The sequence below is a fragment of the Bacillus sp. G402 genome, assembly GCF_051172515.1.
GTDB classification, from domain to species: domain Bacteria; phylum Bacillota; class Bacilli; order Bacillales; family Bacillaceae; genus Bacillus; species Bacillus altitudinis.
Genome location: NZ_JBPIZC010000002.1, coordinates 746618 through 804288 on the forward strand (window position 1 = coordinate 746618; position 57671 = coordinate 804288).

Below are 57671 nucleotides of genomic sequence, written 5' to 3' on the forward strand. Positions count from 1 at the left end.
CCACAGGCTGCCATGACGAGCACAACAATTAGTCCCATGATCAGTAACATCGATTTCTTCATAAAACACGACCCCCAATTGTCAGTTTTGTCTAAATATTCGCAACAACAATCTTACTATACCACGCTAAAGCTATACTGTGTGATATTTTTTATCAATACCAAAGATCCATACAATTCTAGATCGATAGTCTCTTTAAATTTTACTTTTTTGCGAATAACTCATTTTATTCTGAAAGAAGCATGTTTCACAATATTCATGTGATATAATCTCACAAAAAACCGCGAACACTCCTTTATCAATACCACTTCTTTCTCACCTATGAAAAAACCCTCTTTCACTGTCTCTCTTCCTCTATTGATATCCTGATATATTTTTTTCAACATCCTCTTTTTACCTAAAAAAATGTAAGCGTATACAATTCGATCCCTACTCCCTAATTTTTTCACTACTGGTTGAATTTACATCAAAAAACATGTTTTACAAATTGAGATAGACCGCTTAAAATATAAGAAGATACTTAATATGGAAAGATGATTCAGACAAATAAGAATCAGCAGAAATGAATAGGTGAAGAAAGGAGGATACCAATTGGCAGAAACAGGTGTTTTGTCATCCGTTGATGTAGCAAATATGCTAAATGACTGGTATGTCTTGATGAAAAAAAGAGACATACAAGAAGCAATACAGCTAAAAGAAGAGATTCTTCAAGCATTTGATCGAATGGAAGAGAATCAAGATGTCTTACTCTACTATCAACTTTTAGAATACCGTTTCAAAGATTTAGTCGAAGATACAGCTTCGTTAGATCACAGTCTTTTTGTGGATGAAAATGCGATTCGTACAGATGATATGCTCAGCTACTATTTCTATTTCTTTAAAGGCATGTATGAAATGCGCAGAGGGAATCAAGATACAGCATTTCACCATTTGAAATTGGCCGAGGATAAATTAGATCTCGTACATGATGACATTGAAAAGGCAGAATTCCATTATAAAACAGGATGTCTATACTATAATATAAGATCCACACTTCTCTCCATCCACCACTTAAAAAAGGCTTCGTCTATTTACGACGCAGATCCATGTTATGTGAAAAAATCAATCAGCTGTCAAATGATGCTTGCTCTGAATTATGCGGATCAATCTAAATATGATGAGGCAGAAACTTTGTTTCAACAGGTGATTTACTCACTAGAACAGATGGAGGATCCGGATTTACTTGGCCACGCATATTGCAATGCAGCTTTTATTAAAAGTCTAAGAAATGAATACAGTGAAGCTGTGCCGCTCCTAGAAAAAGCTTTATTGATTGAGTCATTCGAAACTTCTTCCCCAGGCGGCTATTTACTGGCCTTGTATGCCTACACAAAAGCGCTGTTTAAGCTGAAAAAGCCTGGTTTGTTCCACTATTATGTACAGCTTTCACTTCAAAAAGCAGAAAATTTAAAACAACGAAACATTTCACTTAAATTATCCATTTTAGAAACATTGATGCTCCAGCCCAACAACATGATTGAGCAGATCATTTCTTATTGTGATCAATTGGAATCTATGAATTTCCTTGTTGATCTTGAGGCTATCTGTCAGGATGTAGCCGCCTACTTAACTGAAAATGGTCTTCCGAAAGAAGCAATTTATTTTCAGAACAAGGCATTGTCATTCAAAACTTGTTAAGAAGATGGAGTGATGTATGATGAAAAAATGGCTGATCTCAAGTGCGATTTTTACGTTCTTGATTACAGGTGTTTTGATTGGCACTTCTACTCAAAAAGAGAGCCAGTCTGCACAATCGCAAGATGACGGTACGATCATTCAAAAGAGAGATCGAGGCACCAACCCTTAATAAGACTAAAAAGAGTAGCTGTCATTCAAAACAGCTACTCTTTTTTATTGGTTAATCAATTTCTCGTTTGATATTTTGCATTTTTTCATCTAAGTAGTGAGCGATATCTGCCGCTTCCTTTAGTTCATCGGTGAGCTGATGAGGAACATCGTTTTGCAGTTTATAATAGATTTTATGTTCGAGACTCGCCCAGAAATCCATCGCAATGGTCCGCACCTGAATTTCAACCTTCACATGCTCCACACGATTCGTTAAGTAAACAGGAATTTCAACAATTAAATGAAGACTTCGATAGCCATTTGGTTTCGGATGCTGAATGTAATCTTTCACTTCAAGGATCTTTAAATCCTCTCTTTGCCTCAGAACATCAATAATGTTATAGATATCTTGAATAAACGAGCAGATGATGCGGACACCAGCGATATCATGTATGTACTCCTTGGCACATTGTGTGGTGATGTCACATCCTTTTCTCGCTAGTTTATTCACGATGCTTTCAAAGGATTTGATCCGTGATTTTGTATGCTCTATTGGGTTGTGTCCATGGATTAAATTATATTCCTGACTAATAATCGAAAACTTTGTATCCATTTCATCTAATGCAAATTTATATACTAATAATTCATTTTTCCAGTCTTCCATGACACTTTTCAAATCTTCTACATGAGTTGCTGACATATTCATTTCTTTTTGTCATCTCCTTTTGGCAAACAGCTGTTACACTGCTTTCCGTTTACTAGACGGAGAGAGAACGCAAATGGTTTTAAAAAAGTACATCTTACCCCCGTTGTTTGTAATAAGTCAGCGCGAGTGCCAGTGCAAGCACAGATCCTTTCACGATATCCATTGCATAATACGGGACAGACATCATCACAAGTCCATTTTGCAAAATACCGATGAGCACCGCACCAATAAACGTACCGAATGCGTTTGGTTTACCTGCTCCCATGACTGAAAACCCAATAAAAGCAGCAGCTACCCCATCCATTAAATATGGCGTTCCTGCGTTAATTTCTGCTGTCATCACCCTTGATGCCAGCACGATACCACCGATCGCCGCAAATAAGGCAGACAACAGATATGCTGCGATTTTGTATTTGTTCACATGAATACCAGATAATCGAGCGGCTTCTTTATTTCCACCAATGATATACATCAATCGCCCATGCTTTGTGTAAGTCATAAAAACATGTGCAAAAAGCACAATGGCCGCCATAATCAAAATGATATAGGGTACCTGCCCAATCTTGCTGAAAAAGGCAGGGATGGTGCCAGTTGAAAAAGTGCCATCAGGCAGCACCATATTTTCAGAAATGGTCGCACCTTTCGTATAGGTTTGTGCCAGCCCTTGAATGATAAACATCATGGCTAGTGTCATGAGCATATCTGGAATCTTCATTTTGACAATCATCCAAGCATTCAGCAAACCGACAATAAGAGAAGCCGCCAGCGCAGAAAGGATCGCAATGAGTGGGTTTTGCGAGAACCATACAAACATGGAGATCACAATTGCATTTGATAACGTAGCAACTGAGCCTACAGATAAATCAAAGCCGTTCACTGCTAGGGAGATCGTCAGCCCTACCGCAATGATGGTTACAATCGAGATCGATCGTAAAATATTGATGATATTTCCTGACTGTAAAAATGCCGGATTGGCTGCCGCAAAGACAACAATCAATACGACAATCGTTAAGATGGTGCCATATTGATAAAAGAAATCAAACAGATGAAAGGATGGCCGCTGTTTCTTGATTTGTTGAATTGGGGCTGAAACTTGTCGTTCACTCATGATTGTCCTCCTGTTGAATGATATAAAAGCTCTTCTTCAGTCATTGGTGCCGTCATTTCCCGGGCAATGCTGCCATCATATAAGACGTATACTCGGTCGGCGATTCCTGCAATTTCTGAAAGCTCACTTGAAGCATAAATAACCGCTTTTCCTCTTTCAGCTAGTTCTGCAATGAGAGAGAAAATGTCCTTTTTTGCTCCAACGTCTACACCTTTGGTTGGTTCATCAAAGAGATAGACATCCGCCTCAGCCAACAGCCATTTTCCAATCGCAATCTTTTGCTGATTTCCACCAGATAGATGCTTCACCTTCGCTTCAAGAGAAGGTGTCTTGACGCCAAGCCGCTTGACGATTCCATCTGCTGCCTTCCGTTCCTTAGAACGATGTAAGAAGCTGAACGGCCGTGTAAACGAACGTAGACTTGCAGCTGTTACGTTCCATCCAACAGTTTCTTCTGTTAGAATCCCTTCTTTTCTCCGTTCTTCAGGCACAAGGGCAATACCCGCTCTCACAGCGTGATGAGGCGACTTGATATGAATGGTTTGACCATGCAGCTGCACAGTGCCTGACTTTTTTTCTGAGGCGCCGAATAGGGCTTTGCACAATTCTGTTTTACCAGCACCGACTAGTCCTGCAATCCCGAGAATTTCTCCTTTTTTCACATGAAGATGAATGTTGTTTAATTTATGCTGGTCATGCAACTCTTTCACGTCAAGCACAATCGGTGCATCCTCAAGCGGTGTACGGGATGGGAATTGATCCTCTAATGGCGCGCCAAGCATTTCTTCAATGACCTGCTTTGGATCGGTTTCTTTAATGAGATGCGCCGCCACATCGGTTCCATTCTTCATCACAGTCAGTTCATCACAGATGTTGAAAATTTCTGGCATGCGATGCGAAATAAAAATGATGCCTGTGCCGTTCTTTTTCAATTGATGAATCATTGAGAATAGCTTGCTTGTTTCTGCATGACTAAGTGGAGCGGTTGGTTCATCTAAAATTAAAATGCTGCATTTGATCGACACAGCCTTGGCAATGAGCACCATTTGTTTTTCTGCCAGTGTCAAATCACTCACAAGACGCTTCGTCGAGATGTCAATATTCATCTCTTGTAACAGCTGTGCTGCCTTGCGGTGAATCTCTTTCCAACGGACGAAGGTTTTTTTCTCCATTTCATGAATCATCATATTTTCGCCAACACTTAAATAAGGCACTAGAGCTGTATCCACTTCTTGATGGACGGTCTGCACACCGTATGAGGCCGCATCCTTTGGTGTATGAATGGTCGCCGCCTCGCCATTGATGTGGATGGTTCCTTCAAAATGTGAATGAGCACCAGAGAGAACTTTCATTAACGTTGACTTCCCAGCACCGTTAGCCCCAATCAGGGCATGGACTGTGCCTTTTTTTAATGTGAAATTTGCTTGATCTAACGCTTTGACTCCTGGGAATTCAATCGAGATGTTTTTCATATGAACAAGCGGCGTTGTCATAGGTGTCCTCCTTCTCTCCTGATCGTCAATTGAAAAACGAAACACCCTCTATGAAAAGAGAGTGCACGTGGTTTATTTTGCATAATGCTTCTTCAAGGTCTTCATCCAGTCTTCTTCAAAAGCAGTCGAAGAACCGAATCCTTTTACTTCATCTGCAAGATTGACCATATTGATGGCCTTTCCTGCATCCTGAAGCTGCTTTTGTGAAATGAGAGAGGCCTCAAGGTCATAGGAAGATGGCGTTTTCTCGCCAGCTAGTTTCTTCGCAAGAATCCTTACGTCAATTGCGCCAATGAGCTTCGGATCGACAGCGGCAGTGTACTTCCAAGGACTGTCTTTCGCAGTCATTTCTTGGAGATCGGCATTAGACACATCAATACCGTATATTTTCACTTCGGTTCTTCCTGCTTCTTTTAAAGCTCTTGCGGCACCAATCGCAAATGCATCCCACGTGGCAAAAATCGCATCCAGTTTACCCTTTGGATATTTATTCAGCATAGCCGCAACCGCATTTTGTGTTTGAACTGATGTATCAGAGGCCGCAACGCCAAATCGGTCAAGTTCCTTGATCCCTGTATGCTGTTTGAGCGTTTCTTGGTACACCTTGTTTCGTCTCACCATTGGAGGGAATCCGTCTACCCAAAGATACGCAATATTTGCTTTCCCTTTAAAATCAGCCACGAGTGCATCTAATGATTTTTTCGCTAATTGCTCGTCATCTTGAGACGTCACTGTGACCCCTTTGATATCCTTCAGCTTCGGATTTGAATCAAACGCCACAACTGGAATACCTTTCGCTGTGATCTTTTTCACATCAGCGACTGTCGCCTCATCATCCCCATGAGAGATGATAAAGCCATCATAGTTTTCTTCTAGTGCTTGAGAAATAGCATCATGAAACTTCGCCGTATCACCATTTGCCGTGTAGACATCTACTGTAAAGCCTAGCGCTTCCCCTTCTGCCTTCGTTCCTGCTAAAAACTGAGCAGTATGATCGTCCCCGCCAATTTTACGGATGACTTTAATTTTTGCTCCCTGTCCTTTTGCAAATCGCTTCGGGACATTGTCAAAGGAGACCTTTTCGTTTGCATTAGCCTTTGAGCCTGCGCTTGATCCCGTACCGCAACCAGATAATAGCACGGTCAGGACCGTCAATAATACAAGAGATGATGTCCAATATTTACGTTTCATTGCTGTTCCTCCTCAAGTTGTTTTATTTTTCACATCGGAAAACTAGGTAAAGAAGTGGAAATATGCCTGTGAACCCCGTCGTTTGATTCTCAAAAAAGAGATCAAAAAAAGCCTCTCTTGATAAAGAGAGGCTTGATCACCGTTGCATGAAACATGTATCGGGAAGTCTTCCTCTCTTATCTGTCAAAGCTGTAACAGCTTTGCAGGAATTAGCACCAATTTCTTAAATAGAAACGGTTGCTGGGCGTCATAGGGCCAGTCCCTCTGCCTCTCTTGATAAGAGATCCGTTATGAAATTTGTTTTAGTTGAAATGTCTTCTTTACTTTAATGTGATGTCTCATCAATGTCAATGACTTTTTTGAAAATTTCTAAAATGATCATTTGCACCGAATGCCTTGTTTAACTGCCGATGATTTTCTTAGCAGGTGATGATTCCTTAAGACGGAAATCATACTTTTTCTCATTCACAAATTGGGGATTGAGGTGTGCTGATCCTTTATCTTGACCGCTTTTCGAGCGATACGTTTTGTAGCCTTCCAGCCATTTCCCGCGCCATACCCACTGTGAGGCTTTTGCACCTTTGCGGTCATCGTAGACATTCTTTTGGAATGTATTTTTCTTGTTCACTTCGTAGAGATTCACGACTAAGTAATGCGAAGCACTGGCTGTCATAATATTATTCGTGATTCGATTGTTCACCGATTGATATTGCATGAGCAATTGACCGCCTTCTAAGCCGGCTGTGTCATTTTTGTACAAAATGTTATGGGAGATGGTTGTGTTTGTGGTTCCGCCGCGCTTCTTGTCATATCCGCCAATGGAGATGCCTGTATAACGATTTAAATATACTTGATTGTGCTCAATGCGAATGCGTTCGGCCATCTTCCCTTTATGTTCACTTGTGACCTCAATCCCAAGGTCATTATGATGGCTGATGTTATGATCGATCACGATGTCTTTCCCGCCATCCACATAGATTCCTCCTGCGGAGATGTCCTTGCCGTACGCTGGATTCCCAACACTCGTAATCTCATAAACTTTGTTTCTAGATACGACACCATTTCTCACTTGATCATACTTTTTAGAAGGTGCGACATTTTCAAAACCAATTAAATCAATCCCGATATTGTCCGTATGCCGGACTGTATTATGTGTCACGCGGAATTTTTTAACGTTTCCGTTTAGCACAAGGGCTTCACTAAAACCTAGCTTTAACTTTTCCACAGTGTTTCCTTTGATTTCAATGTCTTCAATGGCTGCAGGTGCTTTCGTTCCATAGACCGCAATGCCATGAGCATTCCCATTTTGATGTGTCGTCTGAATGTCGTACACACGGTTGTTAAGCAGTTTGACGCCTTTGCCGCTTCCTGTGATGAATATACCGATGGGTGTCACATCTTCTTGATTCGTTTTAATATGACCGACTGTCAGCCCTTTCAGGGTGATATAGCTTTTTTGATCAATCTTCACAAGACCACCGTCTGCTTGATTTCCTTTAAGAGATGCTCCGCTAATGACAGGCTTCTCTTTTCCATACGCTTGAAAAACAACTGGTGCTTTCTTTGTTCCAGAATGGCGGACAATCAATTTCTCTTTGTATGTACCGCCTCTCATATAAACTGTTGTTCCAGCTTTCGCGATACTTGCCGCTTTTTTCAGCGTACGGAAAGGCTTTTGCTTTGTCCCTGGATGTTTGTCGTTCCCATTTGCTGCGACGTAATAGGCAGTACCTTGCTTCGCACCAGCCTCCTCCGTCATCGCTTGACAGCCAAAACTAATGGCGGTCATCAATAAAATCAATAAGGCGCCTGATATCATTCGTTTCATCTCGTTGTTTGCTCCCTTCCACTCTCTTCTACCTTTATCGGTTAAAAAAAAGAGGATTAAAATATGGCAATGCCCCTTGCAATGTACTAGTCAAAAGGTGTATGGTTGAAAGAATATCTTACAGGAAAACAAATCGCTTTTAAATTGTCAGATTAATCAGTTAATAATGAAATTGGATTTTATTTCTAAGGGGAAACTTCAGTAAAACCACGACAGAGAGGAGGAAAGCGCTTTAACAGATTTTTCTTGTTTGAATTCCAGAAAACCTATTGCTAATATTTTGTGAAGGTATAGAATAGAATCATAATTATTTCATATTATTAGAATTTTCAAATAATCAAACAGCAAGGAGATTTACGATGCCAAAACAACCCATCCGCGTTGAACTTAGTTCAACAAAAAAACCAAAACCTCAATCTGATCAACTTGAATTCGGAAAAATCTTCACAGACCACATGTTTGTGATGGATTATTCAATTGATAAAGGCTGGTATGATCCGAGAATTATTCCTTATCAGGCGATTCCAATGGACCCAGCTTCTATGGTTTATCATTATGGCCAATCTGTTTTTGAAGGCTTGAAGGCGTATGTGTCTGAGGATCAAAAGATTCTCTTATTCCGTCCCGAAAAAAATATGGAACGCTTAAACAGATCAAATGACCGCCTATGTATCCCACAAATTGATACAGAAACGGTTTTAGAAGGCTTAAATGAACTCATTCGCATTGACAAGGATTGGGTACCTGATGCAGAGGGCACTTCTTTGTATATTCGACCATTCATTATTTCTACTGAGCCCTATTTAGGTGTTGCACCGTCAAGCACCTACAAGCTGATCATCATTTTATCTCCAGTAGGTTCTTATTATAAAGAAGGCATCCATCCGGTCAAAATTGCGGTGGAAAACGAATTTGTCCGCGCTGTTAAAGGCGGAACAGGAAATGCCAAAACAGCTGGAAACTATGCATCGAGCTTGAAAGCACAGCAAGTTGCTGAAACAAAAGGATTTTCACAAGTCCTGTGGCTTGATGGCATCGAGAAAAAGTACATTGAAGAAGTCGGCAGTATGAATATCTTCTTTAAAATCAACGGAGAAATCGTGACGCCTGAACTGAACGGCAGCATTTTAGAAGGGATCACACGGAATTCTGTGCTTGAGCTGTTAAAGCATTGGGAAATCCCTGTGACAGAACGTAAAATTTCAATTGATGAGTTAATTGAAGCACATCAGTCAGGTGAACTTGAAGAAATCTTCGGAACAGGAACGGCAGCCGTCATTTCTCCTGTCGGTGAATTAATTTATCACGATCAGCCATACGTCATTCAAAATGGTCAAACAGGCGAAGTATCGAAGAAATTGTACGAAGCGATTACCGGAATCCAAAAAGGAACTCAGCCAGATATCTTCGGCTGGACAGTAGAAGTCGATTCGGTCGTCAAGCAGGCATAAGCAAGCGAAAGAACCTTTCATTTGATGAAGGGTTCTTTTTTTGTTTCTTTATCTCCTTCACTACCTCATAATGGAAAATATGGATCTATTCCACGCTTAAGGAGTGATGATATGTTTTTTACTTATTTACTAGCGTTCTTTGGGATTTGCATCGGATCAATCATCATCGCTACAGGTTTCGATGATTCATCGTTCTTCACCCGTTTTCTATTTAAGTTTCTCGGAATTTCTATCTTTGTTCTTTCCATTACTTTTGTAAAAGTGAGGCGAAAGAGGTTACGCAACAAAAAGGCGAAAAAGACTTAGATGTCCATCAGCCTCTCATCAAAGCGTGCACCAAAACAAGACCGATATCCCCACAATGGCCCCTGCATATATCCACTGTTTCCCTTTGATACTCCGCTTTCTCTCGATCAGTAAAAAGATCTCTGGTAAAAAGACGATGATGATTTCTAGGATAAAAACAAGATGATAAACTGGCGGCATCGGCTGGAAATCAAAGTCTCTTTCATCTCCACCGATGGTTGCGAAATACATTAACAGATTGGTTACTGGAATGGTAAAACAAACGAGCAAGCGGAGAACATACATCCACACATCCTGTCTATGCCGAATCAGGCCAATAAATGAAGCGATGATTCCATACAAAAACAAAACCACTGTGCCGTAACTAAGTAGAGGTTGAACGATAAAGCCGTAAAGCATTAACCCAATTGCCACCATATTCTAACCGTCCTTTCTGTGAAACAGTACATGTTGTTTTTTCTATCATACACTGATTTCTCCGGTTTCCATATGAAAAAATCATAAAAAACGACCCCATAAAGGGGCCATTTTATTTTAAGCATTCACTGATTTGAAGAACTGCGGTAAATATTCACGGTGCGCTTCAAGCATTTCATCTAAGATTTGCTTTGCAATTTCATCAGATGGAACGAGTGGATTGATGGTCATGGCGACAAGAGCCGTCTCGTAATCTCCTGTCACAGCTGCTTCAGCTGCCACACGCTCGAAGGACTTGATTTGTTGAACGAGTCCTCTTACAGCCACAGGCAGATCACCTGTCGCGATTGGTTTTGGTCCGTCCTTTGTAATGATACAGTTCACTTCAACCGCTGATTCGGCCGGAATGCTGGCAATCGCTCCTCTGTTCACTGTATTTACCGGTTGAATGTCATGTTTATCATTATAGATGGAGCTGATCAAATTACATGCTGCATCGCTGTAATAAGCCCCGCCTCTTTTTTCGAGCTGCGGCGGTTTAATCGATAAATCTGGGTCTTTATATAACTCAAATAGTTCATGCTCGACTTGCTGCACAACCTCTGCTCTTGTTCCTTTTTCTTGAGCCGCTTTTTGTTCTTCCTCTAGCATATCTTTCGTTTTATAGTAATAACGATGATACGGACATGGAATGACCCCTAAGCCTTTGACGAAAGAAGGCTCCCAGTTTTTCGCTTCAATATTCCTCATGGACCACTGGCTATTTGGATTTCCTAATTCATCGAGCACTTGATCCATAATGCTGACCCCGTCTAAATACACATCTAAGCCATAGACCATGTGATTGAGGCCTGCAAATTGTACTTCAATGCGTTCGACATCGACATCCAGCGCTTTCGCAATGCCCATTTTGATTCCAATCGGCACATTGCATAGACCGACTACTTTTTTCAGATTCGTGTAGCGTAACACCGCCTCTGTGACCATGCCTGCTGGATTTGTAAAGTTCACCAGCCAGGCATCTGGGCAAAGCTCTTCCATATCCTTCACGATGTCTAGAATGACTGGAATGGTGCGTAGACCTTTAAATAAACCGCCTGGACCATTCGTTTCCTGTCCAATGACGCCATATTTAAGCGGGATTCTCTCATCCTTGGCTCTGGCTTCGAGCAGTCCTACACGAAATTGTGTCGTGACAAAGTCCGCATCTTTCAGAGCTGCTCGGCGGTCAAGGGTGAGGTGCACTTCAATCGGCAAACCTGCTTTTTCGACCATACGTTTTGCAAGGGCACCCACGATGTTCAACTTTTCCTGACCTGCTTCAATATCCACAAGCCATAATTCCTTTACAGGCAATTCTTGATATCGTTTAATAAACCCTTCGACGAGCTCAGGCGTATAGCTTGATCCACCGCCTATTGTGACAATTTTGATTCCGTCTTTCATGAATTGACACCTCCGAATTGCTTCATTTTTTCATGGAGCTCAATGATTTCAGCTGCAAGCTCCTTGACAGTCATAGCGTTCATCAGATGATCCTGTGCATGAATCATCAAGAGACTGACGTCGGTTTTCTCTCCTCTGATTTCTCCTTGGATCAGCTCTGTCTGTGCGTGATGCGCCTCATTTAACGCGTCTTGTGCTTCCTGCAATTTTTGCTTCGCCTCATCAAAATTGCCTTGCTTTGCACATGTAATGGCCTCCATGGCCGAGCTTCTGCCATTACCACCGTGCAAGATGAGTTGAAACACAATTTGTTCCATTTCCATCGGCCGCATCCCCCTTGTTCCCTCTATTACATGCTGACGACATTTTCATCTGTTGATGCTTTTGCTTCAAGCTCATTTTCTTCTTTCAATTTCTGCTTATCCCACATTCTAAAGAATGGATAGTATAGCGCAAATGACAAGGCAAGGTTAATCAGCTGCATGACCGCGCCAGAGATTTTCCCGCCTGTTGCGAGATAGCCTGAAATGATTGGCGGCATTGTCCACGGGACAGCGATCCCTGCCGGTTTTGCTACAAGTCCTGTGCTCATTCCGATATATGTGGTGATGATCATCATAATTGGCGTAAGGATAAACGGAATGAGAAGCATTGGGTTCATCACAATCGGCATTCCAAAAATGATCGGTTCGTTGATGTTAAAGATGGCTGGCCCAATCGCAAGACGGCCAAGCTGTTTCATTTGTTTACTTCTCGCACGCAAGATCATGGTCAGTACCAAAGCAAGCGTCGCGCCGCTTCCGCCGACATTGATAAAGATTTCAAAGAACTGCGCTGTGAAAATATTCGGCAGCACTTCTCCTGCTTGGAAGGCAAGACGGTTTTCATCCATCGCACCGAGCCAAATCGGACCCATGACTCCTCCGACAATGGTGGCTCCGTGAATACCACATGCCCAGAGGAGCATTTGCACACCGATGGCAACGATACTTCCGCCTAAGCTTCCACCAAGAATGGATAGTGGTGTGCCGATTAAGACCGTGATGATATTATGAATACTCTCAAAAGGTGTCATCTCAATCAGAAGCCTAGCGACCCAGATCAGCGTGATGACCACAAAACCTGGAATAAGTGCGATAAACGATTTACTAACTGCTGGCGGTACACCATCAGGCATTTTGATGACGATATTCCGCTGTACAATAAAGCGATAAATTTCGGTGGAAAGCATGGCAATAATCATGGCAACGAATAGCCCTTTACTGCCCATCAGTGTGACGGGAATACCGCCATTCACTAGGATAGCTTCTGTTGATCCTTCAGGTGTGAACGGTACTTGATAAGGTGTGGCTAGGAGGAAAGCTGCGACAGCAATTGCACCAGATGACAGTGCATCGACTGCATACTTTTCAGCTAACCTGTACGCGATCCCAAAGGTCGCAACAAGTGCCATAATGTCAAAGGTGGCATTCACAGGATAGGATAGTTTCGTGGCCCATTCGGCTCCGAAGACACTTGCCATAAAATCGCTGTATCCTGGAATCGGAAGGTTGGCTAAAATAAGAAACAGTGAACCGACGATAATGAGAGGCATGGTTAAAACAATTCCGTCACGCAATGCTTGTAAATGTCTTTGAGCGGCAATCTTCCCTGCAAACGGCATAACCTTCTCTTCTAGAAATCGGTTGAATCCATTCATCCCTTCCGCCCCCTTTATCCGTTCACTAACTGTTCAGCAGATTTTAAAACCTCAGCGCCATTACATACGCCATAATGCACGGTATTAATCACATCTACTGGAATTCCTTTGTCTTCTCCGAGTTTTTTCATTTGCGGTAATAAATAACGAACTTGAGGTCCTAATAAAAGCACATCGGCTTGATCAATATGATTTTTAGCAGCATCTCCAGATACTGCCCAAATACGATAGTCTTTTCCTTGTTCTTGTGCACTCTTCTCCATTTTTGTGACAAGTAAGCTTGTTGACATACCTGCTGCACAAACTAATAAAATGTTCATTGTAAACGCCCCCTTTTTGAAGTATGAAGCTTTTCTTTACACATTCATCATATTATGAAACCGCTTTCATAAACACCCATACTTTTTCCTTTAGGAAGCGGAAAAAGTTAATATCACACCATTAGTTCTTGTACGAAGGCGCTTTTTTATCCATGACATCCAGCATGTCTTCAAAGGTGTCACAGGTGATGAGGTGCTGAATAAATTTCACATGATGGACAAGCTCTCCAAGCAGACGGTACATGCCTTTTAAGTCTTTGGCGTTCTCCTTTTCGACACAAAGCAAGCACACAAATTGAACTTTTTTCTCTCCCCAAATGATCGGTTTTTCTAATGTACAGATCGCCCAAAACGTCTCTTCTGTTAGCGGGGTCATCGGATGCGGAATCGCTGTATAATGCCCAAATGAAGTCGGTGCAGACTCTTCTCTTTCCATCACAGATTGTGTAAGTTCTGCTGGCGCTAAGCCCATGTCAATGACCTTTTGCGTGAGAAAGTGTATGACCTCTTCCTTTGTTTGAAAGGCGCGTTTTGTAAAGACCAATTCCTTTTTCATATATTGCGTGGCTAATGTCACTCTTGTTTCACTTGTCAAAGCTTCTTCTATTTTTAAAAAATCACTGCCTCCTAAAATCGTGTTCACTTGAATGACCGGAATCGGTAAATCCATATGAATGGGAATGGTTGTAATAATTAAATCCAATGCATGTAAAGAGACATGCGGAAGCGAATAAAGCTCTGCTGTGCCTAAAATGGTCAGCTTTGACCCAAATTGTGACCGCAAACGATCTTGAAGTAGCCTTGCACTCCCTGCACCAGACGCACAGACAATCAGGCATCGCTTCGGTGGTATCTCCATTTTCCTGCGCTCTAAGGCCGCACCAAAATGAAGTGCCATATAGCCGATCTCATTTTCATGAATGGACAAACCTGTCTCTTCTTCAATGACCCTGCTCGCCACAATCCCTGCTTCAAAGGCAATTGGATAGCCCGCTTTGATCTCATCAAGCATTGGATTTCTTAAATTCATTCCATACTTACACCGATTGATCGCCGGCTTTAAGTGCAAACTGAGGCCAATCAGCAATTCCGCATCTCCCGCTAAATCCAGCTGCAATTTTTGATCAATGGCTTTCAGCATCAGCTGAACAAGACGGCTCGTGTCATCATCCACAATTTGTTTTTGACCGCCCGTTGAAAAAGACTGTACCATTTTGGCTGTTCCTAGCAAATGAATGGCGATATAAACGATTTCCTCTTGAGGAAATGAGACATCTAGCAGCCCTTCAAGACGCTCAACCATTTTTTTGGCTACCTTGTATTCTTTTGCCCTTGGGATTTCGTTGATTTCTTCAGGCAGCACAGATACATAGTTTCCGTGTCTAATCCGTTTACAGGCAATAGCAATATGAACAATTAAATTATTCATGCAAATGTCTGATAGATTCATTTTTTCCTCGTTGATATAATCAATCATGGTTCTCTGAATCAATTCCAGCTCCTGTTTTGGCAAAATCGTAACCGCCGTGTTCAGCAATGTTTGATAGGAACGCCGTTCATTGAATAAATATTCTGACATGCAATAACGGATTTTCATCTCAGATCCTTTAATCCGGCAGCCTTTATTCGGCTTTGCTTCCAGCTTCAGATCAAAGGGTTCGAGCTTACGTTTGACCCATTTCATGTCATTACTCATCGTCGATTTACTAATAAACAGCTGCTCCTGTAAGTCTTCCAGCTTCACATATGATTCCGCTAGAAGCAGCTTTTTCAAAATAAATCGAACTCGCTCTTCTGGAAGAACAGCAAGCGGTTCTTCCTGTTCGACTTCTTCCTTCATAAAACGGCGAAAGGCATTCTCATCGTTGATCAACAGCTCATAGCCAGCGCCCCTAACAGCTGATACAGCTGCTTGATAAGGGGCTAGACGCTCATTCAGTTCCTTGATGTCTGTTCGGATGGTGCGGCTTGTCACTTGTAAACTGACAGAAAGCGCAGCGCTCGTGAGAGGAGTCTCAGCTGCCATCAGCTGACTTAAAATGTGCGCCAGTCTTTTACTCAGCATTAGGTCGGCCTCCTTCATTTAGGGTGGAAAATCTGCCTTGTTTGGACAGGTTGTATACGCTTACAGTTCTCTTCATTACTCATATTCTACTGAAAAGAAATAAAAATTGCCAACTCATTTATATGACAAACGCCCCTATTTATACATCCAACCATATCTAATGACCTATGAATCTTCTTCTAAGATGCTGTTGTGGAAATCATGAAAAAAAGGCGTTACACCTCCGTGTATCCGCCTTTTTCTTATGAGGAAATCAGTTGTGTAAAGACAACCAATCTTTTTTCATGTGTACCGGCTGCATGATCAAAAGTTCCCGTACATGTGATGAAATTGAGATTCCGTGTAAAGGCGTACCCGAAAAAAGCATTTGGTTTCTCTTCGCGCGGATAGCTTTTCACCTTGAGAACCTCAAAGGTTCGCTTTTCCCCTGACGAGGATGTCACAATGACTTTGTCTCCCTTTTTTAGCTCCTTTAATCGATAAAAAACAGCTGGACCCCATTTATTATCAACATGACCATTTATGACAGCATTCCCTTTATCACCAGGCTTCGGACCATCTTCAAACCAAGCCGTGTGATCTGTATTTTGCGGAACACCCATACTGCCATCCTTTGATAAAGTCGTTTTCTCCACTTTTGCTTGGACATCAATCGCTGGAATGGAGATGTCAGCGGGGACAATACCCGATGGCTCATCTTTTAACGTGTCGTGTGAATGAGATGGATTCTTGGCTTGTTTTGCTGTCATTGGCTCAGGAGATGATGCAGTTTCAGAGGATGACTTTTCATCTATTGATTGGGATGCGCAGCCCGTGATGATGAGAAGCGTAAGAATACTAAACAGCCATCTTTTCACGCAAGTCGACCTCCTTTTGAAGAAAGGAACGGCACGATTGTGCACGTTCCCTCTTGTCTTGATATTGTTTAATTTGATGGTTTACGGCGAATGAGGAAGAACGCCCCCACTGCACCTCCGGCTAAGATGAGACTTGCCATCATCCCAGCAAATGCTTCATATGACATACCTAATGGACCGGCTGTGCCTCCCATACCTGTTTTCGGCATCTCATTTGGCATGTTGGATTTGAATAATTCAGGATGCTGATCGACAATAGCTGATGCGACATCTTGACCAACCATGAACATATGGCCGTATGCTTCTCTGACAGTCGGGTACAGCTGATCATATTCGCCATTGTGATAAGACGTGTACGTTTTGATGAGCTCATCAATATGGGTTTTCAACCCGGCTTCTAAGTCAGCCGCCTTCAAGCGGCCATCTGTCGCTTGATCTAAAAATTTTGCTTGTTTCATACGGTAAGCATCTAAATCTTTAACAGCCTTCTCTTTTGCTTGCTCGTCTCCTGATGCATCCGCTTTAACATAATCAACTAAATATCCGATATGACTTGACCAGATCGTTTTAAATTGTTTTCCTGCATCTTTTCCATAAACAGAAGCGATCGCATCTGATAGATCATTCGTGTTTTCATTTAACGCTGCTGCCGCTTGGTCAAAGTCCTTGCTGCCATCATTCCCTTTTTGCATAGCCACTACCGCGAGTGCCAAATGCTCTGAGAACAAGTAGTTTAAATCCTCACGAAGATCTGCGGCTGGAGTATCGACTGATTTTTGATCAAATTTCCCAGGAAATTGATCTGTAATCGCCCATGATACACCTTTACCTACTTCAAACATATGATGAATGGATTTTCTGACCGTTTCATAGGTTGTATCAAAATCCTTTTCTGTGTAACTATCAAAAGCTTTTAGCAGTTCATTGACGTGCATTTTTAAACCTTCTTCAAGTTCACTTGCTTTCAATCTTCCATCCGTTGCTTTATCAAGCATATCAGCTTGTTTCATGCGGTATTGATCAAGCTCTTTGACCGCTTTCTTTTTACCTGCTTCATCTTTTTTCGCTGTTGCTTGTACATAATCAACAAAGTAACCGATATGGCTTGACCAAATCTCTTTGAATTGTTTCCCTGCTTTTTTTCCATACACAGAGGCGATCGCATCTGATAGATCATTCGTGTTTTCATTTAACGCTGCTGCTGCTTGGTCAAAATCTTTACTGCCATCAATTCCTTTTTGCATCGTGATCACTGCTAAATAAGCATGCTCTGAGAACAGCTGATCAAGCGCTGCGCGAAGATCCGTTGCTTTATTTGACACCTCTTGTGATGATGACGACTTTTTTGCATCCCCATGCATATGTCCTTCGTGTGCACTTGCCATTTGAGCAGTTGGTAATAATAATGCTGCACTAAGCGGGATCGTTAAAAATGCTTTTTTCATTTTCATCTGTTTTGCCTCCTCTTTCCGTTTGTTATGTACTTAACGGAGAGAGAAGTGAAATGGATCATTCCCACAGCATATTTTTTTGTTTCATTCATTTCATAAAAAAAAGCCGGATTACCCGGCTGATACGTTACGACTTTTGGATGCTTTTCGTTCTTTGTATATTTTCCTCACCACTGGATAAATCACTGGTGCCCATTTGACAATTTGTTTCAGCCACTTTTTCATTTTCTCCCGCGCCTCCTTATTGTCATTCTTACAAGACAATTCCCGATCTTGTCATGAAATAAACAGGTGCGGGAGAGCAGGAGTTAAATGACGCCTTGTGCGATCATGGCATCTGCCACTTTGCGAAATCCTGCAATATTTGCGCCTACCATTAAGTTTCCAGAGTGTCCGTATTCTTCAGCAGTCTCGGTACACTGACGATAAATCGACTGCATCATTTGTTTCAACTGACCATCTACTTCTTCAAAAGTCCAAGACATTCTCGCACTGTTTTGCGCCATTTCTAACGCCGAAACACCCACTCCGCCAGCATTTGCCGCTTTTGCTGGTGCAAACAAAATATCATGTTGTTCAAATACTTTGACGGCCCCAAGTGTGGACGGCATATTGGCCCCTTCTCCTACAGCGATGACACCGTTTGCCACTAGCTGCTGTGCTTGCGACTCTGAAATTTCATTTTGGGTCGCACATGGCAGCGCAATGTCACAAGGGAGAGACCAAATTTGTTCGCAATCTTCAATCAATTCAGCATGCGGGTGAATGTCTATGTAGGCACCAATTCGCTGGTTGTCGACTTCCTTCAGCTGCTTCACTGTCTCAAGTGAAATGCCTTGAGGGTCGTAAATGGCTCCGCTTGAATCACTACAAGCCACAACCTTTCCGCCTAATTCTAATACTTTTTCCATCGCATAAATCGATACATTTCCTGACCCAGACACAACAACAGATCGCCCTTCAAATTGCATTCCGTGGGCTTTTAACATTTCTTCCATAAAGTACACCAGTCCATAGCCTGTCGCTTCTTTTCTCGCTAAGCTGCCTCCAAAACCAGGACTTTTTCCTGTCAGGACACCTGCTTCATACGCACCACGCATTTTTTTGTACTGTCCGAACATATAGCCAATTTCGCGTGCACCTACCCCAATATCTCCTGCCGGTACATCTTGATCAGGTCCAATATAACGACTGAGTTCACTCATAAAACTTTGAACAAAACGCATGATTTCTCCATCAGATTTCCCTTTAGGGTCAAAATCTGATCCACCTTTCCCTCCGCCGATCGGCAAACCTGTCAGTGCGTTTTTAAAGATTTGTTCAAATCCTAAAAACTTGATTATGCTTGCATTGACCGATGGGTGAAACCGAATGCCCCCCTTATAAGGACCGATGGCACTATTAAATTGAACCCTGAATCCTCTGTTCACCTGTACTTTGCCTTCATCGTCTACCCACGGTACACGAAACATCACAAGCCGCTCAGGCTCAATTAAGCGTTCTAAGATCCCCTGTTTTTCATACTCTGGGTGTTTTGCAAAAACCGGGACGAGGGATTCCAGAATTTCTTTCACGGCTTGCTGGAATTCCGCCTCGCCTGGATTCCGTTTTTCTACATCCTCTAGCACACGGTGGATGTAGCTTTGTGCTGTTTGTGCTGCTCGATCTAAGGTCAACATGTCTCATCTGCCTCCTTGTCAATATCTCACTCTTTGGTTGTTAGATTTTCTAACGCATATTGAGATTAATTTAACACCATTTGTAAAAACTGATCAATATTGATAACAGATGAAAACGATGCCGAAATGAGATAGATCAAGCAGAATCACCTTCCGTCATGAAAATGACCCGTTCAAAAAATGACTATCGTGCTAGAAATGACGAACTGGACGTTCAACATCCCGCTTTCTTTGACACATTCATGAAACTTTCACTTTTTCTAGATGATGATCATTCAAAAAAAAGGTCAAAAGTTTTACAACGTCTTTCAATCTTTTCTGAGCTTTTCTCCTCTTTTCCGATCAGGTAAGACAACACACAGCCAATATAAAATAGAAGAAGATGGGAAGTTGATTAACCCAATGATACCCCAGAACCATTTATAACGCCCTCTTTTCTTGGCATCCATAAATAAGAGAAATCCCTGTGCAAACAGTAACGGTAATGCGCACAATAAGATGATCATTTCCGTCTGACTCATAAGGAAGACCCTCCTTTAATCTGTTGATATTCCTTGATGCCGACAACCACACAGAGTGGCACGCTCACCACTTGGAGAAGAATGAAGATGATGGGCAAATGAGTAATGGCAGCTGCAAAAAGTGTCATGATGGTCAGACTGACGAGGATGTACGCCAGCACTTCTTGTTTAAAACGTTTTTTCTCTTTTTCCTTTGCCTGCTTTAGCATCAACATCAAAGCTTGTTCACTCGGCTTTTCTACTTCGATTTGTTCATCGAGCTCCTGCAGCTCCTCTTTTAAACGATCGGCGAAACGATCTTCTTTCATCAGTCCCACTCCTTTCGAATTTTCTTGATCCCATGATGAACCCTCGATTTCACCGTACCTTCTCTCACCTCGAGCATCGAAGCGATTTCAGGGTAAGTAAAGCCATAATAGTAATGGAGAAGGATCGGTACTCTCTCCTGAGCCTTTAACTCATTTAAAGCATCCCACATGTCATGCCAAGTATGGCCTTTTTGCTGAACATCCCATTTGAACCGGCGGATGGCTTCTTGATTCGCCTTCCCTTCTCTCGTTTGTTCACGTTTTCTTTTCTTTTGATGATCTAAAAATTGTCTAGATGCAATGGACATGAGCCATGTTGAAAATAATGAATCTCCTCTAAAAGAAGAAAGTTTCATGTACGCTTTGAGCATCGTTTCTTGCATGATCTCCTCTGTCAGCTCTTGTTGAAGGGTCAATTTCATCAAATAACGGTAAAGAAACGAATAATGATGCCGATAAAGGGCGGTAAATGCGGCATCATCCCCCTGTTTTGCCCGCTTAATCCATAAAGTCTCCTCGGTCTGCTCCAAACACGTCCCTCCTTCCTTTCTATCTCTTATTGATTAGACGACACCAGTGATCGCATCGTTTAAAATAGACCTTCTTTTTTTTAATTGGAGCCTTGTCTACCTGTTGTTTAGCGCACGGATCTATTTGATATCCAATTTTTTCTTATGTAATGATTATGACATGTCTTTGTCTCTAACAAAATGACGCTTTCGTAATCATCTTGATTTTCCTTCAAATGGGGAACGTCCTTTTCATAATCACTAGGTTACCCCAATACCTATCGTCAATGATCCTTGTCTCATTTAGATAAATTGAAATAATCATTGCCTTAGTTTCCTTGAAAATCGTGGAATACTTCGTTTCAATTCTTAGCCGATGATACCTTTTTGCGTGCTATGCTCTTCCTACATTCCGAAAGAGGCGATGCTGGCAAAGGAAGGAGGAGCGGTTGAATCGCAGCTTATTTTGGAAACGTTCACATTAAAACAAAATAGAGAATGGAGATGTTCATGTTGAAGAAAAAAGTTCCAATGTTAGCTGGTGTGTTAGCGGTTGGTCTCGTGACTTCATTATTTGCGCCAAATGGGGAGGCAAAAGCAGCAACGAAATATCCAGAAAGCCCTTCGATTATGGCCAATTTTAATCAGCAAGGATTCTCCACATTAAATGGCGGTACAACAGGCGGTGAAGGCGGTAAAACGGTGACGGTGAAAACCGGAAATGAACTATTAGCTGCCCTCAAAAGCAAAGGAACAAATGAAAAATTGAAAATCGTGGTAGACGGAACGATTACTCCTTCTAATACTTCGGCCAATAAAATTGATGTGAAAGATACAAACAATGTCTCCATCGTCGGTAAAGGGACAAACGGCGAATTTAACGGGATTGGTATTAAAGTATGGCGCGCTAATAACGTCATCATCCGCAACCTCAAAATCCATCACAGCAAAATCGGTGATAAAGATGCCATCGGAATCGAAGGTGCCTCTAAAAACGTATGGGTCGACCATAATGAACTCTACAACACTTTGAACTCTGATAAAGATGACTATGATGGGTTATTCGATGTGAAAAATGACTCTGATTACATTACGTTCTCATGGAACTATGTCCATGACAGCTGGAAAACGATGCTGATGGGCAGCTCCGATAACGATAACTACAACAGAAAAATCACGTTCCACAACAACCGTTTTGAAAACTTGAACTCTCGTGTACCGTCTATGCGCTTCGGGGAAGGCCATGTGTATAACAACTATTACAAAAACATCCTAACAACAGCGATTAATTCACGTATGGGCGCAAAAATGAGAATTGAGCACAACGTATTTGAAAATACAAACAATGCCATTGGCAGCTGGGACAGCCGTCAAGTCGGTACATGGCATGTCATCAACAACTCATATATTAACAGCACAGGTAGCCTGCCAACGTCTTCAACAGGTACGTACAACCCTCCTTATAACTACTCTTTGCTTAACGTGAACAATGTGAAATCAGAAGTTGTATCAAATGCGGGTGTAGGAAAAGTAAATCCTTAAGCTCAAAAAAACGTTCGGGCAGAAATCTTCTGTCCGAACGTTCTTGTCATCCATTTTTTACACGACCGAAAATGGACGGTCCATTTCATACAGCTTTTGATAACGCAGGTTTTCTTTCAGCAAATCATGATGCTGCCCCTGCATCTCAATGCGTCCACCTTCAATAAACATCATACGATCGCATGCCTCACAGCCAGTGAGATGATGGGTGATCCAAATGACTGTTTTTCCTTTTAACACACGGAAGATTGTTTCAAGCAATTCACGCTCTGTGCGTGGATCAAGCCCAACGGTTGGTTCATCTAATACAACAATCGGTGTGTTTTGCAGCAAAATCCGAGCTAGAGCCATACGCTGCCTTTCTCCACCAGAGAAACGAACCCCTGTCTCTTGTACACCTGTGTGATAACCTTCTGGCAAAGACTCAATGTAATCGTGCAGCTGCACTTGCCGCGCGGCTTCTTTTACTTGCTCTTCTGTCGCTTCTGGAGAGCCTAAGCGAATGTTGTTTAAAACAGATGTATCGAATAAATAGGGCTGTTGATTGAGCACAGACACATAAGAGGATACCTCCTCTTGAATGCTTTGTACCGGTTTCCCCTGAATACTGACAACCCCTTGATTTGGCACGACTGCCCCTTCTAACAATTTTAAAATGGTCGATTTGCCTGCACCGCTTTTTCCTAAAAGAGCGAGCGATTCACCTTGCTTCAGTGAAAACGAAAAATGCTTTAGTACATGTTTATTGACTTCATATCCGAAGGTGACTTGATCAAAACAGACCGCTTCAACGCCATCAGAGACGGGTGTCTCGTCTGCTGCCTCCCTCTCCACTAATCCTTCATACGACTGCTCTTCATAATGATTTAATCTGCTGACGGCATGCTGATAAACAGGAATATCACCTGCTGCATCTGACAGCGGAAGAAAAGCTTCTGTTAATGGAAACAGCACAAGCACAAAGGCTGCGATGAGCGTGTGCGGCATAGAACCAGCCTGAACGACTGAGCCGCTCCAATACACGACAAAGACGACTGCTCCTCCAATGACTAGCTGTGCTAAAAATTGGCGCAGACGGATAAACCGATGCTTTGCCGCTTCGAGTGCTAATAGCTTTGCTTCTTTTCGTTCATAGCCTTCAACAAAATCGTTCTGTCTGCCGCTAAACAACCAGTCACTCACGCCCATGACGGCATCTGTTAAATGGCTGTACAGTTCATTTCTGCCTTTCTTCATTTGAATTTGTCGTGCCCGGTTCACAAGTACTGTGATGTATGGGAATACAAATACGAGCAGCGCCATATAAAGCAGCATCAATCCGGCAAAAGGCCATGAAAAAAGCCCAAGTGCTCCAATCGAAGCGGCATATAAAAGCAGCGCACCGATGGATGGAAAAATTGTTTTTAAATACGCATCCTGTAATCTCTCCACATCTTCTGATAACAGCCCAAGCATTTCACCTGTTCCAAGCTTCGTCTGTTTGGCACTTCGTTCAGCCATATCATAAAGACGTACCCGCATTTTTTCAATCATCGTCAAAATGAGTTGATGACTCGCCAGTCTCTCTGCATAACGAGCCGCTGAGCGTGAAATACCAAAGGTACGTACTGCCACGATTGGGACATAGACCATCAAGATATTCTCAGGTCTTGTGGCAGCTTTTGAAATGAGGAACCCTGACGTATACATGAGCATAGAAGCAGAAAACACCGCAATCGCCCCTAAAAAAAGCACCAAGGCAAACAGCTTTTGATTCTCCTTGATATAAGGTATAAACCAGCCTTTACTGACCATGTGTGACCGCCCCCATTTGTTCCTGTACCAATTGATAGTACACACCTTTTCTTTCCATTAATGATTCATGAGTCCCCATCTCTGCAATCGTCCCATGATCCATCACAATGATTTCATCCATATCCGTCATCCAATGAAGTCTGTGTGTGGCTAAAAACACAAGTTTATTTTCAAACAATGGAAGCATTGTTTTCTTTAATTCATACTCTGTCTCAATATCCAGATGAGCCGTTGGTTCATCTAACAGCATAATGGATCGCTGGCCGAGCACTGTGCGAGCGAGTGCAATCCGCTGCGCTTGTCCGCCGCTCAGTCCTCTGCCCTGTTCGCCAATGACCTCATCCAGTCCATTGGGGAGTTCCGCTACGAGCTGAGACAAACCTGCCTCTTCCACCGCTCTTTCGACGTCTTCATCGGTTGCATTCGGTTCATAAAAACGAATATTTTCTCTCAGTGTCATGTGAAATAAATAAGGATGCTGCGGCATATAAACGACTTCTTTTTGCCATGCCGCCAGCTGTAAATGAGCAAGCGGCTTTCCGTTTAGGATGATTTCACCTGCAGACGGTTCAACAAAACCGCCGAGAACATCCGTTAACGTCGATTTCCCCGAACCACTGGCACCGATGATCCCAATTTTTTTCTTTCCTTTCACAGTGAGGTCCACATCCTGAATCGAATATGGTGCATGCTCATCATGCAAGACACTGACATCTTGCAGTGTGAGCTCAGATTGCTCATTCCACTCGTTCAGCTGCACGGATTGTGTCTCCTGCTCTCGGAAGCCCTTTTCCTCTAAAATCACTTGAATCGCCTCATTCGCTTCTTTACCGTTTAACGTCGCATGATAATCATTCCCCACTTCACGGACTGGCAAAAAATATTCTGGCGCAAGCATTAGTGCGGTCAAAGCGGGCAATAACAAAAGATCTCCTTCAATTAAGCGCAAGCCGAGAAATACAGCGACAGTCGCAATGGACAGCATAGAAAAGAAATCGAGAGCAAAAGAAGAAAGAAAGGCGACTTTCAGTGTGCTCATCGTCGCCTTTCGATAACGCTTTGAGACCTCTCCAATATTGCGAGAATGCTTTTTGCTAATCCCTAAGTAGCGAAGCGTTTCAAGGCCACGGAGAGAATCAGTAAAATGATTGGATAATTTCTCATACGATCTCCATTGTTTGGCCGCTTTACGCTGAGCGACAAGTCCTAGCAAAATCATAAAAACAATTAAAATTGGCAGCGTGACAATGAGAATGACAGCAGATGTTTCATCTAATGTCCAAACATAGACAAGCACCATCACCGGAATAACTGCCATGTTCACCATTTTCGGCAAAAACAGCTGTAAATACTGACGATATTGGGCAATGCCCTCCATCGCCAATGTCACAAGCTTTCCTGTTCCTTTTTTCTTCGTGAAAGCTGGCCCTAAACGGAAAAGCTGGTCCAACAGCTGCTTTCTGACGTCTGCTCCAATTCGGGAAGAATAGGTGAACATGACCTTCTCCCGCATCAAGGTGAGACCGTGCCGCACCAGAAAGGCAGCAAGAAACAGCAAGACATAAGGTGTTGCCTGTATGAGGCTCTTCCCGTCAAACAGCGTTGTTATGGCATGTGCCAACCACTTTGCTTGAAAAATAATACTTGCTCCTTGGATGATTGACACAATACCTAAGAGGGCAAGAAGCCCCCTCATTCCTTTTAGTTGAAGCAAACGTTTATCCATTAGTAGGTCATTGGCTCCTTACCGCTTACACGTTTACGGAAGACATAGTAGCTCCAGATTTGATACCCAAGCACAAAAGGCAGCAAAGAAATGGCAACAATCGTCATGACCGTCAGTGAATAAGATCCTGATGCAGCGTTTTGAATGGTGAGGTCGAATGCATGGTTGATCGAACTAATCATGACACGCGGGAATAATGCTGTGAAAAGCATGGTCACCGTCACCATAATACCTGCACCTGTGAATAAAAATGTCCATCCATCACGCTCTTTTCTCATAAAGAATAGAGCCGCTACATAACAAACCACAATGAGTACAGTTAAAGGGATCGTAATGATCGGACGCACGGTATAAATGTCTGTTTCAAGAATAGACACACCAACAAATAGAACAAGAACTGGTAGTGCAATCAATAAAACACGCTGGCCGAGCTTTCTTGCACGATTTCTTAAATCACCCTCAGTGCGGAGTGTGACGAAAATCAATCCATGCAGGAGGCAAAGAGCCGTCACGGCTACCCCGCCGATCACTGAATAAAGATTCACAAAGTCTGTAAATCCAGCGTACATATTCATGCTCTGATCAATGGGCATTCCTCGTAAAATACTTGTGAATAGCACGCCGAGTAAAAATGGCGGAAGCAGGCTACCAAAGAAGATCACCCAGTCCCACGTTTTGATCCATGAAGCCTTCTCGACCTTCCCTCTAAATTCAAAGGCGACCCCCCGCCCAATGAGCGCTAATAAAAGAACTGCAAACGGAATATAGTATCCGCTGAACATCGTAGCGTACCAGTGAGGAAAAGCGGCGAAAATAGCCCCACCAGCTGTAATCAGCCAGACCTCATTCGCATCCCAGAAAGGGCCAATCGTATTGATTAAAATGCGGCGCTCATGTGCATCTTTTCCAAGAAGCTGCATGGACATCCCGACACCAAAATCAAATCCTTCTAAGAAGAAAAATCCAACAAACAATACTGCGACAAGAATAAACCAAATCTCGTTAAGATATGCCATGATATGCGCCTCCATCAAATGGATCTGTAGACAGGTCCGTTTCATCCTTTTGATCTGTATTCTCTTCAGAATGTGCACCTTTTTTGATTTCTCGAATGAATAAGTAGGCAAGCACGATGGCAAGAATCAGATAAATGGTCGTAAAGCTAATGACTGAGAATAGCAACATGCCGTACGATACGTTTGGTGAAATGGATTGTGCGGTTGTCATCATACCAAAGACTGTCCACGGCTGACGCCCAATTTCCGTCATGATCCAGCCCGCTGAGTTTGCAATAAACGGGAACGCAATCATCCATACCATGAAGCGTAAATACCATTTGTTTGATTCTAGTTTTTTTCTAAAGCTCAAATACAAACCAATCATACTAGCAAAAATCATCAACATGCCGGCACCTACCATGATTCTAAAGCTCCAGAAGGTTGTTTTGACTGGAGGAATGTAATCTCCAGGACCAAACTTGGCTTCATATTCTTTTTGAAGGGTCAGCATGCCTGGCACATCTCCACTAAACTTCGAATAAGCCAAGTAACTTAAAGCAAACGGAATATTGATCTCCGCAGAGTTTTCTTTTTTATCTGTGTCAATGTTAGCAAATAGTGTCCAAGCCGCTGGATCTCCACTATCCTTCCAAAGGGCTTCACTTGCTGCCATCTTCATCGGCTGTGATTCCATTAAGTGCTTCGCTTGATCATGTCCAGAGAACGCCACACCTAAGCCAGAAATGAAAGCAAGCACCATGGCAATCTGGAAAGATTTTTTGAAAAAGGTCACTTCTTGTTTTTTGATCATTTTATAGGCACTGACACCCGCGATAAAGAAAGCACCGGTTGCCAATGCACCAAACAGAACGTGCGGGAACTCCACCCAAAGTTGCGGATTTGTCACGAGCGCCCCAAAGTCATTCATTTCTGCACGGCCATTTTTAATCACAAATCCAACTGGCTCCTGCATAAATGAGTTGGCGAGTAAAATCCAAAACGCCGAAAAGATCGTACCAAGAGAAACAAGCCAAATACATAACAAATGAATTTTTTTCGGCAGACGGTCCCAGCCGAATATCCAAAGGCCAATAAAGGTCGATTCAAGGAAAAAGGCCAATAGCGCTTCAATGGCAAGCGGTGCACCAAAGACATCACCGACAAACCTTGAATAATCAGACCAGTTCATCCCAAACTGGAATTCTTGCAGAATCCCTGTCACCACACCTACTGCAAAGTTAATTAAGAAAAGGTGACCCCAAAATTTCGCCATCTTTTTATAAATCTCTTTTTTCTTGACGACATAAAGGGTTTGCATCAATGCAACGATAAATACCAAACCTATAGACATAGGAACAAAAATAAAATGAAATAATGTCGTTGAGGCAAATTGAAATCTTGCTAAAAACAGCTCACTCACAGCCTTACATCCTCCCTTACTTTCGCATGCCGAATGATTCGAGATATTTATGCTCACCATTTCACAAAAAGTTCACTATTTGTTCAATGATTCACAAGCGGAAGTCCATTTGATATAGTTCACTCGGTGAAATTTTACTCTTGATTTTCATTCGGTTAGTTATTTATACCTGTACTTTACACCCATGCGCTTCAAAAATAAAGTAAATTTTACCTAAAATTTGGATAGGATTGTGTCAGTTGTTTGAATACTTTGTCAAAAATATGTGACGGAAAGAGACAATCACAAAAAAAATAGCGCTGCTTCTTCGCTGCAGCGCTTTTGAATATTTAGGCTTTTTTCTGTAAAGCGGGTCTTGTCACTTGCACTTCATAGTACGTAATTTTGTTTTTTAACAGGCCTTCAGGTTTCGCCTTTCCATGAGCATGCGCATCACCAAATGCCTGAGATTTTGTCCAATTCACAAAGTCTTCTTTTCGATTCCAGCGGGTATGAATGGTCACTTCATCGTAATCAGTTGTCTGCTGAGTGACCCATACTTCCATTCCTAAAAAACCTTCCATAAATTCTACTTGCCCCTGCTTGTTAAACCGTTTAACAAGGTGGTCTGCACTGCCTTTTTCTACTCTTACTTGGTTGTTTACAATAATCATGTTTGGTTCATCTCCCTTTTGTTGTTGAATGGAGGCAATGGGGATAATGAGTGGATGCGGTCCGTCTAAGTGAACCTCCGCCTGAATCCCAAAAACCTCCTTGAAAAAGTCTTCTGTTAACACTTCATTTGGTGAGCCAATTTGATGCACCTGACCTCGCTTCATAGCAATGAGACGGTCACAATATTTTGCGGCCTGCTGCAAGTCATGGAGAACCATTAAAATGGTGATGCCATGTGTTTGATTCAGCTGTTTGAGCAGCTCCAGTAATTCAAGCTGATGCGCAATGTCTAAATAAGTGGTTGGCTCATCCAGAATGATAGTCTCTGTCTTCTGAGCCAGTGCCATTGCAATATATGCCTTTTGTCTTTCTCCGCCTGATAATGTATGGAGCATTCTGTTTTCATTGGTGCGGCTATTCGTCACCTCAAGCGCCCACTCAATCGCTTCATGATCTGACGTGGTGCTTTTTTTCCAGATGGAACGATGCGGACTGCGTCCAAGTGCGACCAGCTCACGTACTGTCATCGATGGAATGGCGGTTCTTGTTTGCATGAGAACTGCCACCTCCTTGGCGATCTCCTGTGCCGTCATCTCTTTTTGTGGGATGTCGTGAATGTAAATCATGCCGCTTTCGATTGAGGTCAGTCGTGCGGCCGCTTTGATAAAAGTCGACTTACCTGACCCATTCGGGCCAATGATTCCGGTCACACTCCCTTTAGGAACAGCTGCTGAAATGGAAGACAGCCGAAAGCCGCCTTGACTGAGACTCACGTCATCCATTGCAATGACATCCATCTTAACCCCTCCCTTTCTTTTTTAATAAATAGAGGAAGAAAGGTGCACCGATGCAGGCAAGCAAGATCCCTACAGGCAATTCAACCGGTGTAAACCAGACCCGTGCCGCTGTATCGGCAAAGACCACAAGCACGCCCCCTCCAAGCATTGAAATCGGTAGCAAATACCGGTAGTCATCTCCGATTAAAAGACGGATAAAATGGGGTACAACAAGCCCGACAAAACCGATTAAACCGCTGACACTGACAGCTGCTCCAGCTAAAAGAGCGGCCAGCGCAATGAGAAAAAATCGAGTCCGCTCTACTCGAAGGCCCAATAGCTGAGCCGATTCATCGCCAAGCAAAAGGAGATTGGACGGTTTAATGGCGAAAAAACAAAGACATAATCCAGCCAGCGCATATGGCGACACAAAGCTAAGATGATGCCAGCTCCGCCCGTTTAATCCCCCTGATAGAAAAGGCAAAACAGCCTGCACACGCTCACTGTAAAGCACCATAAACCCATTCATCACCGCACCGAGCAAGGCATTGACGGCAACACCTGCCAAGATCAATTTAAGCGGTGAAACCCCTTGATCAAATGACAGCATATACACGACAAGAGCTGCTAATAAGGCGCCCAGAAAAGCGGCTGCCGGAAGCAAATACGTGAATTGCGGAAGAACAATCATGCTGAGGACAGCAGCTAACCCGCCGCCCGCAGTCACACCAATGATTCCAGGGTCAGCCAGTGGATTTCGGACAACTCCTTGTAAAATCGCTCCTGATGCTGCGAGACAGGCCCCAACGAGAAAACCAATGAGCACACGCGGCAACCGTAAATCCATGACAATTTTTTCATGAACAGGCAGACCTGATCCCGTGAACACAGCCATTAAATCCGTCAGCGATAATTGGACAGAACCTACCGCAAGTCCTAGACAGACGCCCACACATAAAGTGAGAAACAATCCTGGTAACAGCCATTTTCGTCTTGACTGCCTTTTTTGAAAATCTAGTTCTGCATTCATCTTCATGATGACAATCGCTTCAATTTCTTCTCTAATTCATCGATCGCTCTGATGACTTCTGCGCCTGGATTTGTCCCAAATAGGTCACTTGGCAGAATCTCAACGTGTCCATTTTTGACAGCTGATACATCGTGCCACGCCGCATTTTGCTTCATTTCACTCATAAAGCCTGCTTTGACATCTTCAGGATTGCTGTGTGTCATCAGCAAAATGAGATCTGGATCGGCCTCGATTACCTTTTCTGCATTGATTTGTGCATATTGCGGAAACTTTTCGAGTGCTGGTTCATTTTCAGCAATATTCGCCCCACCAGCGATCCGCAGCAGATCACCGCTTAAAGATTGCGGAAGTGCCGCCATATATGTGCCGGGTGCACCATACACAACGAGCGTCTTTACTTTTTTCTCAGGCTGCTTCACTTGCTTGATCCGCTGATCGATTTGAGCATTGAGCGCTTTGGCCTTTTGCTGCTTTCCAAGTAAATCACCAAATAAAGTAACTTGACGCTGGATGTCCTTCACTGAGTTGGCACTTGTCAAAAGAAGCTGTGAACCAATTCCTTCTATAGTAGAGATATCCTTGCTGTTTAATGATTCATTCCCAAGCACCACATCGGGCTTTAAACTCGTGATCAGCTCGACATCAAATTGATGGGTTGTGCCAATTGATTGTACGGACTTTGCCTTTTGTAGATTGTCTGGCAATTCGGCAGTTGGCCGGCCGACAACCTGGCCACCTAAGGCATAAATGATGCTCATGTCGCCAGTTGACAATGAGACGATTCGTTCAGGTGATTCATGAAACGATAATGTTCTGCCGGCAAAATCCTGAATGTTGAGCGCACCTTGCTTGCTCCCATTCTCGGCCGGCGCCGCCTGGCTGCATCCGCCGAGGAGAAGCACGACGACGAGTCCTGCCCAAATCACATGTAAACATTTCAACCGTCTGTCTCTCCTTTTCTAGTAAACTTTCTTTAGCTTCGCCTGTACCACGAGACGTTTGTTTTTAGGTGCCAGCACATGATCACAGGTCGATAATGTGAGAATCAAGTCATCTGTGGATACGTCTGTTTTCGTTTGATAGATGGACTTCTTACGAACAGCTTGCAAGTAGTGTGCATATTCACCAAGATCCTGAAAATCAGTCTGAATATAATCAAAGTCGACTGTCGTTTCATACACAGCAAAAATCTCTGCTTCATAGCTTTGGTACAGCGTATCGTACTGAAATGTGCGATGATCTTGGAAGAAATCTTTTTTTAAATAGTTTGTGAGACCAGCAAACATAGACCCATCCCTCATCCGGTGACCGTACACCACTGTATTGGGACTTTCATGCAAGACGTCATTACGATAATCCATAAAGATACTGCCTGCCCGTGTGTCATCCCTTACATAATTACGAGTTAAATAGAATGCATTATCGTTTGACTGAACAATTGGATACTGAATCATCGTGTCCTTCATATCAATCCAACCGACAATGTCTTGATTCACCTTTCGCAAATCATCAAATGACTGACGGATTTCTCCAGGTTTTCGCTGTTTCATTCCATCCTCGTGTGTGTAAAGTGTCTGAGCCTTTGCAAGCACCTGACGATTTTGATAATAGCCAAAGAGCTCCAAGCCAATGGCAGTACCGCTATATAGAAAAACACCTAAACAGACGATCGTCAGCATTCGCTGCCCGATCCTTCTCCCTCGTTTCACACTGTCTCACCTGCTTTTTGCACAACTTATATGCCTACAGGCACGATATACATCCCTGTTTCTGCATCCTGCTTAATTGTGACGGACACATGATAAATGTGCCGCACCATCTCTTCTGTTAACACATCATTTGGCCGTCCTTCGCGAATAATTTGTCCATCTTTCATGGCGATGATGACATCACTATAGCGAATCGCCTGATTCATATCGTGCAGGACCATCACGATGGTTAATCCATGCTCGACATTGAGCTCTCGAATGAGCTCCAGAATGTCAAATTGATAATACATATCCAAATAAGTCGTCGGTTCATCTAAGAAAAGGATCGGTGTTTTTTGCGCTAAAGCCATGGCAATCCATACACGTTGTCGTTCTCCACCTGACAATGAGGCGAGAGGCACCTTTCGCTTATCCGTCAGCTTTGTACAGGACAGTGCCCACTCAATTGCTTTCTCATCCTCTTCCTTGTCACTGCCGCGCATCGTCTGGTAGGGCGTTCTCCCAAATGCCACGACTCGTTCGATCGTTAAATCGAGCGGCGCTTCATTTTGCTGATGTACGACTGCCAGCTTTCTCGCGAGTTCCCTTGGCTTGAACGCATTCAGCTCTTGTCCATCTAAATGAATCTGTCCTTTATGTGGACAATGGTTATGTGCCATCAAGGAAAGCAGCGTGGATTTGCCCGAGCCATTTGGACCGATAATGGTCGTAATTTTCCCTTTTTCGATCTTCGTGGTGACCGATTGAACAATGTCCCTCTGTCGATCATAGGAAAACGACACCTCACGAATGTCCATGCAGACGATCCCCCCTTCTTAATAAAAAGATCAGAAACGGCCCGCCAATGACAGCCATGATTGTAGAAGCAGGGATTTCATTTGGTGCCACAAGCGTTCTGCCGAGCGTATCAGCCGTCAAAATGAGCAAGGCCCCGCTTAACGCAGAAAATGGAATCAGTACCCGGTGGTCCGAACCGACGAGCCTTCTAGAGATATGGGGAATGAGCAAACCGACAAAGGCAATCACGCCCGCTACCGCAGCAGTCACCGCTGCTAATAACACCGCCGTGATTGAAATCAAAAGGCGCATTCTGGTCACACGCAATCCTAAGTTTTTCGCCGTCTTATCTTGAAGGGCAAGCAAGTTACACCATCTGCTAAAGAAAAGCGCAACCACAAGCCCAATGAGGCCATAGACACCGATTAAACGGACATCTCCCCACGTTTTCATCGTCAGATTCGACTGCCCCGACTGATTAATGGTGATATTGAAATAGCTGCAAATGGTCACAAACGCTTCTGCCATCCCTGTAAACATGGCATTGATGGCGATCCCCACCAGAATCATTCGAATCGGGCTTAAGCCGCCTTTCCAAGACAACACGTATACGAGGAAGCAGGCAATTGCCCCGCCTAAAACTGAAAATAAAGGAGAATAGAAATAAAATTGAGGAAGCGCTGTAATTGCCATTAAAGAAAAGAAGCTAGCTCCCGATGAAATACCAATAACACCGGCATCTGCTAATGGATTCCTCATCACAGACTGCAAGAGGACACCGGAGACAGATAAAGCCGCCCCTGTAAACATCGCAATGAGCATGCGGGGGATTCTTAAATCTTTAATGATTTCTACCTGTGCATGTTGACCGGTCATAAGCCCTTCCAATAATTCAATCGGTGTAACATGAATGCTCCCCGTAATGGCGGAATAAATAAATACGCCGGCTAGTAAGAGACTGACTATCAGAAATAAAATCCCTGTTTTTTTCATCTTGAACGTCCTTTTATCATTAAGATTCGCCGCTTATGACGGGTACAACATACGAGTCAATTCATCTAATGCCTCTGCTGCCTTTAAGTTGCCTGTTGTCCCGAATAAGCTTTCTTCGAGGTCGTACACCCGGTCTTGTTTGACCGCATTAAAATGTTTCCAAATATCATTTGTTTTAAATTCTTGATCAAACATTTTGACGACTTCATCCGGCATCCCATGTGCAGCTCGGAGAATGATATCTGGATTGGCTTTTTGTAAATACTCCGTATTGGATGCCAAATACTCCATTTTCTCACCTTTTACGATGTTCTTTCCTCCTGCAATACGCACAAGATCACCGATATAGGAATTCTCTGTTGCCACTAAATAACTGCCTGGTACACCAAGCAAAATGAGAACGGATGGCTTCGTCTTTCCCTTCGTTCTCTCTTGTACGTCTTTCTTTTTTTGTTCAAAATCATCCACAATGCGTTTCGCTTGTGTCTTTCTATCATATTTTTCTCCAAGCTTTGTGATGGCGTTCTCCATCTTGTCCAGGCTCTCAAGGTTGAGGTATGTCGCAGGGACAGAAGCTTGTTGAAAAGGCGTTTCTAAATCATATTGAAGGGTCGTGACAGACAGGACATCTGTCGGTTGAAGTGATTGGATGATTTCCATGTCCGGGCTCATTGGGTTACCGACTGCTGGGAGTCCTTTGTATCGAGCCGGCAAGGATTTTTGACTTGTTGGCACCCCGACAAGATCCACCTCTAGCGCATCCATGATCTCAGCAGCAGCTACAGTCGTTGCCACAATGCGGGCACTTGATGCTGCATTTTTTTTGCCTTTCGCTGCGCTTTCAGCTGATTGTGAGCAGCCTGCTAAGAAGACGCACACACATAGAGCCGTGATCAGGGTACATAACATTCGATGCTTCAAAAAACGGAAGCCTCCTTTCGAAAAAAAGGAAGTGGATGCGCCGAGATGAATGGCGCACCTCACTTAAAATAGATTCTTTATCTTGTACGAGTTTGATACTTTCTGACGAGCACGAATAGTGATCCGCCGAATAAAAGAATGTACACCCAAAGAAGTGAAGTATCTCCTGTTTTTGGGTTCAGCTGACCTGTCTCAGACTTGGTTTGGTCATCTGATGGCGTAAAGGTCATCTGCTCTGCACCCGTTTCCTCAGGGGCGAGATTCACAAGCTGGCTTGGTTGAGAATCGTGATCATTTGGATTTTTTACAAATCCGATGCTCTCATCGTCTCCGATCACCGTCGCAATTCCGCTTCCTTCACCACTTGCGATGCCTTTCGTATCATAAACAAGTTTGACATCATACTGCTCATGATAATTGGCAGCTGGAATGTCAATTTTCACGCGTGCTGCCTGATCACTACTCAAACTTTTTGCTTCATATTGAATCACTCGTGTATCTGCTTTTTGATCAGCCTTTGCAACTAGCGTCTCTTCAAATTTACCGCCGGTTCCTACTTGGAACGACGTGATGGCTGAGCTGTTCTTCACAGTGTATGAAACGAAATGGCGGCCATTTTTCACCACCAATGTCGCAGGGCTCACGACGTAATCGTTCATGCGAGAAAGCTCATCTTTGTCTGCTTTCTTCATTGAAAAAGGAAGCTTGTACACCCCGTCTTTTAGCTGAACTGTCTCTTGATTCGTTCCGCCGTTCGTTGTGTCTGGTGCTGGTTTATTTGGTTTTGGTGTTTCTGGTGTAGCCGGTGTTTCTTCCTCTATTTGACCGTCCTTCAGTGGAACGATACTTTTTGAATCAAATTGAAAACGAATATCGTACGTTTGATCATAGTGAGCGGCTGCTACTACAATGTGTACTTTTCCGTTAACTGCTTTTTTCAGATCAGACACTTCAAATGAAGCCACTCTTGTGTTCTTTGCTTGATCTGTGCTCACGTTTTTCACTTCTTGATAAGAACCGTTTTTCTCTATTTTCAAAGAATCAACTGACGTATGATCCTTCACCGTAAAGGAAACGGTTTGCGTTCCATTTTTAACGGTTAACGATGCTGGATGTGAGAAGTATTGGCTCATCCGAGATGCCTCATCCTCATCGCCCTTCAGCACACTGTAGTTGATACGATACACACCATCTTTTAATTGGTTCTGCGTCGAATCAACTGGTGTTGTGCCGTTTTGATCATCTGGCTTTGTTTCGCTGTCGCCTGGCGTCGTGCCACTTTGATCATCCGGCTTTGTTTCGCTGTCGCCTGGCGTCGTACCATTTTGATCATCTGGTGTTGTTTCGCTGTCGCCTGGCGTCGTACCGTTTTGATCATCAGGTGTTGTTTCACTATCGTCTGGCTTCGCAGGCGTGACAAGTGTGAGACTGCTCTGATCGAAAGCGATCTGTACGTCATACGCCTCATCATAAATAAAGCCGCCTAAGTCCCAGTAAATTTTGACCCAGCCATTTAATTTGGCTGATACATCGGCTACATCAAATTTGATCACACGCGTATTCGCTGTCTCATCTTCACTGACCGTTTCAGTGGTGACGAGAGAGCCATTTTGTTCGACCTTGAAATCTGTGATTTCTTTGCTTTGCTTCAGCGTAAGATAGGCAGTCGTCTTGCCATTTTCGATGATGAGCTTAGCTGGCTTTTCTGTATACGTATCCATCATGGATGCTTCAGTGCTGCCATTTTTTAAAATGGTGAATCCGGCCGTATATTCACCATCAACCAATGATGCCGCCTGAGCCGTTCCTTGAGGCAGCTGAAACGCAGTCAACAAACTGAATAAAACGAGCAGAATAGCTGTCTGTAGATGAAAAAGACGTTTCAAAAGATGTCACTTCCTTCCGTTAATGCTTGATGATCCACTTTCTCGCTAAAAACCCGCCTGAACATAAGACAAGCACAAGGAGCCATCCCATCTGGCTTGTATCACCAGTTTGAGGATTTTCTTCTTGTTTTGTTTTGGTGGATGAATCAGTTGTTTTGGTTGTTTCTTTTGATGATTCTTGATGTTTTGCTGCACCTGCTGTTTCTTTTGAACTGTCAGAAGAAAGTGACTTGATGCTGCTTTCATCGAATTTCAGCTGGATGGTATAGTCGTGATCATAATCAGCCGATTTGACTGTGACATGGATTTTTGACTTGATTGGTTTAGACAAACTCTGTGCTTGGAATTGAACAAGCCTTGTATTGGCTTTCTTATTCGTTGATAGAACCGTCGTATCGACATAGCCACCATTTCCCGGCACTTTAAATTCCGTTACCCAGCTGCTGTTTTTAATGGTCATTTGCACAGTCAGCTTGCCATTTTTCACGATCACTTTTGCCGGCTTCAGCCAGTAATCATTTGCCATCGAAACGGCAGTTCCTTCGGCCTTCATCACAGTGTAATTGACGGAGTATGTACCATCATTTAATGAGGCAGCCTGTGCATTTGAAAAAGGCAGTATAAGTGCCAGCAATAATGCAGCCACAAAGGCTGGCATCCTGATCCATTTTTTCATCAGATGAATTTCCTCCCTTTTTATTGAACAGTTGCTGCATCAAACTTGATGCGAATATCGTAATTGCCTGTATATCCAATGACCGGTACAGTCACACTCACTTTAGCTGGTACAACATCTGTCAGGCTGTTGACATTGAACTCTACCGTTCTCTTATTAGCAGCTGTGTTTGTACTGATCACCTTCGCATCTTTGTAGACACCTTGATCCAATGTTTTAAAGCTTGTAATCCAAGAGCTGTTCGTTAACGTGACTTGCGCTTTGATTTTTCCGTCCTTCACAACAAGCTTAGCTGGTTTTTCAAAATACGTATTTGCTGTTGACGTTGAATCACTGTCTGCTTTCCATACCACATATTGTGCTGAATATTGACCATCTGCTAAGTCTGCTGCTGAGGCAGAGCTAACCGGGGCTAGAGCAAACAATAGAACAAAGCTAAAGAATAATAAGACGTGTGATGCTGAACGAAGTGATTTCATATATATCCTCCTAAATGATATTGATAATTATTCTCAATAGACAATAAAAAAAATAACCTTTATCAGCGTATGAATCACACTCATAAATGATTATGATAATCATTATCAATTGAGTTTAAAAAATAAATCTTTGCTTTCGACAAGTCAAAGATGTCTGCTGCTACATGATGTAGTGATACACGGTTTAGGTAATCTGTCCCATTCATGATACCATGGCATAACCTCCCCATTCCATTACAGGGAAAAGAACCCTCTTCTCCTTGATATTATATGATGAATGAATTTATTGTCAACATCATTTTTCATACTATTGACTTAGATTTCTGGAAAATCACAAAAAAAAAATCGATCAGGGGCACTGATCGAAATCGATTAAGAAGGGACATGTTCACCCTTTTCACTATTTTTTCGCTCTAAAGACCAAGCATACATTTCCCGTATGACTGGTTCAATTTTCTTTCCTTGTTCTGTTAGTTCATATTCAATCCGCACGGGAATGTCGGGATATACTTTTTTCTCAACAAGACCTTCAGCTTCTAAATCTTTCAGCCTTTCTGATAATAACCGTCCGCTGATGTTCATTTCATTTTCTAGCTGACAAAAACGTTTTGGCCCTGTCAAAAGCTGATTGATGATGAGAATCACCCACTTCTTCCCTAAAATCTCCATGGCATCTGTAATTGGGCAGCCATCTACTTGAGCCATACTTTACTCCCTCCTGCTTTTCTCTACTTTTTTTCATTATAACATAATTAATTACTTGAAATAAGTCACTAACTATTATATAGTTTAGTTACTAAAAGTAACAAGGTGATCATTTTTATCAATTTTCAATAAACCATTGAACATGCAGATGCATATAACATGAAGGAGATGACCGAGCTTTGAATACAATAGAGCAGGTAAGATTAGGTGTAACAGAATTACATGTGTCCAGCTTTGAGCGTTCTTTGCCTTTTTATACAGACATTTTAGGTTTTACTTTATTAGAACAGACGGATTCTACTGTCACGCTTGGCAGCAACGCAAAGGAACCAATCCTTGTGCTGAAAGAAGATGTGCAGCTGAAAGAGAAGCCGGATCATGAGCCAGGACTTTATCATTTTGCGGTTTTATTACCTACCAGAAAAAACCTGGGCACATGGCTGGCGCATGTGATCAAAAAAGGCTATCCTTTAATTGGAGCGAGCGATCACTTTTTCAGTGAAGCCATTTATTTAAGTGATCCAGATGGCATCGGCGTTGAGATTTATGCTGATCGTCCTCAGGACATATGGGTAGGTGAGCATGGAGAGCTGAAAGGTGGCGGAAATGCTCCGCTTGATGGAGATGGTCTCCTGCAAGAAGCCGCTGATTCCACCTGGGATGGACTCCCGGCTGGTACAGTCATGGGACACTTGCATTTCCATCTCAACCCAGAAGAAGCCGATTCCTTTTATGTGAACACGCTCGGTTTTCATATCCGAATGGCTCCCCCAGCCAGCTTATTCGTTGCTGGTGGCGTCTATCATCACCACCTTGCCTTTAATGCATGGGGACGAGGGAGAAAAGGAGCCATAGATCCACGTTTTTCAGGAATTAGAAACTATACACTGGTTTTCCCAAAAGAAAGCGATAGAACGTCCGTCGTCGAACGTCTGACAAAAGCAGGCGTTCACATGAACACGACAGGAAAAAGTAACGAATTTATTGATCCATTTGGCGTTCTCGTTCGTTTACAGATTGAAGAAACAGACAAAAAAGAAGGTGCAGAATATGGACAAACACACAGAGGTTAAAACAGCCATTTTAAAAGATAAAATCAAACGAGTACAGCAAGAAGACGGATTTATATATATCACTGGACCTATTAAACTGCCAGTGAATTTAGACGGTAGAACGGTCATGTTTAACTGGTATTCATGGTTAAAAGATGACGGGAAAGAACCATTATCAGATGAAGCTTTAATCGAAAGCCTTTCCTCCCGTGAACTTGCAGATCACCAGCAATCAAGTGTCCTTGTTTACGGAGATTTCGAGCATGCTGACGAAGCGCTGATCCGCATGCATTCCATCTGCCACACCGGCGATATTTTCGGAAGCAAACGCTGCGATTGCGGGTTCCAATTGAAACAGTCTATGCGGATGATTGAGGACAATGGAGCAGGCGCACTGTTTTATTTAGCCAACCATGAAGGACGCGGGATCGGTCTTTTCAGTAAAGCCATGGCCTACATCTTGCAAGAAAACGGCTACGATACAGTAGAAGCAAACGAAGCACTGGGCTTTGAAGATGATACTCGTCAATATGAAGAAGCGATTGCTGTTCTTCAAACATTGCGTACAAAGCCAGTCAGACTTATTACCAATAATCCGAAAAAGACCGATGCTATCAGTCATGCAGGCCTTTCTCTTTCTGGACGGATTCCACTTTGGGGTGATGTCTCTGAGTTCAATGAAAAATACTTGCAGACAAAAATTAACCGCTCAGGTCATATGAAGGCGGATCAAGAGGTGCGTACGATTGCCACATCATGAGCGATATATGAAACTAGCCCTTGAAAATGCCGAAGCAATGAAAGGTCAGACATCTCCTAATCCGCTCGTCGGGGCTGTGATTGTGCGAGAAAATGAAATTGTTGGGGTCGGGGCGCACATGAAGGCCGGCGAACCACATGCAGAAATTCATGCACTTAAAATGGCTGGAGACAAGGCAAAAGGCGCCACGATCTATGTGACACTAGAGCCTTGTTCCCACCATGGCCGCACAGGCCCATGCGCTGAAGCACTTGTGAAAGCTGGCGTAGAAAAAGTCGTCGTTGCTGCACTGGATCCGAACCCGCTTGTTGCCGGGCGTGGGATTGCCATTTTACAAGATGCAGGCATTCAAGTCATCACAGGCGTCATGGAGCAAGAATCCATTCTCATGAATGAGGTGTTCAACCACTTTATTACGAAAAAAACGCCTTTCGTGACACTCAAAGCAGGCATTACGTTAGACGGAAAAATTGCATCTGCTACGTCTGACAGCAAGTGGATTACATCAGAGACGTCCCGTTATGATGCACATCACATTCGCAGTATCAACGATGCGATCTTGGTCGGTGCGCAAACCGTCATTCACGACGATCCTTCATTAACAGCACGCATTCCAAACGGTCATCATCCGATTCGAATTGTCTTAGACTCTAAACTGTCTATCCCGCTGACAGCAAAGGTGGTCACGGATCAAATGGCGCCAACATGGATCTTTACAACAAAACAAGCCGATGAAGAAAAACGAGCCGCTTTAGAAGCAGCTGGCGTCAGTGTCATCATGACGGATAGCGATATCCGGGTGCCCTTACAAGAAGTACTTCAAGTGCTCGGAGAAAGAAATATCTCCTCCCTGATGATTGAAGGCGGCGGACAAATCAATGCCTCATTTTTAGAGCAGCAGCTGGTCGATAAACTCGTCATCTACATGGCGCCCAAGCTCATTGGCGGACGACTCTCTCCTTCTTTTTTCGGAGGCGAAGGCATACGCCTCATGAGTGATGCAATTGAACTGGATCAACTCTCTCTTGAACCGCTGGGAAAAGATATAAAGATAACGGGTTATCCGGTTTATCAATAAACAACAAAGCTTGTAGATTGAGTCTGCAAGCTTTTTTCTCATCATTGAATTTGAGGTGATTAAATTGAACATCAAAGGAATAAACCATTTATTATTTTCTGTTTCTGATTTAGAGACATCTATTGATTTTTACACAAAAGTCTTTAATGCCAAATTGTTAACAAAGGGCAGAACGACAGCTTACTTTGATTTGAACGGCCTGTGGCTTGCCCTCAATGTAGAAAAAGACATTCCTCGTCAAGACATCCATCACTCTTACACACACATCGCTTTTTCTATTGATGAGGAGGATGTAGATCCAATGTATAACAAACTAAAAGATTTGAACGTCAACATCTTACCAAGCCGGCCAAGAGACGAAAGAGATCAGAAGTCGATTTATTTCACAGACCCTGATGGACATAAATTTGAATTTCATACAGGAACCTTGAAAGATCGATTGGATTATTACAAACTAGAGAAAACACATATGGAGTTTTATGAATGAAACGCAAAGAAAAACAGAGAGGAAACAACAAGGTGCTATTCGTCATTAAATAGGAAAGATGGTAAAATATACATAGAAACGTGTTGCAAACGATAGTCCTCCCCCCTTCCATACTAAAGGTGTTTTTATGCCTAGAAAGGAGGGGTCAGTTTGAGAACAAAACTTGTGCGTTCACGCGTTGAGAGACGCAAAAACAAAAAGAAAAAAGCTTGTACCTGTAAGTACAAGCTTTGGTTCCTTATCTTAAATTCAATCCGAACTCTAGTCCAGTTCATCATATGGATTTTAGATAAGAGAACGTTCTGAATGAACCCTTAAGATGATAATGAAAAATAAAGCGGCACCTTCATTACCCCTAGTCAAGGTAATGCTGGTTCTATCTCGTTTCTGTTTTTTGGAGGGCTGCTTTATTTTTTCATATTATTTCAGTGTATTCCTCACATTTTAAATTTATACATAGAAAAAGCACACGGTAGTCAGCCGAGTGCCCAAATTAAATTTCTTTTCAGTTGTATGGTGAACGTTCAAGAAATTCACCTTGAAGCTCTCGTGCTTCAGTTTGAAAACTAGTTCAACTTAGTCCGAGTTGAACAAAAAACTTGTGCAACAATATGTTACCATAAGTAACAATTTGTTACCATAGTTAAGCTTATTTTTTAATCTTACTTATTCATTTCAAATGCAGAATTTTCATTATTTCAAATAAATTATACAGCTTTTTGTTATGCAATGAATCAAATATACTGAACAACACTCAAAATAACTTTCAAGTATAATAACCTGTACTTTTCTTCTAAGCCCTCCTACTTTCTATTGGCAACTGTAAGACCTTATTAAGTTAAATAAAAAAGAATCAGTATATAAAAAACTGATTCTTTCTGCATACATTTATCTCAAACAAATCGTATTTAATCCACGAAACGTGTCGTAAAATGTTTCATGTGAAACATCTGTGATCTAATATTGATCAATTTCCCTCTATCAGCCTGCCAAAGCTTTCGGGTGAAAGTCCCGGTGAAATGCGCAGGCGGTGTAAGGACATCATGCCTTGTTCCTTTTTCGCATGTCCTGGTTCAGTGGTTACAGCCATTTCATATCCTGCTTCCTTCGCCAGCTTCAGCGTGTCTTCGTTATAGCGACCGACCGGATAGCTGACCATGACCGTTTGTTGGGAAAACCGCTGGTCAAAGAATACCTTCGATCCTTTTAATTCTTCTTCCTGCTGCTTCTGTGATAAACGATTGAGCTCTAAATGATGAATGGTGTGACTCTCTATTGAAATACCATGCGCCACCATATCATCCATTTGGGCATCGGTTAAATGATGCGGGCGGCCGATGGACTGCTCGATCATAAAAATCGTGGCTTTCATTCCATATTCCTTTAAAATCGGAAATGCCTTTGTGTAGTTATCCGTATATCCATCGTCAAATGTGATAAGAACATACTTTTCACTTGGTGTCGAATTGGTCGCGAGAACTTGATATGCCTCTTTCGGCGACAGCGTGACATAGCCGTTGTCTTTCAGCCACTTCATATGAGCCGCAAATTCGCTTTTTGGCACACGTAAAGAATTACCCCTAGAAATGCTGTGATACATCAAGATTGGAAGTGCAACGGGTTCCTTTTGCTGAATCCAGTTTTGTTTGTCTATCTCTGCCGCTTCAATTTGCTGCGTTTCTGTTGTTTCTTTCGTTTGTACTTGACCCTTTACCTCTTTGATGGCTTGCTGGTTTCCTTCTGTTTGCTGTTTCGTACCCATACAGCCCGAAATGAGCAGCATGACTAGACCAACTGCAAGCCACATACATGTTTTTTTCATTCACCAATCCTGCTTTCTCTTTATCTATCGAATGATTATAACAGAAATTGGTTAATAACTATATCTATTTTGACAGGGTATTCATTTTTTTACACATTTCGATCATTTCAATGGCAAGCAGATGGATGGTCTCTGTTGTGAGCATTTGGTCTTCTGCATGTATGAGCAGTAAAGAAAAGGGAAGCTGTTCCCCTGCCGCCTCTTTTTGTATCAGTGACAAGTGCAGGTCATGGATGCTTCGAAACGCTTCCTCCCCTTTTTCAATCAACTGCTGCGCTGCTTCAAAGTCATCCGCTCTTGCTAGACGAATGGCTTCTACATAATGGCTTCGTGCCTCACCTGCATGGGCAATGATTTGAAAGGCTGCTCCCTGCATTTCCTCTAATACCGTCATCTGCTTCTCCTCCGATTGCTCAAGATTCATTTGCTAGTTTCAGTGCATGTTCTAGAATTTTTTCTCCATTCGCTGTTCCATATAATCTTACATTTACCACATCGACAGGTATATGATAAGGTGCCGCTGTTTTTTCTGCTGCCTTTCTCATAAAGCTAACTTGCGGCCCTAGCAAAATGACCTTTACATCGTCCCCATGCTCTTCTAATTCGTCCGCAATGGCCCCTTCAGGTATCGCATAAATTTCATAATCCAGCCCTTTTCCTTCTGCGGCTGCCTTCATTTTAGATACCACAATCGACGTTGACATTCCTGCTGCACAAGCGAGAATGATTCGCTTCATATCCCATCACTCCTATTGATAAATAAAATCTGGTTCATCCCTTAATTTCCTCGTTTGGATTAATGTCTTGTACCAGTATCCTGACGCTTTCATCTGACGATTCCGTTCATTCTCCAGCTGGATCTCTACTAATCCGTAGCGATTCTTGAATGCATTCATCGGTGAGACATTATCCGTAAAAGCCCACAGCATATATCCCTTGCAGTTTGAACCTTCTTTTTTCGCTTGAAGGGCTTTTTTCAAATGCTGACTGATAAATGAAATTCGGTACTGATCATCAATGATGCCGTCTTCGTTTTTAAACCGTTCTTCCTGCTCGACCCCCATACCGTTTTCAGCCACAAACCACTCGATATTCCCGTATTCCTCTTTTATTCTCATACCCATATCATAGACAATATTCGGATAGATTTCCCAACCTCTGAATGGATTCATTTTTCTCCCTGGGAGCTCAAATAGATCGTAATAATAAGATGGATGAAACGGTGTATTTTCGTTCCAAGCCTTGCTAGGTGCCTTAACGCGATGCGGATAGTATAAATTAAGACCGACCACATCGACTGTATGATCTTTAATGATCTGAAGCTCTTCTTCCGTTGCATCGAAAAGAATGTCATGCTTTTTCAATACATCAAGCAGTTCTTCTGGATACTCGCCTTTAATGGAGGGATCTAAGAACACTCGATTAAAAAACAAATCATACATGCGGGCAGCTTCTTGATCATGTGACGCAGTCGATCTCGCATACGTCACTTCTGGATTGAGAATGACCCCGATTTTTGCACCGGCTGATTCCTTCAAGCCCATTTCCTGAAACAGCTTCACCACTTTTGCTGTCGCCAAGGCTTTATGATAGTTCCACTGCATCCACTTCTTCGTATTTTGCTCGAAAGGATAACGAATAGCATCTAGATACACACGAGTCTGAACAACAATTGGTTCATTAAAGGTAAACCAATGTTTGACCCGGTCTCCATAGCGTTCAAACACCTTTTCTGCATAGAGAACAAACAGATCGACAACATGTTTAGATGACCAGCCGCCGTACTTTTCAAGTAAAACGGCAGGAAGCTCATAATGCTCTAAGCAAAACATCGGCTCTACACCTGCTTCAAGTAATTCATTGATGAAATCATCAATATAACGAGCATAGGCCTCATCTACAATTCCATTCTCGTAATCTATGAGAAACCTCGACCAATTGATCGATGTCCGGTAATGAGATAACCCAATTTCCTTCATAAGGGCTACATCTTCAGGATAGCGCTCGTAAAAATTCGTTGCTCCCGCTGGTCCGTATCCTTCGTGCCATACGTGATACCCCTCCTTATACCAAAGGTCTATATACGAATCCTGATGCGGTTTCTTCCCTTTCCAACCCTCTGTCTGCCAAGCAGAAGCCGCAGCACCTAGAATAAAGTCATTGGGTATGTCGATTTTGTTCATGTTGCCACCTGACCTTTCTTCGTGTGAATTTGAAGTCCTTCCCACATCCCTTGTAAATACATAGCTCCAAGTGCCCGGTCGTATAATCCATAGCCAGGTCTGCCCGTCTCACCAAAGATCATTCGTCCATGATCTGGCCGGACATAGCCAGCAAATCCTTCCTTAAACAATGCGTTCACAATCGCTCCCATATCGAGGCTGCCTGCTGACGACAGGTGTGCCGACTCTTCAAAATCACCGTTTTCATACAAATTGACATTGCGTAAATGAGCAAAGTGTATACGCCCTTTTTTGGCATACTTTCTCGCAAGTGCAGGAACATCATTTTTAGCATTACAGCCTAGGGAACCGGAACAAAAGGTCAGTCCATGCTGTGAGCGTTCATCGAGCTGAAGGATACGATCTATTTGTTCTTCACAACTGACAATGCGGGATAGACCAAATATGTTCCAAGAAGGGTCATCTGGATGCAGTGCCATGTTCATGTTCTCTTCCGCTGCAACTGGAAGGATATTTCCCAAGAAATAGTCTAGGTTCTCAAACAACCCTTCCGCACCCAATGCCCTGTATGCAGCCATCAACTTTCTCATTTCTTCCTGCGTATAAGACGTATCCCATCCTGGTAAGGAAAGTCGATCTTTTTCTATATCCATCTGTTCAAGCTGATGCTGAAAATAAACAAGGGTCGTCGATTGATCAGCTAGTGGGAAATCGAGCTGTGTTCGTGTCCAATCAAGGACTGGCATGAAGTTATAACAAATGACCTTCACACCATGCCTTGCTAATCTCCGGATATTTTCTTGATAATGCTCGATATAAACATCTCGGCTAGGCTTTCCCAGCTTAATATCTTCATGGACCGGGAGACTTTCTACGACTTCAAAAGCAAGATCGTGACGTTCGATTTCCGCTTTTAAATGAGCAATACTTTCCTCCGGCCACAGATCACCAGCCGGCACATCATAGACTGCACTGACAATCCCTTTCATGCCGGGAATTTGCCGAATATATGAAAGGGAGACAGGATCTTCTTTGCCATACCATCTAAATTGCATGTTCATTCATGAGCCCTCCTTCTATTCTGAATCAGGTGCTGATTCTGGCTTCCGGTTGGATAAGAGGACAAAAGGTAAATAGATGAAAACAGCGACAACAATACAGATAAGCTGTGTGATGACAGCCCCCATACTGCCAGCGGTAGACAGCCAAGCATTCACAATCGGAGGTGTCGTCCACGGCACCATCACCACCGCTTTCCCCGCAAAACCTGTAGCGGTTGCGATATAACCAATCGTACCTGTCACGAGTGGTGTAACGATAAACGGAATTGCCATCACAGGGTTCAACATGACAGGTAATCCGAAAATAACTGGTTCATTGATGTTAAACAGTCCAGGTCCTGATGAAAGCTTGGCAATGCTCCGCATCTCTTCTCTTCTTCCTGCTATAAAAATGGCGATCAACAGACCAATCGTCACACCCGAACCACCAATGCTCATATACACATCCCAAAATGGCATCGTGATAATATTTGGAATCTCTTTGCCCTCTTGAAATGCTGTCATATTCACTGCAATTGATCCTAATAACAGCGGCTCGCGAATCGGTTTAATCATTTGGTTGCCATGAATACCGATCACCCAGAAAAATTGAGCCACAAACATTAACGTTAAAATACCAGGCAGTCCCTGCACAACACTTTCAAGCGGACGCTGCACGACGTTATACACCGCTTCATGCAAATAAATGCCTGTCACACGATGAAACGCAAACCCGAATGAACTAATGATTGTAATCGTAATAATTGATGGGAAAAGTGAAGAAAAAGACGTCGCCACATTTGATGGAACAGAATCTGGCATCTTAATTTGCAGCCACTTCACCTCGGTAAGCTTACAAAAGATCTCTACAGAGACGATGGCAATGATCATACCCAAAAATAAGCTTTTTGGATCGGAGAATTGCCTCGCCAGCACATCGACAACCTCACGCATTGATCCATCGACTTCAAGAAGAAGTGTCGTCGGAATAACGGATATAAATGAAATCAATGCCATTAATCCTGGGAACAATGATTTGTGTCCATTGATTTTCCCGAGCTCAATCCCGATAAGGAACACAGCCCCGATCGTTAAAAAGTTCAGCGTGGCATAATTGATTGCCTTCATAATTGGCTGAAGCTCTGCTAAAAACCTGAATATCTCAAAATGGGCAAGCCCCGTTTCCGGGCTCATGATCATATTTGCGACCAGTACAGCAAATGCCCCCGTAATGATAATTGGCATTAATGTGACAAATGCTTGCTTAATCGACATAATATATTTCTGATTTGTAATACGATAAGCGACATGTCCCATGACGTCGGCCGCTCTCTCTTTAAAGCTCATGATCCGTCTCCCCCTTTACAAAAACTCGTGATCATCCTCCTTTTTGATGTTATTTTAAAAGCGCTTTCATTAACATCCAATCTTTTTCCTCACAGATGCGGAAATGGGTATCCTTTTTTTTCATCTGGCTGTTCCAACACGTGCAGCGCCGCCGTCAGTTCTTCAAATGAAGCAGCTTTGATGATTTGCTCCACCACTTCCTTCTGCTCTGTCAAACGCACAAGAAATTGATAAAGTGACTGCAATTCTTTCTGATACGTCTTCTGTATACTTAACAAACAGACGACCTGTACCCGATCGTCGCCCCACAGCACTGGTTTCCTCAACGTACAGATCGCACAAAACGTATCATCTGTTGCCGGTTTGATTGGGTGAGGGATCGCGACCAAATGACCGAACGACGTAGGCGACACTTCCTCTCTTTCCAACAATAGCTGTTCAAAATCATCCGGGATTCGGTTTTGTTCCTGCAATACAGTCACGAAAAATTGAAGCACCTCTTCCCTTGTTTGTAGATCTTGCTGAAAAAAAGTCATCTTCGGACTGATATATCGCAAGACACCCATTTCTTGTGACCCCTGCACAAATCGTTTCAGCCTCGACATATCGTCTTCACTGAGGATCGTATGTACATCAATCACTGGCACAGGTAGTGTGTTCTGAAGCGGGATGGTACTAATGATCAAATCGATACTTCTCAAGTCATACGACAAAAGGTCACTGACACTTGCAGTTCCAGCAATCTCTAGCCTTTCGCTAAAGGCGGCCTTCAGCTTATGGAGAAGAAGCTGACTGCTCGCGACACCCGTTGCGCACACAATCAAGCATTTTTTTCTCACAGTCTGAGTTTTTGTCCGCTCTATGGCAGCACCAATATGCAGCGCCAAATATCCGATTTCATCTTCATGAATCTCTACATTCTCATTTTCCTTCAACCATCTTCCCATATAGACACCTGCTTCAAAAGCAATCGGATAATGCCTTTTTATGTCTGATAAATAGGGGTTACGGATGTTCATATCATATCGGAACCGATGAATCGCTGATCTCAGGTGAAGACTTAGTCCCACAATCAATTCCTTGTCCGTCTGAATATCAAGTGACATGTGCTCTTCGACATAACCAAGTAATTGGTGAGTTAAACGGAAATGCTCTTCATCAAGCATGTGAAATAGCGTGTGGCCCGTTTCTCCATACGCCATCATTTTTGCACCCATTAAATGAATCGCAATATAGGCCATTTCAGATAATGGAAAATCTATACCGAGCACGTGACGCATATCTTCTGCCATTTGCCTCGCCACTTGAAAAGCGGGCTGTGTTTGAATGTCTTTGAGTTCTCCTTCCGGCATCATCACCAATTTTTTCTCTTCAATTCGTTTGCACGCAATGGCGATATGTGTCACTAAGTTGCTTAAACCGATCTCTGACACATGAAGGCCGCTTGCCTTTGTACGTGAACGCACCATATCTTGAATCAATTGATACGTTTCTTCAGGTAAAAGGGCAGGGTTCGGATGCTCCTGCTGAAACACATGCTCAGCTAGACAATACCTTAATTTCATTTCATCTCCAGTCAGCCTCAGTCCATATTTAGGTCGGTGTGCAACAGAAAGTCCATGTAAAGAAAATAGATGCTTGACTGCTTTCAGGTCATTTTTCACAGTAGATTCACTCACAAATAATTCCTCGGCCAATTCATCTAATTTCATATAGTCTTCGGACAATAAAAGCCTTCTCAATAAATAAGAGATACGATCCTCCGGCTGATTTGGAATAACTTGATTCTTTTTTTCATTTCTTTCTCTCATTGAGTTTTTCAAAAAAGTACGAAATGCTCCATAATCTTCGACAGTCAATGTATACCCTGCTCCACGTTTCATATGAAGTGTTGCCCCGTGTACTTCTAATACTGATTTAAGCGCTTTCATATCTGTTCGAACTGTTCGTGATGTGACGCCTATCAGGCGTGCAATTTCTTCACCTGTCAGCTCCTGCTCTGCCTGCATTAACCGCCTCAACAGCTCCTCCTGACGTAGAGATAACATAGACTCCCCTCCCTTGGTCAATTACTTTTGCCTATCATCATAAACGAAAATAGAACTCTTTGCCCAGTTTTTCTTTCCGACCGGGAACTTTGTTATGGCTCAAACGTATGAATATGAAACAAGAGGAGGGATACATCATGTTTGTTATCATCATCATACTAGCTACTTTAGGCGCCATTACCGCTCACATGTTTACACCAAAAGATAAGCGTTCATCTTCTAAGCATTCTGCACATCACAGTTCAACAACCAGTAACTATACTGATTCGTATACACATCACGCTTCTGATGCCTCCTGCGGTGGTGATTCAGGTGGTAGCGGCGGATGTGACTAAACCAAAAAAACAGCCGCTTGTTCAGTCGGCTGTTTCGTTTATTTTATTAAAGAGCTTTCCAGCCCCGTTCAATTAAATGTTTGACATCCTTTGCAAAATCCTCGCCTTTTTCCATCACATCTTGGGCTCTTCCTGCAAAATTACTAGCGACAGCGAGTTCCATTTTTTTTAACTCAAAGTGCATAATTTTTTGGTCTATCTCCGTAATATAGGTTTCATACTCATTGTTCACAATGTCGTGCAGCACGTGATAGGCTTCTTTCCGGTGACGGTGAAAGTCCGTTCCTCTCTCACCTTTCCATGACGAATCTAGAGCAGGCTTCTTGATTTCCTTTATGTCAGACTGCGCAAGATCTTGTTCTGTTCGAATATTACTTTTGGCTGTCTTTAACCGAGAGATCATTTCGTCAAATTCTGCACGTTTGTTTTCAATCCCCATATGCAGATGGTGCAGCATCTCGGATAAACTCATGTCATCCACCTCTATTAGACCTCATAAGAAAGCACGGCGTCAGCGTTTTTGAAAGCGAGCAGATCATCTGCTTTTTCCAGTCCTGACATTTCTATCGTTCGCTTTCATTAAGTATAGTATAAGGTGAAAAGCCTTAGGCTTAAATAGGGAAAAGGTGTCCTTTTAACATGGTGTTTGGAAGAAAAACGGAATAATCTAAGGTCATAAATCCCGAATTATATATGAGTCTTTACGACTATATTTTACATCGTACTCAGTTAAGCTATCAATAAAACGATTGGGGCTTATGATTTTGCCGCAATCGCTTCATCCTGTTCTTTTAGCGTCTTCACATTTGAGCGTGTATCCTGAACGTTTTTGATTAAGGCTTCTTTAAAGCTTGAGACCATTTCGCCCACCTCTGCTTCACGTGCCGTCCATTTGGTTACAAATTCAAGGCTGTTTTCACCAGCTTTATCTGCTGCTTTTTTCATTGTTAAAGCTTCAACTGCTTGGGAGACTTCATCTAGTTTATCCATCACTGTTTGGTAGTTTAACTTAATTTGTCCCATTATGATATCCTCCAGATTGGTTCAGCATGAAGCTCGCTTACAAGCTGCTCCATGCTTTTGAGATCAAGCGTTTTGCGTCTTCTACTGCGTCTTCTCCTTTTTCAGCCAAACGTGCGGCATCTCCAGCTAAAGAGCTGGCAAAGGATAAGGCAGCCTGCTCTGCTTCTAGTGTACTGATTTTGAATTCGATTCGGCTCACGTAGCGTGGGTATTTATCGCTTACGATCGTTTGCAGCGCATCATGCGCTTCATTTCGCTCTGATTTGAAATCTTGGCTCCGCTCACCTTTCCAAGAGGCCCCAAGCTTTGGCTGCTTGATTTGTTTTAGGTCTGTTTCTGCGGCATCTTGTTCACGTTCAACCTTACTTTTTGCCTTTTTGAGTCGAGCAATTTTCTCTTCGATCTCTGCCTTTTTATTTGAAATGCCACCGTTAAGGGCAGACAGCATATCCGATAAGCTCATATGGGTTCCTCCTCCTGTCAAAAATAAAAACGCTGCTTAGAGTCCCTCTAAACGAGCGTAATGGTGAATCGTACTTTTTCCAATATTGTTATTATAAGGCTCAAAGACTCATGTTTGAATAGGGATTTGTGCCCTTTTTATGGTATAAATATGCTTTCGATCTGCTTCATACCACACCTTAAGCCCTCTTTTATAGGGGGTCAAAATACACAACCACCCTTCTGGAAACACACATAGTCTTATGATCCTAGGACAAACAAAAGCCGCCCGGGGGAGGGGCGGCTTTTGCAGTGGCTTATGATGCCGATTCTTCTGAGTCTTGTTGATTTTTCACGTACCAAATGAATTTCCCTGTATATCCGTAGATGATGGCAAGACCAATGGCAACAAAGCTCAGCCACATAAATGGTAAATAAGAGAATGTCGAGACGCCTAGAATCCCTGCCATGTAAATTCCGTTATCTGACCATGGAACCATACCAGACGTCATTGTTCCACCGACTTCAGCGTTTCTAGATAGAACGCGTCTGTCTATTTTCAATTTATCATAGCTTTTTTCCATAATTTTCGGTGTAAGAATTAATGAAACGTACATCGCACAGCCGAAGATATTTGCGAAGAATGCAACAACAAGTGTAGATAGGGTTACATTTCCTGCATTATATAATTTCTTCTCGAAAGTAGCGACAATTACTTTTAAGACGCCGAGATATTCAAGAACGCCACCAAAACCAAGTCCGAGAATAATAACCACTAGAGATCCAAGCATATTCACAATACCGCCACGATTTAACAGCGTATTTAAGAAATCTACATCTGAATTAATAGAAAAGCCATTATAAGCTGTTCCAAGCGCATCTGCCGGGTTCATTCCTTGGAATGCCATTGCCCAGACTGCACCAAGAAGGGCACCAATAGCGATAACAGGCATTGAAGGTTTCTTAAATACGAGCAGTAATACAACCACTACTGCTGGGATGATCATCCAAATGTTGATTGTGAATGTATCTTGAAGGGCATTTTTCAAAAATTCTACTTTACCTTGATCAATGTTGCGTCCGCCATACATAAAACCTGTAACCGTAAACATAATCGCTGTAATCACAAAGGCTGGTATGGATAAGACCATCATGGCTCTTACATGCGCCAGCACGTCCACTTTTGAAAGAGAGGAAGCGAGCACAGTACTATCAGATAAAGGAGATAATTTATCACCAAAATAAGCACCAGATAAAACAGCCCCAGCTACGATCGGTAATGGGATACCCAATCCTTCACCAATTGCGATCATCGCAATACCTGCTGTTCCAACTGTACCCCAAGAGGTTCCTGTGGCAACGGACATAATCGCACAGATGACAAGTGTAGCTAATAAGAAGATATTAGGATGAATAAATTCCAGTCCGTAATAAATTAACGTGGGTACAACACCGCCGGCAATCCATGTACCAACAAGTGCACCTACTGCAATTAAGATTAAAACAGCCTCTAAACCATTCGATATCCCTTTTGTAATCGCATTTTGAAGGTCTTTGTATGAATGCCCTAAACGAATCCCTAAAGCAATAACCATAAACCATGAGATAAACAATGCGAGTTGAATATCTAGTTTGAAGTAAAGAGTGAATGATAAAACAATTGCTAAAAATAAGCCAAGTACAGACACGACTTCTAAAATAGACGGTAGACGTGGTGTTTTCATTTTGTTTCCTCCCTTTGTGCGTGCGTTAAGCGTTTTCAAAATATTGTGAAAAAAGTGTGTCAATTCGAAAGAAAGTGAATTGCCTGTTTTTCTCTATTTCACAGGCAATTCCACATATTAATAAAATAAAATTTTTGATATTATTATCGCTCTAGGAGCTCTGCACCGGCAATACCAGGCTTTGTCATCTCGAATGGATTCAAGATAATATCAAGTTCTTCTTCTGTTAACACATCATTTTGCAGGCAAAGATCTCTGATCGATTGTCCTGTTAAAATGGCTTCCCTTGCGATTCTAGCCGCAGCTTCGTAGCCTAAGTGAGGGTTCACGGCAGTGATCACGCCTGCACTTTTTTCTACATATTCTTTCAAACGTTTTTCATTTGCTTCGATGTCCACTAAACAATGATCTGTGAATGAGCGGAATCCGTTATTCATTATACTAATAGATTGAAGCAAGTTAAAGACCAAAACAGGCTCCATCACATTTAACTCAAGCTGACCTGCTTCAGAAGCAAGACAGATGGTGTGGTCGTTCCCAATGACCTGGAATGCGATTTGGTTAATGAGCTCTGCCATGACTGGATTGACTTTCCCAGGCATAATGGATGATCCCGGCTGACGGGCTGGCAATGCAATCTCAGCAAGACCTGCACGTGGGCCCGATGCCATTAAGCGAAGGTCATTCGCAATTTTAGACATGTTCATCATGCATACTTTTAAGGCAGCAGATACTTCTGTGTATGCATCTGTATTTTGCGTCGCATCTACAAGGTGCTCTGCGCCTACTAATGGCAGTCCAGAAATATCAGCAAGCTTCTTCACTACGATTTCGATGTAGCGAGGATCTGCATTGAGGCCTGTCCCAACAGCTGTCGCACCCATATTTACTTCATATAAATGCTGTTTTGATTGGTTGATTCGTTTAATATCACGGCTGAGCACACGGCTGTATGCTTCAAACTCTTGTCCTAAACGGATCGGAACAGCATCTTGTAAATGAGTACGCCCCATTTTGATGACATGATCGAATTCTTTTGCTTTCTTTTGAAATACGTCATGCATGGCCTGCATCGTCTCAAGTAAAATGTCTAACTGCTTGAGCACTGCAATATGGATCGCCGTTGGGAACGAATCATTTGTCGATTGTGACATGTTCACATGTGTGTTTGGACTTAAATGAATGTATTCGCCCTTTTGATGTCCCATGATCTCGAGGGCTCTGTTTCCAATGACCTCATTGGCATTCATATTCATAGACGTTCCTGCGCCGCCTTGAATCGGGTCTACGATGAAATATTCATGGAATTTGCCTTCAATGACTTCATCTGAAGCTTGAACGATCGCATTTCCAATTCCTTCATATAAACGTCCGACTTCCATATTTGCTTGAGCTGCTGCTTTTTTGACAATGGCAAATGCTCGAATGAGTTCTTCATGCATGCGATATCCTGTAATCGGGAAATTCTCTTTTGCACGAAGCGTTTGAACACCATAATACACGTCTGCGGGAATTTCTTTTTCACCTAGAAAATCCTTCTCGTAACGATAAGTTGCTTGAACCATCTCGTATGACCTGCTTTCTATAGAATAGTTAAATCACTAAATCTTCTGCGATTGGCGTTTCCATAATCTTTTTCACTTCTCGTGGATCTGTTGTTTTACCTAATGCCCACATGAGCTTTGGCACGATGGCTTCTGTGTTCATGTTTCTTGAACGAGCAACCAGTTCTTGATTGATTTTACGTCCTACTTCATACACACTCATGTCTTCTCCTTCTTCGAGACACTGAGTGGTGATCACAACAGAAATGCCTTCTTCCAGCAATTCGTTGATTTTTTCTAAAAGATTTCTTCCTTCGAAAGGAATTCCGCCGCTGCCGTAGCTTTCAATAACGACTCCTTTGTACAACCCTTTGATTGAATCTAAAAACTCAGGCTTCAGTCCTGGATGCAGTTTTAATAAACAAACGTCTGTGTTCAAGGATGCATCTAATTTAAGCGGTTTCATTGATGATCTTTTTACTTTGCTATTGTATTCAATTTGATGATTTTCAATCGATGCAATATATGGGTAGTTAATACTTTCAAATGCATCGTAGCTTTTCGTTCTTAGTTTGATTGCGCGAGTTCCTTGAATGACTCTGCCATCAAACACGACGTATACGCCGCCAACACCGTCACATGCAAAACGAATCGCATCTGTAATGTTTTTCTTCGCATCTGTTTTCTTAAACGTAATTGGAATTTGTGACCCTGTAATGACAATTGGCTTATCAGGATTTTGCAACATATACGATAGTGCTGCTGATGTATAGGCCATTGTGTCCGTACCATGCGTGACGACAAATCCGTCATATTGATCATAATTTTCATAAATGGCTGTTGCGATATCAACCCAGTATTCAGGCTGCATATTGGTACTATCTATACTCATTAGGGACTTTGTGTCCATTGTGTAGTCTGCATTAATTTCGTTTAAATAGCTTAAAAGGTCCTCAGCTTTAACACCTGGAGCTAAACCATTTTCACTTTCTACAGATGCAATCGTCCCACCAGTGGTTAAAAGCAATAATTTCTTCAACAGGTCCACCTCTTTCAGTAAAATTACTTCGTTTGTCACACATATTATAAGCCAGCTTGTGCTATTCTATAATATACGCTTTACGCGTACCTTCATTGCCATTATAGTCACATAACGCGAATTAATCAAGAAATTATTACGCATAACGCGTACACTCTTTGTCAAAATATGATATACTGTTGTTGTATATAAAGGAGCGTTCATGTATGATACTCGATCGTTTAACCACCCTTAGAAAAAAGAAAAAATGGTCTCTCCAGCATACGGCAGATCGCCTAGGTATCGCCAAAAGCACCTATGCCGGTTACGAATCTGGGTACCGACGACCTTCGCTTGAAGCAGTGAAACTGCTGGCTGATTTGTATGATACGTCCATTGATTTTTTACTTGGTAGAACGGACGAGCCAGAGATCCAACGCAAAATCTCTGATATCAAAATTGAGCTGACGGAAGCAAAAGAAGGAACCATCCATGTAGACGGCG

General features: G+C 42.6%; 57 protein-coding genes and 1 riboswitch (2 of these 58 running past the window's edge). Of the genes, 10 read left to right on the forward strand and 47 right to left on the reverse strand.

Annotation, left to right across the window (positions count from 1 at the left end; all coding sequences use genetic code 11):
• Positions 1-62 carry the 5' end (the start) of a transporter substrate-binding domain-containing protein gene (locus tag ACSBQP_RS12455; RefSeq protein ID WP_035389894.1) on the reverse strand. Its footprint begins 703 nt before the window's first position, so the window shows 62 of its 765 coding nt (coding positions 1-62); the start codon lies at positions 60-62; its stop codon lies beyond the left edge, outside the window.
• Between the two features lie 529 nt (positions 63-591).
• On the opposite strand from ACSBQP_RS12455, the gene ACSBQP_RS12460 reads away from it, so the two are divergent.
• Positions 592-1677 (forward strand): Rap family tetratricopeptide repeat protein, encoded by a 1086-nt coding sequence (locus ACSBQP_RS12460; protein WP_008345544.1) that lies wholly within the window; start codon positions 592-594, stop codon positions 1675-1677.
• A gap of 19 nt (positions 1678-1696) precedes the next feature.
• On the forward strand, positions 1697-1846 hold the full coding sequence (locus ACSBQP_RS12465) for a hypothetical protein (protein WP_017358698.1): 150 nt from the start codon (positions 1697-1699) through the stop codon (positions 1844-1846).
• A gap of 51 nt (positions 1847-1897) precedes the next feature.
• Here ACSBQP_RS12465 and ACSBQP_RS12470 read toward each other — a convergent pair whose 3' ends face one another.
• The 5 genes from ACSBQP_RS12470 to ACSBQP_RS12490 all read right to left on the reverse strand — a co-directional run bounded on the left by ACSBQP_RS12470 (position 1898) and on the right by ACSBQP_RS12490 (position 8150).
• Positions 1898-2530 carry a GTP pyrophosphokinase gene (locus ACSBQP_RS12470; RefSeq protein WP_007497867.1) on the reverse strand — a complete coding sequence of 211 codons (633 nt, stop codon included), beginning with the start codon at positions 2528-2530 and terminating at the stop codon, positions 1898-1900.
• 94 nt (positions 2531-2624) lie between these two features.
• Entirely contained in the window at positions 2625-3638 is a 1014-nt protein-coding gene (locus tag ACSBQP_RS12475) for an ABC transporter permease (RefSeq protein ID WP_017358697.1), read from the reverse strand.
• Positions 3635-5131, reverse strand: a complete 1497-nt coding sequence (locus tag ACSBQP_RS12480) for a sugar ABC transporter ATP-binding protein (protein ID WP_435028455.1) — start codon at positions 5129-5131, stop codon at positions 3635-3637. Before ACSBQP_RS12480 ends, ACSBQP_RS12475 begins: the two co-directional genes overlap by 4 nt.
• 72 nt (positions 5132-5203) lie before the next feature.
• Positions 5204-6322: a sugar ABC transporter substrate-binding protein gene (locus ACSBQP_RS12485; RefSeq protein ID WP_007497873.1), complete on the reverse strand. Its 1119-nt coding sequence runs from the start codon at positions 6320-6322 to the stop codon at positions 5204-5206.
• Positions 6323-6495: 173 nt separating this feature from the next.
• A riboswitch (SAM riboswitch) is annotated at positions 6496-6605 on the reverse strand.
• A 117-nt stretch (positions 6606-6722) separates the two neighbouring features.
• On the reverse strand, positions 6723-8150 hold the full coding sequence (locus ACSBQP_RS12490) for a DUF1565 domain-containing protein (protein ID WP_435028456.1): 1428 nt from the start codon (positions 8148-8150) through the stop codon (positions 6723-6725).
• A 359-nt stretch (positions 8151-8509) separates the two neighbouring features.
• Between ACSBQP_RS12490 and ACSBQP_RS12495 the strand changes: the two genes are divergently transcribed.
• A complete protein-coding gene (locus ACSBQP_RS12495) occupies positions 8510-9601 on the forward strand; it encodes a branched-chain amino acid aminotransferase (protein ID WP_008345553.1) in 1092 nt (363 codons plus the stop codon).
• Between the two features lie 324 nt (positions 9602-9925).
• On the opposite strand, the gene ACSBQP_RS12500 is transcribed toward ACSBQP_RS12495, so the two are convergent.
• From ACSBQP_RS12500 to sigY, 13 genes are all read right to left on the reverse strand, one after another.
• Positions 9926-10324, reverse strand: coding sequence for a hypothetical protein (locus ACSBQP_RS12500; RefSeq protein ID WP_007497884.1), 399 nt, complete (start codon positions 10322-10324; stop codon positions 9926-9928).
• A 117-nt stretch (positions 10325-10441) separates the two neighbouring features.
• On the reverse strand, positions 10442-11770 hold the full coding sequence (locus ACSBQP_RS12505; protein ID WP_007497885.1) for a 6-phospho-beta-glucosidase: 1329 nt from the start codon (positions 11768-11770) through the stop codon (positions 10442-10444).
• On the reverse strand, positions 11767-12093 hold the full coding sequence (locus ACSBQP_RS12510) for a PTS lactose/cellobiose transporter subunit IIA (protein WP_008345561.1): 327 nt from the start codon (positions 12091-12093) through the stop codon (positions 11767-11769). The genes ACSBQP_RS12505 and ACSBQP_RS12510 overlap by 4 nt, the downstream gene beginning before the upstream one ends.
• Positions 12094-12119: 26 nt before the next feature.
• Entirely contained in the window at positions 12120-13469 is a 1350-nt protein-coding gene (celB, locus tag ACSBQP_RS12515) for a PTS cellobiose transporter subunit IIC (protein ID WP_007497888.1), read from the reverse strand.
• A 14-nt stretch (positions 13470-13483) separates the two neighbouring features.
• Positions 13484-13789, reverse strand: a complete 306-nt coding sequence (locus ACSBQP_RS12520) for a PTS sugar transporter subunit IIB (RefSeq protein WP_007497889.1) — start codon at positions 13787-13789, stop codon at positions 13484-13486.
• Between the two features lie 121 nt (positions 13790-13910).
• Positions 13911-15854 carry a BglG family transcription antiterminator gene (locus ACSBQP_RS12525; RefSeq protein ID WP_108611093.1) on the reverse strand — a complete coding sequence of 648 codons (1944 nt, stop codon included), beginning with the start codon at positions 15852-15854 and terminating at the stop codon, positions 13911-13913.
• A 242-nt stretch (positions 15855-16096) separates the two neighbouring features.
• A complete protein-coding gene (locus ACSBQP_RS12530; RefSeq protein WP_017368312.1) occupies positions 16097-16711 on the reverse strand; it encodes a class F sortase in 615 nt (204 codons plus the stop codon).
• A gap of 68 nt (positions 16712-16779) precedes the next feature.
• On the reverse strand, positions 16780-18162 hold the full coding sequence (locus ACSBQP_RS12535; protein WP_048002463.1) for a hypothetical protein: 1383 nt from the start codon (positions 18160-18162) through the stop codon (positions 16780-16782).
• Positions 18163-18273: 111 nt separating this feature from the next.
• The gene (locus tag ACSBQP_RS12540) at positions 18274-18387 is read right to left on the reverse strand and encodes a hypothetical protein (protein ID WP_008345567.1); all 114 of its coding nucleotides are present in this window, start codon (positions 18385-18387) and stop codon (positions 18274-18276) included.
• An 83-nt stretch (positions 18388-18470) separates the two neighbouring features.
• Positions 18471-19841, reverse strand: a complete 1371-nt coding sequence (gdhA, locus tag ACSBQP_RS12545) for an NADP-specific glutamate dehydrogenase (protein ID WP_017358690.1) — start codon at positions 19839-19841, stop codon at positions 18471-18473.
• 308 nt (positions 19842-20149) lie between these two features.
• Positions 20150-20362, reverse strand: coding sequence for a hypothetical protein (locus ACSBQP_RS12550; protein ID WP_008345569.1), 213 nt, complete (start codon positions 20360-20362; stop codon positions 20150-20152).
• Positions 20359-20670: a YxlC family protein gene (locus ACSBQP_RS12555; RefSeq protein WP_035702515.1), complete on the reverse strand. Its 312-nt coding sequence runs from the start codon at positions 20668-20670 to the stop codon at positions 20359-20361. Before ACSBQP_RS12555 ends, ACSBQP_RS12550 begins: the two co-directional genes overlap by 4 nt.
• Positions 20670-21200 (reverse strand): RNA polymerase sigma factor SigY, encoded by a 531-nt coding sequence (gene sigY / locus ACSBQP_RS12560; protein WP_213407080.1) that lies wholly within the window; start codon positions 21198-21200, stop codon positions 20670-20672. The genes ACSBQP_RS12555 and sigY overlap by 1 nt, the downstream gene beginning before the upstream one ends.
• 489 nt (positions 21201-21689) lie before the next feature.
• On the opposite strand from sigY, the gene ACSBQP_RS12565 reads away from it, so the two are divergent.
• Positions 21690-22721, forward strand: coding sequence for a pectate lyase family protein (locus ACSBQP_RS12565; RefSeq protein ID WP_435028457.1), 1032 nt, complete (start codon positions 21690-21692; stop codon positions 22719-22721).
• Between the two features lie 57 nt (positions 22722-22778).
• On the opposite strand, the gene cydC is transcribed toward ACSBQP_RS12565, so the two are convergent.
• The 15 genes from cydC to ACSBQP_RS12640 form a co-directional block, all read right to left on the reverse strand.
• Entirely contained in the window at positions 22779-24515 is a 1737-nt protein-coding gene (gene cydC / locus ACSBQP_RS12570) for a thiol reductant ABC exporter subunit CydC (protein ID WP_035702518.1), read from the reverse strand.
• Complete coding sequence (gene cydD / locus ACSBQP_RS12575; RefSeq protein ID WP_435028458.1) at positions 24505-26241, reverse strand: thiol reductant ABC exporter subunit CydD; 1737 nt, start codon at positions 26239-26241, stop codon at positions 24505-24507. The genes cydC and cydD overlap by 11 nt, the downstream gene beginning before the upstream one ends.
• Positions 26241-27257 carry a cytochrome d ubiquinol oxidase subunit II gene (cydB, locus tag ACSBQP_RS12580; protein ID WP_203085398.1) on the reverse strand — a complete coding sequence of 339 codons (1017 nt, stop codon included), beginning with the start codon at positions 27255-27257 and terminating at the stop codon, positions 26241-26243. The genes cydD and cydB overlap by 1 nt, the downstream gene beginning before the upstream one ends.
• Positions 27244-28659 (reverse strand): cytochrome ubiquinol oxidase subunit I, encoded by a 1416-nt coding sequence (locus ACSBQP_RS12585; RefSeq protein ID WP_008345582.1) that lies wholly within the window; start codon positions 28657-28659, stop codon positions 27244-27246. The genes cydB and ACSBQP_RS12585 overlap by 14 nt, the downstream gene beginning before the upstream one ends.
• A gap of 329 nt (positions 28660-28988) precedes the next feature.
• Complete coding sequence (isdG, locus tag ACSBQP_RS12590) at positions 28989-30110, reverse strand: heme oxygenase (RefSeq protein WP_046526783.1); 1122 nt, start codon at positions 30108-30110, stop codon at positions 28989-28991.
• A 1-nt stretch (position 30111) separates the two neighbouring features.
• On the reverse strand, positions 30112-31125 hold the full coding sequence (locus tag ACSBQP_RS12595; protein ID WP_099496941.1) for a FecCD family ABC transporter permease: 1014 nt from the start codon (positions 31123-31125) through the stop codon (positions 30112-30114).
• Positions 31122-32060, reverse strand: a complete 939-nt coding sequence (locus ACSBQP_RS12600; RefSeq protein WP_058337093.1) for an ABC transporter substrate-binding protein — start codon at positions 32058-32060, stop codon at positions 31122-31124. Before ACSBQP_RS12600 ends, ACSBQP_RS12595 begins: the two co-directional genes overlap by 4 nt.
• Positions 32061-32078: 18 nt before the next feature.
• Positions 32079-32828, reverse strand: a complete 750-nt coding sequence (srtB, locus tag ACSBQP_RS12605) for a class B sortase (protein WP_052320544.1) — start codon at positions 32826-32828, stop codon at positions 32079-32081.
• Positions 32829-32854: 26 nt separating this feature from the next.
• Positions 32855-33625, reverse strand: coding sequence for an ABC transporter ATP-binding protein (locus ACSBQP_RS12610; RefSeq protein WP_024719523.1), 771 nt, complete (start codon positions 33623-33625; stop codon positions 32855-32857).
• Entirely contained in the window at positions 33612-34598 is a 987-nt protein-coding gene (locus tag ACSBQP_RS12615) for a FecCD family ABC transporter permease (RefSeq protein ID WP_017368325.1), read from the reverse strand. The genes ACSBQP_RS12610 and ACSBQP_RS12615 overlap by 14 nt, the downstream gene beginning before the upstream one ends.
• A 33-nt stretch (positions 34599-34631) precedes the next feature.
• On the reverse strand, positions 34632-35519 hold the full coding sequence (gene isdE / locus ACSBQP_RS12620; RefSeq protein ID WP_035702532.1) for a heme ABC transporter substrate-binding protein IsdE: 888 nt from the start codon (positions 35517-35519) through the stop codon (positions 34632-34634).
• A 77-nt stretch (positions 35520-35596) separates the two neighbouring features.
• Complete coding sequence (locus ACSBQP_RS12625; protein WP_435028459.1) at positions 35597-37405, reverse strand: NEAT domain-containing protein; 1809 nt, start codon at positions 37403-37405, stop codon at positions 35597-35599.
• A 19-nt stretch (positions 37406-37424) separates the two neighbouring features.
• Entirely contained in the window at positions 37425-38081 is a 657-nt protein-coding gene (gene isdC, locus ACSBQP_RS12630) for a heme uptake protein IsdC (protein ID WP_035702537.1), read from the reverse strand.
• Positions 38082-38101: 20 nt separating this feature from the next.
• A complete protein-coding gene (locus ACSBQP_RS12635) occupies positions 38102-38560 on the reverse strand; it encodes an NEAT domain-containing protein (protein WP_035702539.1) in 459 nt (152 codons plus the stop codon).
• Positions 38561-38932: 372 nt separating this feature from the next.
• A complete protein-coding gene (locus ACSBQP_RS12640) occupies positions 38933-39265 on the reverse strand; it encodes a winged helix-turn-helix transcriptional regulator (RefSeq protein ID WP_007497926.1) in 333 nt (110 codons plus the stop codon).
• 179 nt (positions 39266-39444) lie between these two features.
• Here ACSBQP_RS12640 and ACSBQP_RS12645 point away from each other — a divergent pair, with 179 nt between their 5' ends.
• From ACSBQP_RS12645 to fosM, 4 genes are all read left to right on the forward strand, one after another.
• Positions 39445-40338, forward strand: coding sequence for a VOC family protein (locus ACSBQP_RS12645; protein WP_435028460.1), 894 nt, complete (start codon positions 39445-39447; stop codon positions 40336-40338).
• Positions 40316-41077 carry a GTP cyclohydrolase II gene (locus tag ACSBQP_RS12650; RefSeq protein WP_008345606.1) on the forward strand — a complete coding sequence of 254 codons (762 nt, stop codon included), beginning with the start codon at positions 40316-40318 and terminating at the stop codon, positions 41075-41077. Before ACSBQP_RS12645 ends, ACSBQP_RS12650 begins: the two co-directional genes overlap by 23 nt.
• The gene (ribD, locus tag ACSBQP_RS12655; protein ID WP_019743883.1) at positions 41064-42155 is read left to right on the forward strand and encodes a bifunctional diaminohydroxyphosphoribosylaminopyrimidine deaminase/5-amino-6-(5-phosphoribosylamino)uracil reductase RibD; all 1092 of its coding nucleotides are present in this window, start codon (positions 41064-41066) and stop codon (positions 42153-42155) included. Before ACSBQP_RS12650 ends, ribD begins: the two co-directional genes overlap by 14 nt.
• Before the next feature lie 64 nt (positions 42156-42219).
• Positions 42220-42642, forward strand: a complete 423-nt coding sequence (gene fosM / locus ACSBQP_RS12660; RefSeq protein WP_041091552.1) for a FosM family fosfomycin resistance protein — start codon at positions 42220-42222, stop codon at positions 42640-42642.
• Positions 42643-43609: 967 nt separating this feature from the next.
• Here fosM and ACSBQP_RS12665 read toward each other — a convergent pair.
• From ACSBQP_RS12665 to ACSBQP_RS12695, 7 genes are all read right to left on the reverse strand, one after another.
• Positions 43610-44464 carry a polysaccharide deacetylase family protein gene (locus ACSBQP_RS12665; protein ID WP_144683320.1) on the reverse strand — a complete coding sequence of 285 codons (855 nt, stop codon included), beginning with the start codon at positions 44462-44464 and terminating at the stop codon, positions 43610-43612.
• Between the two features lie 64 nt (positions 44465-44528).
• The gene (locus ACSBQP_RS12670) at positions 44529-44858 is read right to left on the reverse strand and encodes a PTS lactose/cellobiose transporter subunit IIA (RefSeq protein ID WP_008345614.1); all 330 of its coding nucleotides are present in this window, start codon (positions 44856-44858) and stop codon (positions 44529-44531) included.
• Positions 44859-44877: 19 nt separating this feature from the next.
• A complete protein-coding gene (locus tag ACSBQP_RS12675) occupies positions 44878-45201 on the reverse strand; it encodes a PTS sugar transporter subunit IIB (RefSeq protein WP_008345616.1) in 324 nt (107 codons plus the stop codon).
• 12 nt (positions 45202-45213) lie between these two features.
• Positions 45214-46647 carry a glycoside hydrolase family 1 protein gene (locus ACSBQP_RS12680; RefSeq protein ID WP_050826743.1) on the reverse strand — a complete coding sequence of 478 codons (1434 nt, stop codon included), beginning with the start codon at positions 46645-46647 and terminating at the stop codon, positions 45214-45216.
• Entirely contained in the window at positions 46644-47708 is a 1065-nt protein-coding gene (locus ACSBQP_RS12685; protein ID WP_056704066.1) for a mannonate dehydratase, read from the reverse strand. The genes ACSBQP_RS12680 and ACSBQP_RS12685 overlap by 4 nt, the downstream gene beginning before the upstream one ends.
• Positions 47709-47723: 15 nt before the next feature.
• Complete coding sequence (locus tag ACSBQP_RS12690) at positions 47724-49034, reverse strand: PTS sugar transporter subunit IIC (RefSeq protein ID WP_099496949.1); 1311 nt, start codon at positions 49032-49034, stop codon at positions 47724-47726.
• Positions 49035-49123: 89 nt separating this feature from the next.
• The gene (locus tag ACSBQP_RS12695) at positions 49124-51082 is read right to left on the reverse strand and encodes a BglG family transcription antiterminator (RefSeq protein ID WP_435028461.1); all 1959 of its coding nucleotides are present in this window, start codon (positions 51080-51082) and stop codon (positions 49124-49126) included.
• 137 nt (positions 51083-51219) lie between these two features.
• On the opposite strand from ACSBQP_RS12695, the gene ACSBQP_RS12700 reads away from it, so the two are divergent.
• Positions 51220-51417 carry a hypothetical protein gene (locus ACSBQP_RS12700; RefSeq protein WP_203143845.1) on the forward strand — a complete coding sequence of 66 codons (198 nt, stop codon included), beginning with the start codon at positions 51220-51222 and terminating at the stop codon, positions 51415-51417.
• Between the two features lie 46 nt (positions 51418-51463).
• Here ACSBQP_RS12700 and ACSBQP_RS12705 read toward each other — a convergent pair whose 3' ends face one another.
• The 6 genes from ACSBQP_RS12705 to ACSBQP_RS12730 all read right to left on the reverse strand — a co-directional run bounded on the left by ACSBQP_RS12705 (position 51464) and on the right by ACSBQP_RS12730 (position 57188).
• Positions 51464-51889 carry a YwqH-like family protein gene (locus ACSBQP_RS12705; RefSeq protein WP_007497950.1) on the reverse strand — a complete coding sequence of 142 codons (426 nt, stop codon included), beginning with the start codon at positions 51887-51889 and terminating at the stop codon, positions 51464-51466.
• Between the two features lie 284 nt (positions 51890-52173).
• Positions 52174-52440 carry a YwqI/YxiC family protein gene (locus tag ACSBQP_RS12710; RefSeq protein ID WP_008345634.1) on the reverse strand — a complete coding sequence of 89 codons (267 nt, stop codon included), beginning with the start codon at positions 52438-52440 and terminating at the stop codon, positions 52174-52176.
• A 37-nt stretch (positions 52441-52477) separates the two neighbouring features.
• Positions 52478-52903, reverse strand: a complete 426-nt coding sequence (locus ACSBQP_RS12715; protein WP_008345637.1) for a YwqH-like family protein — start codon at positions 52901-52903, stop codon at positions 52478-52480.
• 295 nt (positions 52904-53198) lie between these two features.
• Positions 53199-54605: a Na+/H+ antiporter NhaC gene (gene nhaC / locus ACSBQP_RS12720; RefSeq protein ID WP_041507995.1), complete on the reverse strand. Its 1407-nt coding sequence runs from the start codon at positions 54603-54605 to the stop codon at positions 53199-53201.
• 143 nt (positions 54606-54748) lie between these two features.
• Positions 54749-56170: an aspartate ammonia-lyase gene (aspA, locus tag ACSBQP_RS12725; protein ID WP_342499271.1), complete on the reverse strand. Its 1422-nt coding sequence runs from the start codon at positions 56168-56170 to the stop codon at positions 54749-54751.
• 28 nt (positions 56171-56198) lie between these two features.
• Entirely contained in the window at positions 56199-57188 is a 990-nt protein-coding gene (locus ACSBQP_RS12730) for an asparaginase (RefSeq protein WP_017358664.1), read from the reverse strand.
• A 206-nt stretch (positions 57189-57394) separates the two neighbouring features.
• Here ACSBQP_RS12730 and ACSBQP_RS12735 point away from each other — a divergent pair, with 206 nt between their 5' ends.
• On the forward strand, positions 57395-57671 hold the 5' portion of the coding sequence (locus ACSBQP_RS12735; protein ID WP_017368336.1) for a helix-turn-helix domain-containing protein. 71 nt of this gene lie beyond the right edge of the window; 277 of the gene's 348 nt are visible here — the first part of the coding sequence; its start codon is at positions 57395-57397; its stop codon lies off the right edge, out of view.

Coding starts and splice junctions, on each gene's coding strand:
- ACSBQP_RS12510 (WP_008345561.1), bottom strand. CDS start 12,093: ATGGAAATGGAACAAATTGTGTTTCAACTCATCTTGCACGGTGGTAAT.
- ACSBQP_RS12550 (WP_008345569.1), bottom strand. CDS start 20,362: ATGAGTCAGACGGAAATGATCATCTTATTGTGCGCATTACCGTTACTG.
- ACSBQP_RS12650 (WP_008345606.1), top strand. CDS start 40,316: ATGGACAAACACACAGAGGTTAAAACAGCCATTTTAAAAGATAAAATC.
- ACSBQP_RS12610 (WP_024719523.1), bottom strand. CDS start 33,625: ATGGACATTCGTGAGGTGTCGTTTTCCTATGATCGACAGAGGGACATT.
- ACSBQP_RS12595 (WP_099496941.1), bottom strand. CDS start 31,125: ATGAAGATGAATGCAGAACTAGATTTTCAAAAAAGGCAGTCAAGACGA.
- ACSBQP_RS12540 (WP_008345567.1), bottom strand. CDS start 18,387: ATGAAAAAGTGGCTGAAACAAATTGTCAAATGGGCACCAGTGATTTAT.
- isdG (WP_046526783.1), bottom strand. CDS start 30,110: ATGGATGTCATTGCAATGGATGACGTGAGTCTCAGTCAAGGCGGCTTT.
- ACSBQP_RS12495 (WP_008345553.1), top strand. CDS start 8,510: ATGCCAAAACAACCCATCCGCGTTGAACTTAGTTCAACAAAAAAACCA.
- ACSBQP_RS12475 (WP_017358697.1), bottom strand. CDS start 3,638: ATGAGTGAACGACAAGTTTCAGCCCCAATTCAACAAATCAAGAAACAG.
- ACSBQP_RS12635 (WP_035702539.1), bottom strand. CDS start 38,560: ATGAAATCACTTCGTTCAGCATCACACGTCTTATTATTCTTTAGCTTT.
- ACSBQP_RS12665 (WP_144683320.1), bottom strand. CDS start 44,464: ATGAAAAAAACATGTATGTGGCTTGCAGTTGGTCTAGTCATGCTGCTC.
- gdhA (WP_017358690.1), bottom strand. CDS start 19,841: ATGTTGACCTTAGATCGAGCAGCACAAACAGCACAAAGCTACATCCAC.
- ACSBQP_RS12685 (WP_056704066.1), bottom strand. CDS start 47,708: ATGAACATGCAATTTAGATGGTATGGCAAAGAAGATCCTGTCTCCCTT.
- ACSBQP_RS12565 (WP_435028457.1), top strand. CDS start 21,690: ATGTTGAAGAAAAAAGTTCCAATGTTAGCTGGTGTGTTAGCGGTTGGT.
- ACSBQP_RS12505 (WP_007497885.1), bottom strand. CDS start 11,770: ATGAAAGACGGAATCAAAATTGTCACAATAGGCGGTGGATCAAGCTAT.
- isdC (WP_035702537.1), bottom strand. CDS start 38,081: ATGAAAAAATGGATCAGGATGCCAGCCTTTGTGGCTGCATTATTGCTG.
- ACSBQP_RS12705 (WP_007497950.1), bottom strand. CDS start 51,889: ATGAGTTTATCCGAGATGCTGCACCATCTGCATATGGGGATTGAAAAC.
- ACSBQP_RS12670 (WP_008345614.1), bottom strand. CDS start 44,858: ATGACGGTATTAGAGGAAATGCAGGGAGCAGCCTTTCAAATCATTGCC.
- ACSBQP_RS12715 (WP_008345637.1), bottom strand. CDS start 52,903: ATGAGCTTATCGGATATGCTGTCTGCCCTTAACGGTGGCATTTCAAAT.
- ACSBQP_RS12640 (WP_007497926.1), bottom strand. CDS start 39,265: ATGGCTCAAGTAGATGGCTGCCCAATTACAGATGCCATGGAGATTTTA.
- ACSBQP_RS12480 (WP_435028455.1), bottom strand. CDS start 5,131: ATGACAACGCCGCTTGTTCATATGAAAAACATCTCGATTGAATTCCCA.
- ACSBQP_RS12485 (WP_007497873.1), bottom strand. CDS start 6,322: ATGAAACGTAAATATTGGACATCATCTCTTGTATTATTGACGGTCCTG.
- cydC (WP_035702518.1), bottom strand. CDS start 24,515: ATGGTCAGTAAAGGCTGGTTTATACCTTATATCAAGGAGAATCAAAAG.
- cydD (WP_435028458.1), bottom strand. CDS start 26,241: ATGGATAAACGTTTGCTTCAACTAAAAGGAATGAGGGGGCTTCTTGCC.
- ACSBQP_RS12555 (WP_035702515.1), bottom strand. CDS start 20,670: ATGAAAGAAGATCGTTTCGCCGATCGTTTAAAAGAGGAGCTGCAGGAG.
- ACSBQP_RS12470 (WP_007497867.1), bottom strand. CDS start 2,530: ATGAATATGTCAGCAACTCATGTAGAAGATTTGAAAAGTGTCATGGAA.
- ACSBQP_RS12490 (WP_435028456.1), bottom strand. CDS start 8,150: ATGAAACGAATGATATCAGGCGCCTTATTGATTTTATTGATGACCGCC.
- ACSBQP_RS12680 (WP_050826743.1), bottom strand. CDS start 46,647: ATGAACAAAATCGACATACCCAATGACTTTATTCTAGGTGCTGCGGCT.
- ACSBQP_RS12675 (WP_008345616.1), bottom strand. CDS start 45,201: ATGAAGCGAATCATTCTCGCTTGTGCAGCAGGAATGTCAACGTCGATT.
- nhaC (WP_041507995.1), bottom strand. CDS start 54,605: ATGAAAACACCACGTCTACCGTCTATTTTAGAAGTCGTGTCTGTACTT.
- ACSBQP_RS12535 (WP_048002463.1), bottom strand. CDS start 18,162: ATGAAAATGAAAAAAGCATTTTTAACGATCCCGCTTAGTGCAGCATTA.
- ACSBQP_RS12520 (WP_007497889.1), bottom strand. CDS start 13,789: ATGAACATTTTATTAGTTTGTGCAGCAGGTATGTCAACAAGCTTACTT.
- ACSBQP_RS12500 (WP_007497884.1), bottom strand. CDS start 10,324: ATGGTGGCAATTGGGTTAATGCTTTACGGCTTTATCGTTCAACCTCTA.
- ACSBQP_RS12615 (WP_017368325.1), bottom strand. CDS start 34,598: ATGAAAAAAACAGGGATTTTATTTCTGATAGTCAGTCTCTTACTAGCC.
- ACSBQP_RS12710 (WP_008345634.1), bottom strand. CDS start 52,440: ATGGGACAAATTAAGTTAAACTACCAAACAGTGATGGATAAACTAGAT.
- cydB (WP_203085398.1), bottom strand. CDS start 27,257: ATGGCATATCTTAACGAGATTTGGTTTATTCTTGTCGCAGTATTGTTT.
- aspA (WP_342499271.1), bottom strand. CDS start 56,170: ATGGTTCAAGCAACTTATCGTTACGAGAAGGATTTTCTAGGTGAAAAA.
- celB (WP_007497888.1), bottom strand. CDS start 13,469: ATGAATGGATTCAACCGATTTCTAGAAGAGAAGGTTATGCCGTTTGCA.
- ACSBQP_RS12525 (WP_108611093.1), bottom strand. CDS start 15,854: ATGCTGAGTAAAAGACTGGCGCACATTTTAAGTCAGCTGATGGCAGCT.
- ACSBQP_RS12690 (WP_099496949.1), bottom strand. CDS start 49,034: ATGAGCTTTAAAGAGAGAGCGGCCGACGTCATGGGACATGTCGCTTAT.
- ACSBQP_RS12700 (WP_203143845.1), top strand. CDS start 51,220: ATGTTTGTTATCATCATCATACTAGCTACTTTAGGCGCCATTACCGCT.
- ACSBQP_RS12465 (WP_017358698.1), top strand. CDS start 1,697: ATGAAAAAATGGCTGATCTCAAGTGCGATTTTTACGTTCTTGATTACA.
- ACSBQP_RS12695 (WP_435028461.1), bottom strand. CDS start 51,082: ATGTTATCTCTACGTCAGGAGGAGCTGTTGAGGCGGTTAATGCAGGCA.